We start from the raw sequence: 57,050 nt of genomic DNA on the forward strand, positions 1-57,050 counted from the left end.
CACCCCTACGAGGGGTACGTGGAGACCGCCGACCAGCTGGTCACCTTCTCCGGGTCGTGGGCCGCCTACCGCTGGTCCCTGGTGGCGGAATGGACGGCCGACTACCCGCCGGAACTCTTCTGCCACCTGGTCCACGGCGTGCCGCGCACCCATCTGGAGGAGGCACTGAGGATCGCCCGCTGGCAGGGCGCCGGGACCATCTGGTTCACCGACCGGCGCGGGACCGCCGACCGCGATCCCTGGGCGTCGATGCCCGGGTACTGGGACGAAATCGTCTCGCGTATCGGAACAGGTGTCTCGGAATGAAGAAGGGCGTGGCAGTGTTACGGAGAGAACAACCGTTCAGACATACCCATCTACGGAGTCCCCGTGTCGCTGCCACCCCTGGTAGAGCCAGCTGCTGAGCTCACCGTTGACGAGGTCCGTCGGTACTCCCGTCACCTGATCATCCCGGACGTCGGGATGGACGGCCAGAAGCGCCTCAAGAACGCCAAGGTGCTGGCCGTGGGCGCGGGCGGCCTCGGCTCGCCCGCCCTCATGTACCTGGCCGCGGCCGGCGTCGGCACCCTGGGCATCGTCGAGTTCGACGAGGTCGACGAGTCGAACCTCCAGCGTCAGATCATCCACAGCCAGGCGGACATCGGCCGGTCGAAGGCCGAGTCGGCCCGTGACAGCGTGCTGGGCATCAATCCGTACGTGAACGTGGTCCTGCACGAAGAGCGGCTCGAAGCCGAGAACGTGATGGAGATCTTCAGCCAGTACGACCTCATCGTCGACGGCACGGACAACTTCGCCACGCGCTACCTCGTCAACGACGCCTGCGTGCTGCTGAACAAGCCGTACGTGTGGGGCTCCATCTACCGCTTCGACGGCCAGGCCTCGGTGTTCTGGTCCGAGCACGGCCCCTGCTACCGCTGCCTCTACCCGGAGCCCCCGCCGCCGGGCATGGTCCCCAGCTGCGCCGAGGGCGGCGTGCTGGGCGTGCTCTGCGCGTCCATCGGCTCCATCCAGGTCACCGAGGCCATCAAGGTCCTCACGGGTGTCGGCGAGCCGCTGGTCGGCCGTCTGATGATCTACGACGCCCTGGAGATGCAGTACCGCCAGGTCAAAGTGCGCAAGGACCCCGACTGCGCCGTCTGCGGTCCGAACGCGACGGTCACCGAGCTCATCGACTACGAGGCCTTCTGCGGCGTCGTGTCGGAGGAGGCCCAGGAGGCCGCGGCCGGCTCGACGATCACTCCCAAGCAGCTCAAGGAGTGGATCGACAGCGACGAGCCGATCGAGATCATCGACGTCCGTGAGAAGAACGAGTACGAGATCGTCTCGATCCCCGGCGCGAGGCTGATCCCCAAGGGCGAGTTCCTGATGGGTACCGCCCTCCAGGACCTCCCGCAGGACAAGCGGATCGTCTTGCACTGCAAGACGGGTGTCCGCAGTGCGGAAGTCCTCGCCGTGCTGAAGTCCGCGGGCTTCTCCGACGCGGTTCACGTCGGTGGCGGGGTCATCGGCTGGGTCCACCAGATCGAGCCCGAGAAGCCGGTCTACTGATCGCCCGCCGATCGGCCGCCCGCCGATCGGCCGCCCGCCGATGGCCGACTGATCCTCGCGTCCGAGGGGCCGTACCGCGCAAGCGGTGCGGCCCCTCGGCGCGTGTGCGGGCCGGGCGCGGGGTCCCTGCGGCGTGGCGCGGGCGCGGCGCCCGGGCACGGGCCCGCGGCTCAGGCGTCGTCCGGCTGTTCGGGCGGCGACGACGGCTGGGCCGACGGGTTCCGGCCCGGGGTGCAGACCTTGCCCGCCGCCGGCACCTTCCCGTCCAGCAGATAGGCGTTCGTCACCTGCTGCACGCAGGCGTCCCCACTGTTGTACGCGCCGTGCCCCTGACCCTTGTACGTCAGCTCCACGCCGACGCCCGGGCCGAGTCGCTCCACCATCTTGCGGGCGCCCTCGTACGGGGTCGCCGGGTCGCCGGTGTTGCCGATCACCAGGATCGGCGCGGACCCGCGGGCGGAGACGTCCGGGGTGTCCCAGGCGCCCGCGACCGGCCAGTCGGTGCAGCTCATCAACGCCCAGCCGAGGAAGTCGCCGAACACGGGCGACGCCGAACGGAACTCCGGGAGCTTGGACTTGGTCTGCTCCAGGGTGAAACGCTGTTTCGAGTCGGCGCAGTTGATCGCCGTGTTCGCCGCCCCGATGTTGCTGTAGTGGCCCTGCTGGTCACGGCCGTTGAGGGCGTCGGACAGCGCCATCAACAGCTGTCCCTGGCCGCCCTCGGCCTCGTCCAGGCCCTGTTCCAACAGGGGCCACAGTTCCTTGGAGTAGAGCGCCTGGGCGATGCCGTTGGTGGCGGCGGAATCGGTGAGCTGCCGGCCGGGGAGGCCGGGGATCGGTTTGGCCGCCAACTGCTTCTGGAGGCGGGTGATGTTCGCCTCGACCTCCTGGGCCGTGCTGCCCTGGAGGCGGCACGCGTCGCCCCGGTTCACGCAGTCCTGGGCGAAGTTGCCGAGTGCGAGCTGGAACCCCTTGGCCTGGCCGAGGGACCCCTGCTCCGAGGTCTGGGTCGGGTCCACGACGGCGTCGAAGACGGCCCGGCCGACGTTCTTCGGGAAGAGGTGCGCGTAGACCCCGCCGAGCTCGGTCCCGTAGGAGATGCCGAAGTAGTTCAGCTTCTCGTCGCCGAGCGCCTGACGGATGCGGTCCATGTCGCGGGCGGCGTTCTCGGTGCCGACGTGGGGGAGGACCTTGCCGGAGTTGCGCGTACAGGCCTGCTGGTACTGCTTGATGTTGTCGACGAACGCCTTCTCCTGCTGCGGGGTCGCGGGCGTGGAGTCCGAGGCGTAGTAGGCGTCCAGTTGCTTGTCGTCCTCGCACCGCACGGGCGCGCTGCGACCGACGCCGCGCGGGTCGAAGCTGACCAGGTCGTAGCGCGAGCGCAGGGCCTCGTACTCCTTGGCGGCGCCCGGGAGGGTGGTGATGCCGGAGCCGCCGGGGCCGCCGAAGTTGAAGAGGAGGGAGCCGATGCGCTTGTCCTTGTCGCGCGCCTTGGCGCGGATCAGGGCCAGCGGAATCGTTTCCCCTTCGGGCTTCGCGTAGTCGAGGGGCACGTCGAGGGTGGCGCACTGCCAGTCCTTGCCGGGCGCCTGTCCGCCGCCCTCGGCGCTGGTGGGAGCCTCGCACGCCTCCCACTTGAGGGGTTTGGGCGGGTTGCCGCCGGCGGTCTTCCTGTCCTTCTCCCCGCCGTCGCCGGACGAACAGGCGCCGGCGGTGAACAGCGCGGCGACGGCGGCCGCGGCGGCGGTGACCCGCAGTGCGTTTCTCGGCATGCACCCATCCTGTGGGCGGGCGGGCCGCGGCGCGCGGGCGATGGACCGTTCGGGGGTGTGCGGGTCGGGGCCCGACGTGGTCACCTGGAGCCATGGACCAAGCCCAGTGGGTCGGGATCGGCGAGGCCGCGGCCCTGACCGGTACGACGCCGAACGCCATCCGGCACTTCCACCGCACCGGGCTGCTCCCGGAGCCCGAGCGGGGCCGGGGGGAGCGGCGGCGGTACGGGTACGAGGACGTCGTCCGCATCCTGTGGGTGCGGGCGGTGATCGAACTGGGGCTGCCCGAGGCCGGGCCACGGGCGGCCGAGGAGGGCGCGGCCGGGCGCGACGATCCCTTGACGGAGCTGGAGGTGTCGCTGGAGCGGCGGCGGGAGCGGGCCGGGGAGTTGCTTTCGGCCGTACGGCGACTACGGGCGTGCGGGGGCGACCTGCGGCGGTCGGAAGCCGGGGTGGCCCGGGCGGCGGGCCTGGCGACGCAGGCGGCCGGACAGTGGACGTCCACCCTGCACCCGCGGCTGCGGGCGGAGCAGCGGCGGCTGGAAGTGGAGATCGAGGTGCTCTCCGACCCGCGTTTCCCGCCGGACGACCCCCGGGTCGTCGCGCTGGCCCACGACTTCTCCGTCCACCTGCTGGCGCTGGAGGCGGCGGAACGCGCGGCGGACTTCCCGGAGCCGGACTTCATCGACTCCCCGCCCACGGCGCCCCCGCCCGGTGCCCCGTCCCACGTCCTCACCCTCCCGGGCACCCTCTCCCCGGCCCTCGCCCGCGTGGCGGAACTCCTCTCCCCCCACCGCCCCCCGCCCTGACCGCCGCCCGAGCGCCGGCCGGGGCCCGCTGCGCAGGCGGGCCCGCCCGCGGGGCGGCCGTTCCCGGACCGCGCCCGGTGGGCGGGGCTCCCGCCCCGGGCGGGCCGGCCCGGCCGTGCCCCGGTGTCGGCGGGTGTCGTCGCTCACCGCGCGCCTGTTCGGCTGACCGGGTCGAGGCCCGCTGCGGCGATGGCCGTCCCGCCCCGCGGGGGAGCCGTGCCCCGTCTCCGCCCCGACGGGCGTCGGCGGGCGCCGGGAGGCTGAGGGCTGCCCGGGCCGGGTGAGGCGCCGGCGCGGGGGACCCGCCCCGCGATTCACGCGATCCCGCCCCGCTCCGCTTGCCGGTGGGGGGCGCCCGCCGCCGGGTGGCAGCAGGGTCACCGCGGCAGATGTCGGGCCCACCGGCCGCCGCATTCGACGGCGGCTCCCCCGCGGGCCGCATGTCGGGCCCGAAGGGCCCCGGACCCGGGCGGCGCCGGCCGGGCTAGATGGCTTCCTTGCGGGTCAGGAAGTTGAACGAAAGCCAGCCCGGCAGGACCGGCAGCCAGAACGTCATCAGGCGGAACAACAGCACCGCCGAGATCGCGACCTCCTTCTCCAGCCCCGCCGCGATCAGGCCCAGTGTCAGCGTCGTCTCCACGGCGCCGATGCCGCCCGGCGTCGGCGCCGCCGAACCCAGCGCGTTGCCCGCCAGGAAGACCACCGCGATGCTCGCGTAGCTGATGGCCTGCCCGCCCCCGAACGCGCGGATCGACGCGTCCAGGCACATCACGAAGCAGGCCGTGAGCAGCAGCATCCCGCCGATGCCCGTCATCAGCTTCTGCGGCCGCTGGAGTACGTCCAGCATGCGCGGCACGACCCCCGCGAACAGCGCCCGTACCCGGGTCACGATGAACTTCCGCAGGAACGGGACCGCCGTCACCACCAGCACCAGCACCGCCACCGTCAACAGACCCGCGATGACCGTCCGGGACGGGGTCATCTCCGGGGTCTTCTCCGTCCCCGTCAGGTAGCCGAAGGAGAGCAGCAGCAGGATGTGGCTGGCCAGTCCGAACAACTGCGAGGCGCCGACGCTCGCCACCGCCAGCCCCGGCCGGACCCCGGCCCGCTGGAGGAAGCGGGTGTTCAGCGCGACACCGCCGACCGCCGCCGGCGCCACGAGTTTCACGAACGACCCGGCCACCTGCGCCACCACCGTCCGCAGGAACGACACCCGCTCCGGCACGAACCCCAGCAGGCTCATCGCCGCCGCGAAGTAGCTCAGCGCCGAGAAGGCGAGCGCGGCCCCGACCCACCCCCACCGCGCCTGCGCGACGATGGTCGCGAAGTCCACATGGGCCAGCTGGGTGAGCAGGAAGTACGCCCCGAACGCCCCCGCGATGAACGAGACGAGCGTGCGCGGCCGGATGCGCTCCAGCCGCGCCGGCTCCACCGGGGCCTGCGGGCGGATCAGCAGCACCTGTCGGCGGATCTGGCTCAGCAGATCCTCCTCGCGGGCCCCGTCGAGCGCGTCGTCCAACGCCCTCTTCTCCGCCTTCCGGTCGGCGGCGGGGCTCGACGCGGAGTCCGCCTCGCGCGCCGCCTTCGCGGCCCGCGAGGACTCCAGTACCGCTTCCCGTTCCCGGTCGGCCCGCTCGCGCGCCAGCCTGCGCAGCGTCGCCCGGGTGGAGCGGCTCAGCGCGATCGGCTGGAGCAACGGCAGGCAGTCCGCGACCGCGTCCGGGCCGAGCACCGACACCGCCGACGCCACCGACCGCTCCGCGCCGACCCGCAGGCCGAGGGTGGTCAGCAGTTGCGCGATGTCCATCCGCAGGACCAGGTCGCCCGCCGCGATCTCGCCACCCCGCAGGTCGGTGAGGATGACATTGCGGGAACGATCCACCACGAGCGCGTCCCCGGTGAGCCGCCGGTGGGCGATCCGCCGCGACTGCAGCGCCCGTACCTGCACCCACGCGTTGCGGGTCAGCTCGTCGGTGATCTCCTCGTCCGGGAGGGAGTCCAGTGTCCGGCCGCCCAGGTGCTCGTAGACGAGCATCACGGCGTCCGGCCCGAGTTCGGAGGTGGCGATCAGCTTCGGCGCGTTGGCCCCGGCCGCGATGGCGGCGTACGCGAGGAGGGCCTCCTGCTCCAGCGCCTGGCGCAGGGACTGCAGACTGCGCCGGGTGGTGATGCCGCGCAGGGTCAGCCGCCGCCAGACCCGGTAGAAGAAGCCCTGCGCCTGCTGCTCCCGGTCGACGACGGTGACGTCGAGCGGTGGCCCGTCCTCCAGCGTCACGTGGTACCGGCGGCCCCGGTCGCTGACCTCGGAGGCCTCCGCGCTGTCCGGCGCCTCGGCCCGCATCGCGCTGACCGGTTGGAAGCCGACCCGGCGGAGGCCGGCGAGCAGGTGCTGGCCGGTGGGGCGCACGTTCGGGGAGCCGACCGCGTACAGCGTCCCGTAGGCCACGCTCCAACCGATCAGTACGGTCAGGATGATCGAGAAGGGTGTGGTGTAGCCGCTGACCAGCATCGCGAAGGCGTCGAGCAGCAGGACCACCCACAGCGCGACCCGCCAGCGCGGACGGCGGGTCATCCCGACCGCCGTCATGTAGGCGATGACGGGCGCGAGGTAGCCGTGCACCGGATCGGTGAGGGCGCCGCCGGCGCCCGTGGCGCGGGTGAGGGCGTCCTGGATCGTCTCGGGGGCGGCCTGCGAGACCCACAGGTCGGTGGTGAGGGTGACGCCGTGCGCGAGGACCGCGGCGAGCACGCCGTCGGCGATGCGCAGGCCGTCGCGCTTGATGAGCCGTTCGATGGCGAAGGCGACGGGGACGAGCAGTACGGCGATGCTCGCCACCAGCCCGGCGACCTTGATCAGGACGTCGGGCGCCTGACCGGTGCCGTTGGAGATGTCCTGTTCGAGACCGGCGGTGGTGCCGTGGGCGAAGGCGGAGATGCCGAGGACGACGGCGATACCGAGGACGCCGACGAGCAGCCGGACGAGGTCGGAGGGCCGGTGGACACGGGCGGCGAGGAGCGGTTCGTCGACCTCGACACGGTCGGCGTCGGTCGGGGTGTGGCCGTGCGGGCGCTCGGGGCTGTCGAGGCGGTCGTCGGCGCCGCGAGCCGCGTGACCGCCGTCGCGGTCGTCGCTGTGGCCGTGGTCGTCGCCGCGGCCCGTGTCCGGGCCGGGCTGCGCGCCGAGGCGCGCGCCGTGCTCCGGTCCGGGGGGCGCGTGGTGCTCCGGGCCGCCGCGCTCGCCCGGCTCGGGGCCGTCCTCGGGGCCCGGGCCCCGACGGTCGTCGCGGGGCGTGTCTGGGCGTGCGCCGTCGTTCGACGTCGCGCCGTCCGGAGGGCTCACACCCTGCTCCTTCGCCGTCACTTCCGTCTCTTCTTGATCACGTATCACCAGTCACCGCCCGGAAGATGGTGGCACGGACCGGCCTCCGTGCGGGGCAGCAGGGTGCGCGCCGGTGCGGAGGCGAACCTTCCACGAGCCTGTCGGTGACGTACGGCACCATGGTCCGGATGAGCGCGGAACTGCCCGAGTACGCGGAACGGGTGCTGGAGGTGGCCGAGCGGATTCCGCCCGGCCGGGTGATGACGTACGGCGATATCGCCGAGTGGCTCGGCGAGGGCGGACCACGCCAAGTCGGGCGCGTGATGGCCCTGTACGGCGGCGCCGTGCCCTGGTGGCGCGTGGTGCGCGCGGACGGCCGACCGCTGCCGGGCAGCGAACACCGGGCGCTGTCGCACTACCGCGCCGAGGGCACGCCGCTGCGCGACACGGCCGGCGGCGAGCCGCGGCTGGCGATGCGGCGGGCGCGCTGGGACGGCCGGGACGGACGTGACGGAGGCGACGAGGCTCACATCTGACAGCTTCGGCCATCCGTGGCCCGGGCGGGAGGTCGAAGCTTCGTACGGGGGACGGGCCGAGGGGGCCGAGGGGCGACGAGCGAACCGACCCGGGGCGTCCCGGACGACTGCGGCGGCCGGTGCGGGTGGCGTAGCGTTGCCCCTTCGGCCGTCCCGCCCGGGCCCCAGCCGACCCGTGCCCGTGACGCACCGCACCGCGCGCCCGACGTACCCGTACCACCCGCAGACCCACCAGGACCGGCACCCCACGTGATCACCTCCCCCTCCGACCGCTCAGAGCGGCGCACGCGTACCTCCGACGCGTACCGCCTGGTGCGCACCGGGCCGGAACGGGTGGCTCCCCCTGTCCTGGACGCAGCGCAACGCGCGGTGGTTGAGCACACCGGCGGGCCTCTGTTGGTGCTGGCCGGGCCGGGCACCGGCAAGACCACCACGCTGATCGAGGCGGCCGCCGCCCGGGTCGAGGCGGGCACCGACCCGGCCCGCGTCCTGATCCTGACCTTCAGCCGCAAGGCGGCCGTCGAACTGCGCGACCGGGCGGCCCTGAGGCTCGGCGGCGCCCGCGCCCCGCAGGCCACCACCTTCCACTCGTTCTGCTACGGCCTGGTCCGCGCGCACCAGGACACAGACCTCTTCGCCGACCCGCTGCGGCTGCTGTCCGGCCCGGAGCAGGACGTGATGGTCCGCACCCTGCTGGAGGGGCAGCGCCGCATCCGCTCCATCCGCTGGCCCGACGACCTGCGGGCCGCGCTGACCACCCGGGGGTTCGCCGACGAGGTCCGCGCGGTGCTGGCCCGCGCGCGCGAGCTGGGGCTCGGCCCCGAGGCCCTGTCCGACTTCGCCCGGCGGATCGGCCGGCCGGACTGGCAGGCGGCCGCCGCGTTCCTCTCGGAGTACCTGGACGTCCTGGACATGCAGGGCACGCTGGACTACGCGGAGCTGCTCCACCGCGCGGTGCTCCTCGCGGAACGCACACCGTCCCTGGCCTCCGCCTACGACGTGATCTACGTGGACGAGTACCAGGACACGGACGCCTCGCAGCTGCGACTGCTGCGCGCGCTGAACGGCCCGGGCGGGACGCTGGTGGCCTTCGGCGACCCGGACCAGTCGATCTACGCGTTCCGGGGCGCCGACATCAACAACATCCTCGACTTCGAGGGCTCCTTCCCCGGGGCGCGGGTACAGGCCCTGACGGTGGGTCGCCGCTCCGGGGCGGCCCTGCTGGCCGCGACCCGGCTGCTCACGTCCCGCATGCCGGTGCCGCGGCTGCCCGCGGCGGCGGTACGGGCGCACCGGGCGCTGCGTCCCGTGCGGGAGGGCGGGCGCGTGGAGGTGTACACCTACCCGACGGCCGGCGCGGAACTCGACAACATCGCCGACATCCTGCGGCGGGCCCACCTGGAGGACGGCGTGCCGTGGCGGGACATGGCCGTCCTGGTCCGCGCGGGCGGCCGCACGCTCCCGGCGATGCGGCGCGCGCTGATCTCCGCCGGGGTCCCGGCGGAGACGGACGGCACGGACACCCCGCTCCGCCACGAACCGGCCGTGGCCCCCCTGCTGACGGCCCTCCGACTGGCGGCCACGGCCGCGGCCTCCGCCTCGGTCGCCTCGGCCCTGCCCGCGTTCCTCCCCGCCGGCGCGGACGGGTCGGGTGTGCCCGGTTCCGCCCGAGCCGGCGCCGTGCCTCCGGCGGGCCCGGCCGAAGCCCCCACCTCGGCTGCCGCAGCCCCGGGCCCGGGGGGTGGCGGGCGTTCGGTGGCCGCTGTCGACGCCGACGTCCTGACCGACGCCGACGGGCCGGTCGGTCCCGGGAGCGTGGCCGAGCAGGCCGGGTCCGGTCCCGGCGACGCGCCTCGCCCCGCCGCTCCGGCGGGTTCCTCCGGCCCGGGGCCTGATGTGGTCCCGTCCGAGAACGCTGCCTCGGCCGGGCCCGGCGAAGGCGCCGGGCCCCTGGGGTCGGCGGGTGCGGCCGATTCCTCCGGGCCGGGCGGGGGCGCCGGCCAGGCCTCCGGTGCCGCCGGCGGCGACGGCGCGGGCGAGGGGGCCACGCCGTCGGCGGACGCCGTCCGACCCGGCGCGGCCGACGCGTCGGCCGACGTGGCGGAGGTCGCCGCCGCCGGGCAGACCGGCTCCGGCGAGCCCGGTGAGGAGGCGGACGAGGAGGTCCTCGCCGGCGTGGCCCCGTCCGTCGGTGACGGCGGGGACGAGGGCTGGGTGGGGGTCGAGGCGGCCGTCGCGTTGCTCGGGTCGCCTCTCGGGGGCATGGACGCCGCCGACCTGCGGCGGCTGGGGCGGGCCTTGCGGGAAGAGGAGCGGGCCGCCGGGGTCACCGTGCCCGCACCCTCCGACGTGCTGCTCGCCCGCGCCCTCGCCGAGCCCGAGCGGCTCGTCGCCCACGACCCCGCCTACGCCCGCGGCGCCCAGCGCCTCGGGCTGCTCCTGCGCAAGGCCCGCGAGCTCCTCGAAGGCGGCGGCACGGCAGAAGAGGCCCTCTGGCTCCTGTGGGACGGCACCCCCTGGCCCCAGCGCCTGGAGCGGAGCGCCCGCCGCGGCGGCCCCGCCGGTCGCAACGCCGACCGCGACCTCGACGCCGTCTGCGCCCTCTTCGACACCGCCGCCCGGGCCGAGGAACGTACCGGCGGCCGCGGCGCCCTCAACCTCCTCGAACAGCTCGAAGCCGAGGACATCGCCGCCGACACCCTCACCCGCAAGGCGCACCGCTGCGACGCCGTCCGGCTGATGACCGCCCACCGCTCCAAGGGGCTCGAATGGGGCCTCGTCGTCGTCGCCGGCGTCCAGGAAGGGCTCTGGCCCGACCTCCGCCGCCGCGGCTCCCTCCTGGAGGCCGACCGCATCGGCCGCGACGGTCTCGCCGACCCGCTCACCCCCGGCGCGCTCCTCGCCGAGGAGCGCCGTCTCTTCTACGTCGCCGCCACCCGCGCCCGCCACCGCCTCGTCGTCACCGCCGTCAAGGCCCCCGCCGAGGACGGAGACCAGCCCTCCCGCTTCCTCACCGAACTCGGCGTACCGGTCAAGGACGTCACCGGCCGCCCCCGCCGCCCCCTCTCCGTCCCGGCGCTCGTCGCCGAACTCCGTGCCACCACCGTCGACCCCGAGGCCTCCGAGGCGATGCGCGACGCCGCCGCCCGCCGGCTGGCCCGCCTCGCCGCGCTCACCGACGACGAGGACCGGCCCCTGGTCCCCGCCGCCCACCCGCAGCGCTGGTGGGGGCTCTACGAACCCACCCGCAGCGCCGTCCCGCTGCGCGACCGCGACCGACCCGTCGCCCTCTCCGGCAGCGCCCTGGACCAGCTCGCCAACACCTGTTCGCTCCAGTGGTTCCTCGGCCGGGAGGTCAAGGCCGACGCCCCCTCCACCGCCGCCCAGGGCTTCGGCAACGTCGTCCACGTCCTGGCCGACGAGGTCGCCTCCGGCCGGACCCCCGCCGACCTCGCCGTCCTGATGGAACGCCTCGACTCCGTCTGGGACGCCCTCGCCTTCGACGCCCCCTGGAAGTCCCGCCAGGAGAAGGACAACGCCCGCGCCGCCCTCGAACGCTTCCTGCGCTGGCACGCCACCGACCGGGGAGGCAGGGCGGCCGTGGCCACGGAGCACGAGTTCGACGTCACCCTCGAAGCGGGCGACTTCGCCGTTCGCGTCCGGGGCTCCATGGACCGGGTCGAATCGGACCCGCAGGGGCGTGCGTACGTCGTCGACTTCAAGACCGGCAAGGCCGCGCCCACCAAGGACGAGGTCGCGCGCCACCCCCAGCTCGCGGTGTACCAGCTCGCGGTCCGCGAAGGCGCCGTCGACGAGGTCTTCGACGGCCGCCGCCCCGAACCGGGCGGCGCCGAACTCGTACAGCTGCGTCAAGGCGCCGCCAAGCGCGACGGCGGCGATCAGGTGCCGAAGGTCCAGGCGCAGCAGCCCCTGGACGGCGACTGGGCCGCCGACCTGCTCGCCACCGCCGCCGGTCGGGTCCTGGACGAGCGCTTCACCCCCAGCACCGGACAGCACTGCGACCACTGCTCCTTCCGCAGCGCGTGCAGCGCCCGCCCGGAGGGCCGCCACACCGTGGAGTGACCCCCCCCGGGCGGGTGGCCGATCGGGACGGCGGGGCGGCGACCGGGAGGGCGGCCGGGGACGCCGGCGGGGAGTGTCGGTGCGGGCGGCTAGCCTTTTCGGGTGTCCGCGCGTCCGGCCGGCCCCCCGGCCCTCACCGATCCCGAGCAGCTCAAGGAGCTCCTCGGGATTCCCTTCACGCCGGAACAACTGGCCTGTGCGACCGCACCGGCGGCCCCCCAGGTCATCGTCGCGGGAGCGGGCTCCGGCAAGACCACCGTCATGGCCGCGCGCGTGGTCTGGCTGGTCGGCACGGGCGCGGTCGCGCCCGAGCAGGTCCTCGGCCTGACCTTCACCAACAAGGCGGCCGGGGAACTCGCCGAGCGCGTCCGCAAGGCCCTTGCGCGCGCCGGCATCAGCGACCCCGATCCCTTCCCCGATCCCTTTCCGGACCCTTCCTCGGCCGGGAGGGCCGGGAGGGCCGGGACGGAGCCGGGCGCGGCCGCCGGAGAGCCGCGCATCTCCACCTACCACGCCTTCGCCGGGCAGCTCCTCAAGGACCACGGCCTGCGCATCGGGCTGGAACCCAGCGCCCGGCTCCTCGCGGACGCCACCCGCTTCCAGCTCGCCGCCCGCGTGCTGCGCGAGGCCCCCGGCCCGTACCCCTCGCTGACGAAGTCCCTCCCCGACCTGGTCAGCGACGTGCTCGCGCTCGACGCCGAACTGTCCGAGCACCTGGTCGCCCCCGAGGAACTGCGGACGTACGACACCCGGCTCCTGGACGAACTCGCCGGCACCAAGCTCACCAACGACGACCTGCGCAAGGTCCCCGAGGCGGTACGCGGCCGGCTCGAACTGCTGGAGCTCACCGAGCGCTACCGCGACGCCAAACGCTCCCGCGACCTGCTCGACTTCAGCGACCAGATAGCCCTGTCCGCGCGGCTCGCCACCACCCGGCCCGAGGTCGGGGCGCTGCTGCGCGAGGAGTTCCGGGTCGTCCTGCTCGACGAGTACCAGGACACCTCCGTCGCGCAGCGGCTGCTGCTCTCCGGCCTGTTCGGCGCCGGCACGGGCCACGCCGTGACCGCCGTCGGCGACCCCTGCCAGGCGATCTACGGCTGGCGCGGTGCCTCCGTCGCCAACCTCGACGACTTCCCCGAGCACTTCCCGAACGCCGACGGCAGCCCCGCCGCCCGCCAGTCGCTCAGCGAGAACCGGCGCAGCGGCGGCAGGCTGTTGGACCTGGCCAACGGCCTCGCCGCGCCCCTGCGTGCCATGCACGAGGGCGTCGAGGCGCTGCGGCCCGCACCGGGGGAGGAGCGGTCCGGCTCGGTCCGCTGTGCCCTGCTGCCCACGCACGCCGAGGAGCTGGAATGGCTCGGCGACTCCGTCGCGCACCTGGTCCGTACGGGGACGGCGCCGGGGGAGATCGCGGTGCTGTGCCGCTCCGCCGGGGACTTCGCGCGGATCCAGGCGGTGCTGGTGGCCCGGGAGGTGCCCGTCGAGGTGGTCGGACTCTCCGGTCTCCTGCACCTGCCCGAGGTCGCGGACCTGGTCGCGGTGTGCGAGGTGCTTCAGGACCCGGGCGCCAACGCCTCACTGGTGCGGCTGCTGACCGGCCCCCGCTGGCGGATCGGCGCGCGTGACCTGGCCCTGCTGGGGCGGCGGGCGCGGCAGCTCGTGAACGGCCGGCCCTCGGGCGGGGCCGACGCCGACCCGGACGCGCGCCTCGCGGCGGCCGTCGAGGGCGTGGACCCGGTGGAGGTCGTCTCGCTGGCCGACGCGCTGGAGACCTTCCTCGACTCCGCCGGGGCCGTCGCCGGGGAGGACCTGCCCTTCTCGGCGGAGGCCCGGGTCCGCTTCGCGCACCTCGCGCAGGAGCTGCGTGACCTGCGGCGTTCGCTCGCCGATCCACTGATGGACGTACTGCACCGGGTGCTCGCGGCGACCGGGCTGGACGTGGAGCTGTCGGCCTCCCCACACGCCCTGGCCGCCCGGCGCCGCGAGACGCTGTCCGGGTTCCTGGACGTCGCGGCCGGATTCGCCTCGCTCGACGGGGAGGCCTCGCTGCTCGCGTTCCTCGCCTTCCTGCGGACGGCGGCGCAGTACGAGAAGGGCCTGGACCATGCCCTGCCGGGCGGGGAGAACACGGTCAAGGTGCTGACGGCCCACAAGTCCAAGGGGCTGGAGTGGGACGTGGTGGTCGTACCCGGCCTGTGCGCGGGGGCCTTCCCGAAGGAGAAGCCGCCGGAGGCCTGGACGTCGTACGCGAAGGTCCTGCCGTACGCCCTGCGCGGCGACGCGGCGACGCTGCCGGGTGACCCCGCCTGGACCTCGGCGGGCCTCAAGTCCTTCAAGGCGGGGCTGAAGGAACACAAGGCGGTGGAGGAACTCCGCCTGGGGTACGTGACGTTCACGCGGCCGCGCTCGCTCCTGCTGGCCTCGGGTCACTGGTGGGGACCGACGCAGAAGAAGCCGCGGGGGCCGTCGGCGTTCCTGGAGGCGCTGTACGCGCACTGCGAGGCGGGACACGGGGAGATCGAGGCCTGGGCGTCCGAGCCGGAGCCGGAGGAGGAGAACCCGGTCCTGACCGAGGCCGCGACCGCGGACCACGCCTGGCCGCTACCGCTGGACCCGGCCTCGCTGGCGCGGCGCCGCCGCGCGGCGGCGCTGGTGGAGTCCCACATCTCGGCGGGCTACCTCTGGCCCCCGCACTGCGAGGAACCGTCCTACGACCCCCCCTCCCGCCCCGACCCCACGCTCCCACCCCCCCGCACCGCCGACGCCGCGCCCGCCACCGTTCCCGACGACGACCTCTGGCCGGAGCCCGAGGCGGCCGCGTGGTCGCCCACCCCGCCGGACGGCCCCGGCCCGTGGGCCGACTCCGCCGTGCCCACCGACGCTCCCGGGCCCGCCCACGACGCGACCGGCGACCGGCGGTCACCATCAGCCCTGCCCGCCGACGCGGTCGGGCCACAGGCGCACGCCACCGCGTCCGGCGACGCACTGCCGGGCGACGCGGTCGGGCCACAGGGGCCCGCCGCCGTGCCGGACGACGAGCTGTGGCCGGAGGCCGAGGCGGCCTCGTGGTCGGTCCGGCCTCCGCAGGCCGGTGGCCCGCACTCCGCCCCGGCCGGGCCGGAGGCCCACCCCGCCGCGTCCGGCGGCGCGCCGGGGCCGGGGGGACGGGTCGTCCCTGCCGCCCGCGTGCCCGGGCCGCAGGCACACGCCGCCGAGCCGGGCGGCGGGCTGTGGTCGGCGGCAGCCGGGTTGAGTGCCGAAGAGGCGCGGGCCGTCGCCTCCTGGGACCGGGACCTCGACGCGCTCGAAGGCGAGCTCCGCCGTACCCGCACGGCGGTCCGCGACGTCGAGCTGCCCGCCTCCCTCTCCGCCAGCCAGCTCCTGCGCCTCGCCGCCGACGAGCAGGGCTTCGCCCGCGAGCTCGCCCGCCCCATGCCCAAGCCGCCCCAACCCGCCGCCCGCCAAGGCACCCGCTTCCACGCGTGGGTCGAGTCCCGCTTCGACGAGCTCCCGCTGCCTCTCCTCGACGTCCTCGACCCCGCCACCGAACTCCCCGGAGCCGCCTCCGACCAGGACATCGCCGACGAGGCCGACCTCGCCTCCCTCAAGGCCGCCTTCGAGCGCAGCGAGTACGCCGACCGCACACCTCACCGGATGGAGGCCCCGGTCCAGCTCACCCTCGCCGGCCGCGTCGTCCGCGGCCGGATCGACGCCGTCTACAAGAACCCGGACGGCTCGTACGAGATCGTCGACTGGAAGACCGGCCGTACGACAGAGGCCGACCCCCTCCAGCTCGCCGTCTACCGTCTGGCCTGGGCCGAGGCCACCGAGACCCCCCTCGACCGGGTCTCCGCCGCGTTCCTCCACGTCCGCAGCGGGCGCGTGATCCGCCCCCGCGACCTGCCCGACCGGGCCCGGCTTGAGCGGATCCTCCAAGGCAAAACGGGCACGGACAGTGGTCCTCGGGCGGACGGTTAGTCTCGTAGGCATGAGCGACACCCAGGCGGACAACGTCGTCCGCGCGTACATCGACACCCACCGCGCCGTCTTCCTCGACGACCTCGCCGAGTGGCTGCGCATCCCGTCCGTCTCGGCCCAGCCCGAGCACGCGGTCGATGTACGGCGCAGCGCCGACTGGCTCGCCGCCAAGCTCAAGGAGACCGGCTTCCCGGTCGCCGAGGTCCTCGAAACGCCCGGTGCCCCCGCCGTCTTCGCCGAGTGGCCGAGCGCCGACCCGGCCGCCCCCACCGTCCTCGTCTACGGGCACCACGACGTACAGCCCGCCGCCCGCGAGGACGGCTGGCACACCGACCCGTTCGAGCCGGTCGTCGCGGACGGCCGGATGTACGCGCGCGGCGCGGCCGACGACAAGGGCCAGGTGTTCTTCCACACCCTCGGGGTGCGCGCGCACCTCGCCGCCACCGGCGCCGACGCCCCCGCCGTGCACCTCAAGCTCCTCATCGAGGGCGAGGAGGAGTCCGGCTCCCCGAACTTCCGCGCCCTCGTCGAGCGCGAGGCCGACCGCCTCGCCGCCGATGTCGTGATCGTCTCGGACACCGGCATGTGGTCCGAGACCACCCCCACCGTCTGCACCGGCATGCGCGGCGTCGCCGACTGCGAGATCGACTTCCACGGCCCGGACCAGGACATCCACTCCGGCGCCTTCGGCGGGGCCGTGCCCAATCCGGCGACGGCCGCCGCCCGTCTCGTCGCGGCGCTGCACGACGCGGACGGCCGGGTCACGATCCCCGGCTTCTACGACGGCGTCGCCGAGCTCGACGACGCCGAACGCCGGCTGATCGCCGAGCTGCCCTTCGACGAGGCCGAGTGGCTCCGTACGGCCAAGTCGCACGCGACCGCCGGCGAGAGGGGCTACTCGACCCTGGAGCGCGTCTGGGCCCGCCCGACCGCCGAGGTCAACGGCATCGGCGGCGGCTACCAGGGCCCCGGCGGCAAGACCATCGTTCCTGCCTCCGCCCATGTGAAGCTGTCGTTCCGCCTCGTGTCCGGACAGGACCCGTACGAGGTCGAGGCCGCCGTACGGGACTGGGTCGCCGCCCGCGTCCCCGAGGGCATCCGGCACTCCATCGTCTTCGGCGCCCCGACCCGGCCGTGCCTGACCCCGCTGGACCACCCGGCCCTGCGGTCCGTCGTGCGGGCCATGGGCCGCGCCTTCGGGCAGCCGATCCGGTTCACGCGCGAGGGCGGCTCCGGCCCCGCCGCGGACCTGCGGGACGTCCTCGACGCCCCGGTCCTCTTCCTCGGCATCTCCGTCCCGTCGGACGGCTGGCACGCGCCCAACGAGAAGGTCGAACTGGACCTGCTCCTCAAGGGCGTCGAGACGGCCGCCTACCTGTGGGGGGACCTCGCCGCCCACTGGAAGCCCGACGCCTGAGGACCGGAGCGCGCACCCGCACGAGGGGCGCACGCACGCCGCCCGCCTAGCCCGCCTGTCCACCACCGGGGGAGTTGGAAGTACCTGTGAGTACCCGTACCGAGCGCCCGCTCTCGCTCGCCGCGCCCAGCGGCATCGACCGCGCCGCGCACCACCGCCTCGACGAGGCCTGGCTCGCCGCCGCCTGGAGCCACCCGACGACCCGAGTCTTCGTCGTCTCCGGCGGCCAGGTGCTGATCGACGACACCCCCGACGGCGGCACGGCCATCGTGATGACCCCCGCCTTCGAGGCCCCGGTCACCCAGACGCACCGCTACTTCCTGGGCACCGACGAGGACGGCGTACGGTACTTCGCGCTGCAGAAGGACTCCCTGCCGGGCCGTATGGACCAGTCGGCGCGCGCCGCCGGGCTGCGGGAGGCGGGCCTGCTGCTGTCGCCGCGCGACGCCGGGTTGATGGTGCACGCGGTGGCACTGGAGAACTGGCAGCGGATGCACCGTTTCTGCTCCCGCTGCGGCGAGCGCACGGTCGTCGCGGCCGCCGGGCACATCCGGCGCTGCCCGGGCTGCGGCGCCGAACACTATCCGCGCACCGACCCGGCCGTGATCATGCTCGTCACCGACGAGCAGGACCGCGCGCTGCTGGGCCGCCAGGTGCACTGGCCCGAGGGCCGCTTCTCGACGCTGGCCGGCTTCGTGGAGCCGGGCGAGTCCATCGAGCAGTCGGTGATCCGCGAGGTGTGGGAGGAGGCGGGCGTCAAGGTCGGCGCGGTCGACTACGTCGCCAGCCAGCCGTGGCCGTTCCCGTACAGCCTGATGCTCGGCTTCACGGCGCGGGCCGTCAGCTCGGAGATCACCGTGGACGGCGAGGAGATCCAGGAGGCCCGCTGGTTCTCGCGGGAGGACCTGCGCGAGGCGATCGAGTCGGGCGAGGTGCTCCCGCCGTCGGGGATCTCCATCGCGGCCCGGTTGGTCGAGCTCTGGTACGGGAAGCCGCTGCCGAGGCCCGCGGCCCGACCGTAGGGTCGGCCGTCGGGTCCGCCCCGCGCGGCGCCGTAACGTTCGTCACACCGGAAGGCCCCCGCCGCGGCGGGGGCCTTCCGGTGTGACGTGCTCCCGGTCAGACGGCGAGGGCCTGCTTGACCTGGGCCAGGCTCGGGTTCGTCATGACGGACTCGTTGCCCGCGGGGGACTTCACGAGCACCGTCGGAACGGTCTGGTTGCCACCGTTCGCCTGCTCCACGAACGCCGCGGACGCCGGGTCGAGCTCGATGTTGATCTCCTCGTACGCGATGCCTTCCCGGTCCAGCTGGGTCTTCAGCCGGCGGCAGTAGCCGCACCAGGTCGTGCTGTACATCGTGACGGAACCCGTGTCCTGCATGCTGCGCTCTCCTTCGTGAGGCTCGGTGGTCCGAGTACTCGAACGTACGCCACGGGCTCCCCATTCCCGGCCGGGAACGGGATCGGAACAGGGTCGGGGGGCAGGAGCGGGAGCCCGCCCCGCGCTCACCGCGTACAAGACCGCGTACAAGTACGACGGATACCGGCGGCCTGTGGACAACATTCCCGCCCGGCACACCGGACCTGGCAGCATGGCGGGGTGACAGCAGCAACGCACTCCTCATCCTTCCCGTCCGGCGCCGACTCGGCCGACGCGGTGCTCCAGGGCCTCGACCCGGAGCAGCGCGAGGTCGCGACGACCCTGCGCGGGCCGGTGTGCGTGCTCGCCGGGGCCGGGACGGGCAAGACCAGAGCCATCACGCACCGCATCGCCTACGGTGTCGCCTCCGGCAGCCTCATGCCCGCCAGCGTGCTGGCCGTCACCTTCACCAACCGCGCCGCCGGCGAGATGCGCGGCCGGCTGCGCAGCCTGGGCGCGGGCGGGGTCCAGGCGCGGACCTTCCACGCCGCCGCGCTGCGCCAGCTCCAGTACTTCTGGCCCCGCGCGATCGGCGGAGAGGTGCCCCGGCTGCTGGAACGCAAGATCCAGTTCGTGGCCGAGGCGGGATCGCGCTGCCGCATCCGCCTCGACCGCAATGAGCTGCGCGACGTCACCGGCGAGATCGAGTGGGCCAAGGTCACCCAGACCGTCCCCGCCGACTACCCGGCGGCCGCTCTCAAGGCGGCCCGCGAGGCGCCGAGGGACATGGCGGAGATCGCCCAGATCTACGGCACGTACGAGCAGCTCAAGCGCGACCGGAACATGATCGACTTCGAGGACGTGCTGCTCCTCACCGTCGGCATCCTCCAAGACCGCCACGACATCGCCGAGCAGATCCGCGCCCAGTACCAGCACTTCGTGGTGGACGAGTACCAGGACGTCAGCCCGCTCCAGCAGCGCCTGCTGGACCTGTGGCTCGGCGAGCGCGACAACCTCTGCGTCGTCGGTGACGCCAGCCAGACCATCTACTCCTTCACCGGCGCCACCCCCGACCACCTGCTGAACTTCCGCACCAAGTACCCGCAAGCCACCCTGGTCAAGCTGATCCGCGACTACCGCTCCACCCCGCAGGTCGTCCACCTCGCCAACGGTCTGCTCGCCCAGGCCAAGGGGCGGGCCGCCGAACACCGGCTGGAGCTGGTCTCGCAGCGCGAACCCGGCCCCGACCCGGTCTACGCCGAGTACCCCGACGAGCCCGCCGAGGCCGAGGGCGTCGCCGCCAAGATCCGCGACCTGATCGCCGCCGGGGTGCCGGCCGGCGAGATCGCCGTCCTCTACCGGATCAACGCCCAGTCCGAGGTCTACGAGCAGGCCCTCGCCGACGCCGGCGTGCCCTACCAGCTGCGCGGCGCCGAGCGGTTCTTCGAGCGCAACGAGGTGCAGAAGGCGATGCTCGCGCTGCGCGGGGCCGCCCGCTCCGGCGGCAACGACCCGCTGCTCGAAGACGTGGTGGAGCTGGGTTCCCAGGTCCGCGCCGTGCTCAGCTCCACCGGTTGGACCAGCGAGCCGCCCGCCGGCTCCGGCGCGGTCCGCGACCAGTGGGAATCGGTGGCGGCCCTCGTCCGCCTCGCCGAGGACTTCGCGCGCGGCCGCCCCGGCGCCACCCTGGCCGACCTCACCGTCGAGCTGGACGAGCGCAAGGCCGCCCAGCACGCGCCGACCGTGCAGGGCGTCACCCTCGCCTCACTCCACGCCGCGAAGGGCCTGGAGTGGGACGCCGTGTTCCTCGTGGGCCTCACCGACGGCATGATGCCGATCACCTACGCCAAGACCGACGACCAGGTCGAGGAGGAACGCCGACTGCTCTACGTCGGCGTCACCCGGGCGCGGCTGCACCTGACACTGTCCTGGGCCCTGTCCCGCGCCCCCGGCGGCCGGGCCTCCCGACGTCCCAGCCGGTTCCTGAACGGCCTGCGGCCCGGCTCGGTGGCCCCGGGCGCCAAGACGGGCGCGGCGGGCGAGCGGGCGGCCCGCAAGCGCGGACGCCGCGGCCCGGTGCTGTGCCGGGTCTGCGGCAAGACCCTCACCGAGGCCGGCGAGCTCAAACTGATGCGCTGCGAGGACTGCCCGTCCGACATGGACGAGGGCCTCTACGAGCGGCTGCGGGAGTGGCGCGCGGCCCAGGCGAAGGAGCAGGGCCTGCCGGCCTACTGCGTCTTCACCGACAAGACCCTGATGGCGATCGCGGAGGCCGGCCCGGCCGAGGAGGGCGAGCTCTCGATGATCTCCGGAGTCGGCGGCCGCAAGCTTGAGCGGTACGGAGCCGACGTCCTGGCCATCTGCGCAGGCCAGGAGCCCGGGGAGGCGGATTCTGACGACGCGTAGAAACTCGTCGGAAAAATAGTTTGCACATGCCCAGCCGATCCCCATAGGTTCTTAGCAACGGAAACGGTGGCTTCTCCGAAGCCCCTGATCCGTGTTGTACTTGGCTGTACTTTTCCGAATACGCATGGGACAGGCCCCCGGGCCGGGTCCCCGAGACGCCGAGAGGAGGCGAGACCAGTGACCAGCTTCATGACCTTCACCAAAATGACCGATCGCTCGGTCGCCGCTTCCTGCACGCTCGGCTCCTCCTCGCTCCTCCCGGTCCTGGGTACCGGTGTGTCCCGGATTTCCGCGGACACCCCTGCCCTGACGGCCGCGCCCTGCGCGCTGCTCGCCAGCGTCCGGAATGAGCGACCGACCAAGGCACCGGTGGCAGTACTGGCAGCAGAAGCCCAGGCGCATGGCGCCTACGCCTCCGCCGCCGCGGCCGGTGCCGGATTCCAGACGAAGCAGACGAAGCAGCAGAACCACCTGATGTGGGCCTTCCGTGGGCTCGAACCCTGGAGTGATCCAGTCTGATCTCAAGATCAGGCCGGCGCCTTCAGGGCCGCGGAACCCCACCCGGGATCCGCGGCCCTTCTGTTTGTCCCCGAACGGGGGCGACAGCGCGAAGGGGCCTCGGGACTGGCAAGAACAGGTACCAGCCGACCCCGGCCGACCCCGGCCGGAACGACTAGTCAACAAAGACGAGGAAGAAAACACCGTGCAACTCGAAGCGCACGCCCCGTCCGTACCGCAGACCCAAACGATCTCCCCGCCCGCAGTCCCGGAGGACTCCACCTTGACTCCCCTCACCGCGCTGACCGCGCTCGACGACGCCATCGAGAACCTCGGCGTACCCGTCCCGTGCCGCACCTTCGACCCCGAGGTCTTCTTCGCCGAGTCCCCGGCCGACGTGGAGTACGCCAAGTCCCTCTGCGGCACCTGCCCGCTGGTCGAGGCCTGCCTCGCCGGCGCGAAGGAGCGCCGCGAGCCCTGGGGCGTGTGGGGCGGCGAGCTCTTCGTCCAGGGTGTGGTCGTCGCCCGGAAGCGGCCCCGTGGCCGTCCGCGCAAGAACCCGGTTGTCGCGGCATGACCGCCATCGGAACCATCGACCGCCCCTTGACGCACGACCCCCTGAAGCAGGCCCTCATGTCCCCCTTTGCCGGCACCACGAGCGAGCAGCCGCACGGCTCCGCCACCGCAGACTTCATCACCGCAGGTGCGATCACCTCGCGTCAGAACAGGACCCGCGAAATGCAACTCATCCCAGAAGCCATGGCTCGTGCCCATATGGACGACCGCATGCGTGAGGCGGACGCCGAGCGTCACGCCCTGCGCCTGGTCTCCGCCCGGCGCATGCAGCGTCGAGCCGAGCGCGTCTCGATGCGCGCCCGGCGCGCGCTGGCCATGGCCGTCATGCACTGACCGTCGAACAGGCATCCCCGGGGGGACCGGTCCACACGGACCGGTCCCCCCGGGGCGTTGCGGACGCGCACCGCGCGCCGTACGGGGATATCGTCGGCAGGTGGACCAGCCGACTCCCCGCCCCACCCCGCCGGGACCCAAGGCCCGACCCCGCCCCGCGACCACCTGCGCGCGCTGCGGCACCCAGGCCCCCGACGGCGCCCCGCCCACCTGGACCTGCTCGGTGGAGAACGGGACCCGTCAGTACTTCTGCGTCGCCTGCGCGCGCGCCAACCTCAGGGCGATCGAGGGCCGCCTCGACTCCTCCTGGTGGTGACGCCCACCCGGCCTAGCCCTCGGGGAGGAACCCGGGGAGCCAGGACTCCAGTTCGTCGCGCAGGCGCACCGTCGCGCCCAGCTGGCACAGGACGCCGATGGTGCTCAGCGTCACCCGGTGGATCAACAGGTACGAGGGCGGCAGGTTGATCTGCCGGCCCAACTGGTGGGCGGGGGAGCGGGGGTCGGCGATCCGCGCCGCCTGGCCGCGAAGCCACGGGCGGGTGAAGGTGAACTCATCCGCCTCGACCGGCTCGATGATCGGCTTGAGGTAGTCCAGCACCGCGTCCGGGTCGAGCTCGATCGACTTCTTCACGAAGCCCTCCGCGCACAGGTGGCCGTACACCCCCTCGGCGTCGCCGTCCAGGGTCATCCGCAGCGACCGGCCGATGGGCTCGGGCCAGCCGCCCGGCAGCCGGTCGACCGTGCCGAAGTCCAACACCCCGAGTTTGGCCGTGCCGTCGGTGGCCCGGATCAGCCGGAAGTTCCCGGGGTGCGGGTCGGCGTGCAGGAGGCCGGTGCGCGCGGGGCCGGAGAAGAGGAACCGGGCCAGCAACTGTCCGGCGCGGTCGCGCTCCTCCTGGGTGCCGTCGGCTATCACCTCCGACAGCGGGGTCCCTTCCATCCACTCGGTCACCAGGACCTGGTCGCCCTGGTGCACGACGGCCGGCACCACCACGTCCGCGTCGCCTTCGAACGCGTCGGCGTGCGTCCGCTGCGCCTCGGCCTCCAGCTCGTAGTCCAGCTCCTCCGCCACGCGGTCACGCAACTCGGTGATCAGCGGCTTGATGTCCATGCCCGGGATCAGGGGCCCCAGCAGCCCGGCGAACCGGCCGAGTTGCCGGAGGTCGGAGAGCAGCGCCTCCCCGGCCCCCGGGTACTGCACCTTGACCGCCACCTGCCGGCCGTCGTGCCAGACCGCACGGTGCACCTGCCCGATGGAGGCCGCCGCGGCCGGCTTGTCCTCGAACTCCTGGAACAGGTCCCGCCAGTTCTCACCCAGCCGCTCGGCCAGCACCTGGTGCACCGTCGAGGAGGGCAGCGGCGGTGCCGCCTCCTGAAGCTTGGTCAACGCCGCCCGATAGGGCCCCGCGACCTCCTCGGGCAGAGCCGATTCGAAGACCGACAGCGCCTGCCCGAACTTCATGGCGCCGCCCTTCAGCTCCCCGAGCGTGCGGAACAACTGCTCGGCGGTGCGCTGTTGGAGCTCGCGGGCGACGATCTCCGCGGACTTGCCGCCGATCAGCTTGCCCAGACCCCATGTGGCCCGGCCCGCCATACCCAGTGGCAGCGCGGCGAGCTTGACGGTGCGGGTGACCGCCTTTCGGGGAAGATCAGACATACGCCCCTCCAGTTCCCAGACAGCTGCGCCGCCGGCGGCGGTTCGGGGGTGTCCCCTCCGGCATTCGGTGCAACGCATCCTGTCATGGCCCTCGGCATCAGAGTCAGCCCGATCCTGCCTCCCCCGCCTCCAGTACCGCTGGACCGCTTCCGCTGCCGCCGTGCCCCACCGCGGCGGCCCCGCACGGGCAGTCGGGATGGGGCCGGACCTCCGATCGCTCCCAGTGCACGTCGGGCAGGGCGGCCTCCCAGCGGGCGGCCGTCGACGCCGGCAGCCGGCCGTCGAGGAACGACAACGCGTGCGCGGCGGCGAGACCGGCCACCGCCGAGGCCAGGCCGAGATCGCAGGCGGCGACGGCTCTGCGGCGGTGCGCCGACCGCCACTGGACCAGCATCCGGGGCCAGGCGGCATCCCGTTCGATGCGCTCCCGCTCCATGCACCCCGCGCAGGCGGCCACCCCGGGCAGCACCAGCGGTCCGACCACCCCCGTGCCCTCCAGCACCCCCGCGTACAGGTGCGGGACACCGGCCGCCACCCACTCGGCGGCCCCGTCCGGATCGGGGGCCCACGCCTGGAGCCCGTCCCGGGGCGCGACCACCACCAGGGCCAGCCCCGGCGCCGGACCGCCGTACTCCCCGGCGCGCGGAGCACGCCCCGGGGCCGCCTCCCGGACCACCGCCGCCGCGGCTTCGGCCCGCAGACGACCCACGCTGCCCGGACCCAGCCCGCCCGGCGCCACATCACCCGGCTGCACCCGCCCCCCGTCGAGCACCTCGACCCGGCCCACCCCGGCCCCCGCCAGGACGGCGGCGACCACCCCGCCCACCCGGCCGCTCCCGCGCACCTGCACCCGTATCGCCCGACGGGCCGCGACCGCCCGCAACTCCCCACCGGGCTCGGGGTGGACCAGGGAGAGCGACGCCAGATCCGGCCCCAGCCGCTCCAGGGTCTCCGGCCGTTTGCGCACGGCCTGCGCCCGGGGCCCTCCCGCGGTGGCGTCATCGAGCAGTCCCGCCCCAGCCAGCCGCCGGACCAGTTCGTCCGCCTGCCCCTCGGGCAGCCCGATCCTCCCGGCCTCCTCGCGCAGCGACTCCATGCCCCGCGTCCCGTCGATCCGGTCGATCAGGGACGCGGTAGCCGTGTCCACCGGATCAAGCGCCACCGCGTGGGCGGGAGTCACCCCGCACTGCACCGTGTGCAGATCCCGCCAGGCCCGCGCCAGCGCCGGCTTCACCCTCGGATACATGACAGTCCCCCGATTCCCGTCCGGTACTTCCTCTTCTTCTGCCGCGGTTCCTCCGCGTCTGGAGCCACATTGCCCGCCCCGCGAAATACCCGTGGGAATTTGTCCACAGGCAAGGGGTATTAGGCATATGAGATGGAGAAAAGGGGTGTTTTCGGATCTCCGGTGAACCGATCATGTTCGAACCCCGGACGGGCGGGGCGCCCGCGCCGACGACCGGGTACCGTCGAGGAGTGTCCGCCGATCCCTCGCAGCGCGCCGTCGAAGTACGCCGGAGCGCGCGCCGCCGCAGGACCGTATCCGCCTACCGCGAAGGGGAGCGGACGGTCGTCCTCATCCCCGCCCGGATGTCCGAGGCGGAGGAAGCGCGCTGGGTGGGCGTGATGCTCGACAAACTCGCCGCCCAGGAGAGCAGGCGCACCCTCGGCGACGCGGAACTCACCGAACGCGCCGAGCGTTTGTCCGAGCAGTACTTCGGCTCCCGCGCCCGCCCCCGATCGGTGCGCTGGGTCACCAACCAGAACACCCGCTGGGGCTCCTGCACCCCGGCCGAAGGCAGCATCCGGCTCTCGCACCGCCTCCGGGGCATGCCGGAGTACGTCGTCGACTACGTCCTCCTGCACGAGTTGGCGCACCTCCTGGTCCCCGGACACGGGCCGCGTTTTTGGCGGTTGCTGGAGGCGTACCCGAAGACCGAACGCGCCCGCGGATATCTGGAGGGGGTCGTCGCGGCCGAACGCCTCCCCGCCCCCTCCGACCCATCCGCCGCCCCCGGGGCCCCCTCCGACCTCCCCGCCGTGCCCGCCGCCCGCGAGGAATGACCGGCCGCGAGGAATGACCGGCCGCGGGGGGATGACCCGGCCGCGGGGGGATGTGTACCGGCTCGGTACCGGCTTGGCCGAATGTCCGCCACAGCCGTTAGCCTGAGCGGCACGCATTCGGAGTCGGATGCGCGCATTCACAGTCGGGATGGGGGACGGTCGTACGCATGGCCAGGGAATTCCAACGCGGCCACAAGGCCAAGCTCAGTGATCTGACGGCAGGCACCGATCTGTACGTGGGCGTCCGGATCGCCGGTGCCGGGCTCTCCATCGACATCAGCTGCTTCGGCCTCGACGCCAACGAGCAACTGTCGGACGACCGCTACTTCGTCTTCTACAACCAGCCGAAGTCGCCCGAGGAGTCCATTCAGCAGCTCGGAGCCCAGGCCGGCGACACCGAGTCCTTCCGGGTGACCCTGGACCGCGTGCCCGCGCACATCCACAAGCTGTCCTTCGCCGCCTCCATCGACGGCGCCGGACAGATGTCGCAGATCGGCCCCGGCTACATCCGGGTCGTGGCGGGCGGCGAGGAAGTCGTCCGCTACTCGTTCACGGGCGCGGAGTTCAGCACCGAGCGCGCGCTGATGATCGGTGACTTCTACCTCAAGGACGTGTGGCGCTTCGCCGCCGTCGGCCAGGGCTTCGACGGCGGACTCGCCGCCCTGCTGGAGAACTTCGGCGGCGAGGTCGCCGAGGAGGAACCCGAGCCGCAGGCCAAGCCGCAGCCCCAGGCCCCGACCGCCGCCCCCGGCTTCGCCCCGCCCCCACAGGCCCCGGCTCCGGCGCCCGCGTTCGGCATGCCCGCCCCCCAGGCCACACCCGCCCCGCCGGCGCCCCCCGCCCCCGCCCCGCACGAGCCGGTGCACTCGGCCCCCACGATGGTCGGCCCCCTGGTGCCCGCGCCCCCGACGGCCCCCTACGGGCAGCCGCCGCACGCGCCCCAGCCGCCCGGGCCGCCCTCGTACGGCCAGGTCCCGAACCAGCAGCCCTCGTACGGCGGTCAGGTACCCCCGCCCGGCCCGGTGCCCCCGCCGCACGGCCACCCCGCGCCCTACGGCCAACCGGCACCGTACGGTCAGCAGCCCGGCTACCCCCAGCAGCCGCCGTACGGTCAGCAGCCCGGGCCCCCGCAGCAGTCCCCCTACGGCCGGCAGCCCGGCCACCCCCAGCCGGCCGTCGCCGGCGCGGGCACCCCTGGGCTCACCGCCGCCCTCAGCCGCTACAAGGAAGCCCCCACCGGCGCCCGCTGGACCCCGCAGAACCACCAACTGATGCGGGTCGACCTCGCGATGGGCGACGGCCGGCCCGTCCTCGCCCGCCAGGGCAGCATGGTCCTCTACCAGGGCAAGGTCGACTTCAGCTACAAGGGCGCCGGCTTCGCCGGCCGTATCGTCGGCAACGCCACCGGCCAGGAGATGCAGCTCATGCGCTGCACCGGCCGCGGCCAGGTCTTCCTCGCCGAGAACGGCGCCCACCTGCACGCGATCGAGCTCCAGGGCGACGGCATCTGCGTCTCCGCCGAGAGCGTCCTCGCCTTCGACGAGTCCCTCCAACACGAGGTCCGCCGGATCGAGGGCCACGGCATCCCGGGCGGCGCCCTGTTCACCATGCTCTTCCAAGGCTCCGGCACCGTGATCGTCAAGACGCACGGGACCCCCGTCGTCCTGCCCGTCACCCCGACCACCTTCGCGGACAGCAACGCCATCGTCGCCTGGTCCGCCGCCTCCCAGGTGATCATTTCCAGCCAGGTCCGGCTGCGCCGCAACGCCTACCCCGGCCACAGCGGGGAGACCGTGAACCTCCAGTTCCGCGGCGCCCCCGGGAACTTCATCGTCGTCCAGCCGTACGAGGTCTGAGGGAGCCCCACATGAATGCCATGAACGCAATGAACCAGCAGCTCGCGGGCTACGCCCCGACCCCCGTCACGGCCCGCATGGAGAACCACGGGCCGGCCATGCTCAAGGTGGCCATGCAGAGCGGCCACGACCTCTTCGCCCGCACCGGCTCGATGGTCGCCTACGAGGGCTTCGTGCAGTACGAGCCCAACCCGCCGGCCGTGCGCCAGATGGCCTCGCAATGGCTCACCGGCGAGGGCGCCCCCCTGATGAAGTGCACCGGTGACGGCCTGCTCTACCTCGCCGACTACGGCGCGGACGTCGTCGTCATCAACCTCGCCAACGACGCCCTCTCCGTCAACGGAACCAACGTGCTCGCCTTCGACGCCCAGCTCCAGTGGGGCGTCGAGCGGGTCAAGGGCATGGCCAAGTTCGCCGGCCAGGGCCTGTTCAACGTACAGATCTCCGGCACCGGCTGGGTGGCCATCACCTCCCGGGGCACGCCGATCGTGGTCGACTGCGGCCGCGGCGAGGACGAGACGTACGTCGACCCGGACGCGCTGGTCGCCTGGTCCCCCAACCTCAAGGTCAAGGGCAAGCGCAGCTTCAAGGCCTCGTCGATGATCGGCCGGGGCAGCGGGGAGGCCTACCAGATGGCCTTCTCCGGGCAGGGCATCGTCGTCGTACAGCCCAGCGAGGACAGCACCGACCGGCTCCGGACCCGGGGCTGAGGGGGAGCGGACACATCATGCAGAGCGCACTTTTCGCCCACGCAGAGGCGCAGTCCCAGGACCGGTACACCGTCCAGAACCCCCAGTTGCTGCGGGTCTCCCTGAGCGGCTCCGACGACGTCCTCGCCCGCAAGGGCGCGATGGTCGCCTACCAGGGGATCATCGACTTCGACGGCGAGTACCAGAGCACCACCCAGCGCACCGCCCGCGCCCGCACCGGCGAGGGCCTGGACCTCATGCGCTGCTCGGGGCAGGGCACGGTCTACCTGGCCAACCTCGCGCAGTACGTCCACGTCGTGGACGTGGACCAGGACGGCCTCACCGTCGACAGCGGCTACGTGCTGGCCCTGGACTCCACCCTGCACACCGAGGCCGTCGCGGTGGACAGCCAGTACGGGATCTCCGGATCGGGCAAGTACCAGCTCAACATCACCGGTCGCGGCAAGGTCGCCCTGATGACCTCGGGACAGCCACTGATGATGCAGGTCACGCCGGACAAGTACGTCAACGCCGACGCGGACGCCATCGTCGCCTGGTCCACCTCGCTGCGCGTGCAGATGCAGGCCCAGACGCACTCCACCGGCGTGTGGCGGCGCCGCGGCAACACCGGCGAGGGCTGGGAGCTCAGCTTCCTCGGCACCGGCTTCGCCCTGGTGCAGCCCAGCGAGCTGCTGCCGCCGCAGAACGCCCAGCTCGGGCAGGGCCTGGCCGCCCAGTACGGCATGGGCCAGCACGGCGCCCACGCCCAGAACCAGAACAACGCCTGGAACTGAGCACTCGCGTACCGGTCGGGGCGGTCCCGCGGGACCGCCCCGACCCGTCCCTCAGCCCGTCACAGGCGGGCCCGGGTGGCCTCCACCAGCCGCACCACCGACGCGTCGGCCACCGCCGCCACCTCGTCGTACGGGAACCAGCGCAGGTCCAGCGACTCCTCGCTGATCTCCGCCACCGCGTCGGCCGGGGCGAGCGCCGCGTACTGCACGTCCAGGTGCCAGTTGCACGGCGGCGGGATCGGGTGCCGGTCCAGTCGTACGGGGCCACCCGGCAGCAGGGTCAGCCCCGTCGGGATGCCCGACTCCTCGCGGGCCTCGCGCAGCGCCGCCTCCGCGAGGGTCGCGTCGCCGGGCTCGCAGTGTCCGCCCATCTGGAGCCACATGCCGAGCTTCTTGTGCAGGGTCAGCAGCACCCGCCCCCGCGCCGGGTCGACCACCAGCGCGCTGCCGGTGATGTGTCCGGCCCGGCAGGGCTTGTAGACGCCGTCCGGATGGGCGGCGAGGTGCTCCAGATACAGCTCGCGCAGCTCGGGCTGGCCCTCGTACCCCTTGAGGACGAGGACCGCGTCGTCGTGAAGGCTCACTTCTTCTCTTCGCCCTCGCCATCGGCCTCGCCCTGGCCGCCCTGAGCGTCCTGGTCTCCGTGGGAGCCCTGGACACCGTGGTCGGGTCGGCCACCCCGCTCGCGCTTCTCGGCCGCCTCGCCGAGCATCTTGTCGATCTCGGAGAAGTCCAGCTGCTCCCGGTGCACGAACCCGTCGGGGTCGTCCAGGTCGGATGCCGTCGGCAGCATGTCCGGGTGCTCCCAGAGCCCGTCGCGGCCGTCCATCCCCCGGGCGTCGGTGAGCGAGGCCCACAGCCGCGAGGCGTCGCGCAGCCGGCGCGGGCGCAGCTCCAACCCGATCAGCGTGGCGAAGGTCTGCTCCGCCGGGCCGCCCGAGGCGCGGCGCCGGCGCATCGTCTCGCGCATCGCGTCCGCGGAGGTCAGTCGGGGCTTGGCGGCCTCGTGCACCACCGCGTCGACCCAGCCCTCGACCAGCGCGAGCGCCGTCTCCAGCCGAGCCAGCGCGGCCTTCTGCTCGGGGGTGTCCTGCGGCTGGAACATGCCGCCCTGGAGGGCTTCCTGCAACTGCTCCGGGTTCGACGGGTCGATCTGGCCGACCACGTCCTCCAGCTTCGAGGTGTCTACCTTGATGCCGCGCGCGTAGCCCTCGACCGCGCCGAACAGGTGCGAGCGCAGCCACGGCACGTGCGCGAAGAGACGGGCGTGCGCCGCCTCGCGCAGCGCCAGGTACAGCCGCACCTCGTCGGACGGGACGCCCAGGTCCTTGCCGAAGCCCTGGATGTTCAACGGGAGGAGAGCGGCCTTGCCGGCCGGACCCAGCGGCAGCCCGATGTCGGTCGAGCCGACGACCTCACCGGCGAGCACGCCCACGGCCTGGCCGATCTGCTGGCCGAACATGGCCCCGCCCATGGAGCGCATCATGCCGAGCAGGGGACCCGCCATCGCCTGCATCTCCTCGGGCAGCACGCTGCCCATGGCGACGCCGACGCGCTCGGCGACCGGGTCGACGAGCTCCTTCCACACGGGCAGGGTGGCCTCGACCCACTCGGCCCGGCTCCACGCCACGGCGGTCGGGGCGCCCGAGGGCAGCGAGGTGACCCCGTCCAGCCAGTGGTCGGCGAGGCGCAGGGCCTCCTCGACCGCCGACTTCTCGGCGATGCCGACGCTGGCGTCCTTCACGCCGTCCGCCGTGCCCTGGGCGACGGTCCGGCGGGCGATGTCCTTGGCCATGTCCCAGTTCACGGGACCGCCCTCGTAGCTCAGCATCTGGCCGAGCTGCTGGAAGGCCGCACCCAGGTCATTCGGGTTCATGGCGCCGAACATCGCGGCGAACGGGTTGTCCGCGCCGGCGCCGGGGGTCCCGGCGCCGCCCGGCAGGCCCGTGCCGAACCCGAACGGATTCGGGCCGCCCGGGCCGCCCTCGTTGCCCTTCTTCTTGCCCTCGTCGCCGTTCTCCGGCTCCTCCGGCGGAAGGCCGAATCCGAATGGGGTGTCGCTCACGGGTTTCCTCGGCTCGTAGGGCCGCCGGCGGGTGCCGACGGGCGATGGTCCGACAACACCACCCAGCGTAGACACCCGGCCCGCTTCCGGGCTCGGTGCTCCGTCGGGTCCTGGGCTGCGGCAGGATGGACATCACCTGGTGGGTACGCGTCACGGCGCGTCCCCACTGAAGACAACCGCTGGAGACGCCCGGTGAGTTCCCGAGATCCGTACGCTTTGGACAAAGACAGCTCGCACGAGCCCGACCCCGCGGCGCCCGCCGAAGACGACGTGGAGCCCGGTGAAAGCGGCGTTCGCCCGCCGCGAAACCCGGCTGTCCGGGGGCCCGTGATCGCGGTGACCGGCGCCGCGTCGGGCGTCGGCGCGGCGCTGGTGAGCCGCCTCGCCGCGTCCGACGAGGTCAAGCAGGTCGTGGCCATCGACGAGCGGCGCGGCGACTGCGCTTCCGCGACCTGGCACGTCCTGGACGTACGGGACCCCGCGATCGCCGAGAAGCTGCGGGGCGCCGACGTGGTCGTCCACCTCGCGCTGGACCTGGACCTGGAAACGGACCCGGCGGCCCGCACCGCGTACAACGTGCGCGGCACCCAGACCGTGCTGACCGCCGCCGCGGCGGCCGGGGTGCACCGCGTCGTGCTCTGCACCTCCGCGATGGTCTACGGGGCGCTGCCCGACAACGACATCCCGCTGGCGGAGGACTCCGAGCTGCGGGCCACCGCCGAGGCCACCGGTGTCGGCGACCTGCTGGAGATCGAGCGCCTCGGCCGCCGCGCCCCCCGCGCGCACCCCGGGCTCAACGTCACCGTGGTCCGCCCGGCCGTGCTGGTCGGCGGCACCGACACCGCCCTGACCCGCTACTTCGAGTCGCCCCGGCTGCTGGTCGTCGCGGGATCCCGGCCCACCTGGCAGTTCTGCCACGTCGAGGACCTGGTCAGCGCCCTGGAGTACGCCGCGCTGGAGAAGGTCGACGGGGAGCTGGCGGTCGGTTGCGAGGGCTGGCTGGAGCAGGAGGAGGTCGAGGAGCTGAGCGGCATCCGCCGCATGGAGTTGCCCTCCGCCGTCGCCCTGGGCGCAGCGGCCCGACTGCACCGGATCGGCCTGACGCCGTCCCCGGCGGGCGACCTCGCGTACACGATGCACCCGTGGGTCGTCAGCGTGAGCGCGCTGCACGCCGCCGGCTGGCGGCCGCGCTGGACCAACGAGGAGGTGCTCGCCGAGCTGCTCCAGGAGGTGGCGGGCCGCCACACGGTCGCCGGCCGGCGCCTGGGCCGCAAGGACGCCGCCACGGCCGCCGGTGCGGCGGGCGCGACGGTCGCCCTGCTGGGCGCCGCCGCCGCAGTGCGCCGGGCCCGCAAGCGACGCGGGATCTGAGGGGTCGGGCCGCGTCGCGGCTCCGGCCGGCCCGGTGCGGCCGCCACCGGCGGTTTCCTGTAGGAGGCTCCCAAGGGGGCCGCTCGGGGCCGGGTGATCCCGCTATTTCGCCGGGGGCCCCCTTAGGGCACGATGGGAACATGGCTCCGCACTTCGACCACCCCGGCGAGCAGGCCGCCCAGGACCCGATCCGGCTGCTCGCGATCCGCGAGACCCCGCTCTCCGTCGACGAGGTCTTCCGGGCGGTCGGTGACGACTCGACGGGCGGTACGACGCTCTTCGTCGGCACGGTGCGCGACCACGACGGCGGGGCCGACGTCGACTCCCTCGGCTACTCCTGCCATCCCACGGCGGAGGCCGAGATGAGGCGGGTCGCCGAGCGCGTCGTGGCGAAGTTCCCGGTCCGTGCCCTCGCCGCCGTGCACCGCGTCGGCGACCTCGCGGTGGGCGACCTCGCGGTGGTCGTGGCCGTCTCCTGCCCGCACCGCGGCGAGGCCTTCGAGGCCTGCCGGATGCTGATCGACGACCTCAAGCACGAGGTCCCGATCTGGAAGCACCAGACGTTCTCGGACGGCACCGAGGAGTGGGTCGGCGCCTGCTGAACCCCCGGCCCCGATACGGCCCCCGTAAGGGGGTAACCTCACACCCGTTCGGCCGCGCAACACGCCCTCGATTTGCGTAACCCCTTTCCGGGCACGAGCGTTGAAGCCACCGACGACACGTACTTTCGGGGCAGGGAGGCACGTCCATGGCGTCACTGGCGTGGTTGCTGATTCCGCTCTTCGCCGCCATAGGCGCGGCGATATGGGGCAGCTGGGCGGCGCGCGACCGCACGGCCGGTGACATATCCGAGCTCACCGGCTACGCACGCTTCCGCGAGGCCATGGACCAGGCCGAGCCCGCCCGCATCAGAACGAGGGAAAAGGCGCACTCCGGTTCCGACGCCGTCTGACGCGTCCCGCGAGCCCCGCCCGATACCCCGGCCGCCGCGCACCTGACCCGGCCGCCGATGCAGCACGCGTCCCACGCGGCATGCCCCCCGGCCACGACCCGGCCCGGTGCACCACGCGGCACCACGCGGCCTGAGAATCCGCTGAGAGTTCCGCGGACGAAGCCCGTACGGCCCGGCCCCACGGGCCGCCCGTGAGAGGCGTCCCGTACTGTCGATCCATGCCACGCCGCACTGCGACGATGCTCGCTTCCACCCTCATGCTGTTCGCACTGCTCTGCGCGGGGGTCTTCCTCAAGGTCCCGTACTCCGAGATGAGCCCCGGCCCCACCGTGAACACGCTCGGTGAATCGCGCGGCGAGCCCGTCCTGAACATCTCCGGGCACAAGACGTACCCCACGACCGGGCACCTCAACATGACGACGGTCCGTGTCACCGGGGCGGACTACGACATGAACCTGCTGGAAGCGGTGTACGGCTGGCTGGCCGGGGACAACATCGTGGTGCCGCACGAGAACCTCTATCCGGGCGGCAAGACGGACAAGGAGTCCACGCAGGAGAACGCCGAGGAGTTCAGCCAGTCTCAGGAGAGCGCCAAGGTGGCGGCCCTCAAACAGTTGGGCATCGAGGTCCCCGTCCGCGTCGTCGTCGCCACGGTCGTCAAGGGCAGCCCCTCCGAGGGCAGACTGCACGCCGGCGACGTGATCAAGTCCGTGGACGGCGCCGCGGTGGCGGAACCGGGCGACGTGGCCAAGCTCGTCACCAAGCACAAGGCCGGGGAGCCGGTCGAGTTCGTCATCGTGCCCGCCGCCGAGGCGGCCGAGGCCGAGAAGGCGGGGCGCGAGCCGAGCACCACGACGAAGGTGACGATCGTGTCCGGGAAGGCGCAGGACGACGGTCACGCCATCGTGGGCATCCGGGCCGGGGTCGACCACACCTTCCCGTTCCCGATCGACATCAAGCTCGCCGACGTCGGCGGCCCGAGCGCCGGCCTGATGTTCGCGCTCGGCATCGTCGACAAGCTCACCCCGCAGGACCTGACCGGCGGCAAGTTCATCGCGGGCACCGGCACGATCGACGACGCGGGCAAGGTCGGCCCGATCGGCGGCATCCAGCTCAAGACCATCGGCGCCCGCAACGCGGGCGCCCGGTACTTCCTGACGCCCGCCGAGAACTGCGCCGCCGCCGCCGCGCACGTCCCCGACGGCCTGACCCTGGTCAAGGTCTCCACCATCGGCGACGCCGAGCAGGCCCTGGAGAAGATCGGCAAGGGGGACACGGCCGGACTCCCGGGCTGCACCACGTCCTGACCGTCCGGCCCGCCCCCCGCCCGGGGCTACGCGAAGGTCGCCGCCAGCGCCTCCGCGAGCCCGGGCACCAGCCCGCCGCCGGTGAGGACCTCGCTCGACGAGTCCTTCTCCCGCAGCCGGACCGCGGATTCGCGCGACCCGTCGCGCAGCACGGCCACCGTGAGGCGGACCTCCTGCCGCTCGGGGTGGGAGGCGACCCACTTCGCCAGCTGCTTGTCGTTCAGCCCCTCCGGCACGGAGGCCTCCGCGGACGGCGGCAGCATCAGCCGCTCCACGGTCAGCGCGCAGCCCACGACGGCGTCGGGCCAGGCGATGGTGCCCAGGAACTTGTCGAGCGCGGTGCCGGCCGGCACCTCCTCCTGCTCGATCGGTGTGAGCGAGGACTTGCCGGTGTCGTCCTGGTCGAGACCGAGCTGGCCGGCCAGCCGGGGCTCCTGCCTGCGCAGGCGGGCGGTGTCGACGAGGGCGAACAGCCGGGCCGGCTGGTCCCAGCCGAGGCCGGCCGCGTACTCGTCGATCTCGAGGCAGGCACGGGTCAGCGGACTGGCCGCCATGGGAGTGCCGGAAGGCGAAAGGTTGGACATGGACAACATCCTGCCTCCTTTCCACCGGATAGCGGGAACTGACCAAAGCCTCAGTAAGTTGCATGAGTGGGCCCTACGATCGGGGGCCCCGTTGACGACGAGCTCCAGCGACATTCAGAGGTGCGCACCTTGGCTTTCCAGATGCCGGACCGCGGCGCAGGCCCCTCCGGGCCACGGATGAGAGTCGGCCGCCCCTCCCGGCGCGCCCGCACTCTTCTGCTGACTCTGGGCGTGCTGGCCGTGCTGGCCATGGCGTTCATCATGTTCGCCGGCTTCTGGACGGACTGGCTCTGGTTCCGCTCCGTCGCTTACTCCAGCGTGTTCACCACCACCCTGTGGACCAAGATCGGCCTCTTCGCGGTCTTCGGGCTGCTGATGGCGGGGGCCGTCGGGTTCAACATCTGGCTGGCACACCGGTTGCGGCCCCCGCTCAGCGCGATGTCGATGGAACAGCAGAGCCTCGACCGCTACCGGATGAGCGTCGCGCCGTACAAGAAGTGGCTGCTCCTGGCCATCGCCGCGATCGTCGGCCTGATCGCGGGCGCCTCGGCCGCCGGCCAGTGGAAGACCTGGCTGATGTATGTGAACGGGGTGCCCTTCGGGAAGAAGGACCCCCAGTTCGGTCTGGACGTGTCCTTCTACACCTTCGATCTGCCCTGGTACCGCTTCCTGCTCGGCTTCGGCTTCGCGGCGGTCGTGTTGTCGGTGATCGCCGCCGTCGTCGTGCACTACCTGTACGGCGGGCTGCGCGTGACCAGCCCCGGCGCCCGGGCCACCGCCGCCGCCACCGGGCACCTGTCGGTGCTGCTCGGCCTGTTCGTGACGTTCAAGGCGATCGCGTACTGGCTCGACCGGTACGGCCTCGCCGTGAAGTCCAGCGACTTCAAGGCCGCCGACAACTGGACCGGCCTGAGGTACGTCGACGCCAACGCCTACCTCCCGGCGAAGACGATCCTCGTCGCCATCGCCGCGATCTGCGCGCTGCTTTTCTTCGCCACCCTGTGGCGCCGGACCTGGCAGCTGCCGGTCATCGGCTTCGGCCTGATGGTCCTCTCGGCGATCCTCATCGGCGGCCTGTACCCGGCGATCGTGCAGAAGTTCCAGGTCCAGCCGAACGAGCAGGCCAAGGAGTCCCCGTACGTCGAGAAGAACATCGATGCGACGCGGAACGCGTACGGCATCGCCGACGCCGAGGTGAAGGACTACCCGGGCACCGGCTCCAACACGGACCAGGCCAAGCTCCGGGCCAACGCGGACACCACGGCGAGCATCCGCCTGCTCGACCCGAACATCGTCTCGCCGGCCTTCCAGCAGCTCCAGCAGGTCAAGGGTTACTACGGCTTCCCGGCGACCCTCGCCGTCGACCGCTACAAGGGCCAGGACACCGTCATCGGCATGCGCGAGCTGAATCTCGCGGGCATCCCCAAGAACAACTGGATCAACGACCACTTCCGCTACACGCACGGCTACGGCGTGGTCGCCGCCAAGGGCACCGAGGTCACGAAGAACGGCGACCCGGTCTTCATCCAGTCCGACCTCCCCTCCAAGGGCGAGTTCGGCACGGGGAACGCCTTCAAGCAGCAGATCTACTACGGCGAGCAGACCAAGCAGTACTCGATCGTCGGCGGCCCCCAGAAGGAACTCGACTACTCCGACGACAAGGGCGAGAAGGAGACGAGCTACACCGGCAAGAGCGGTGTCAGCCTCGACAACCCGGTCAATCGCGCCGCCTACGCCCTCGCGTTCAGCGAGCCGCAGATCCTGTACTCCGGTGCCATCGGCGACGGTTCGCGCATCCTGTACAACCGTACGCCCAAGGAGCGCGTCGAGGCCGTCGCCCCCTGGCTGACCATCGACGGCGCGGCCTACCCGGCCGTGGTCGACGGCCGCGTCCAGTGGATCGTGGACGCCTACACGACGACGAACGGCTATCCGTACGCCTCGCGCACCACGCTCGGCGACTCCACGGCGGACTCGCTCACCAACAGCCAGCGCGCGGTCGTGGCGCAGGAGAACCGGGTCAACTACATCCGGAACTCGGTCAAGGCCACCGTCGACGCCTACGACGGAACGATCAAGCTGTACCAGTGGGACACCCAGGACCCGGTCCTCAAGACCTGGATGAAGGCGTTCCCCGGCACCGTCAAGGCGAAGAGCGAGATCCCCAAGGCGCTCGTCGACCACATGCGCTACCCGCAGGACCTCTACAAGGTGCAGCGCGAGCTGCTGACCCGCTACCACGTCACCGACGCCCAGACGTTCCTCAGCGGTTCCGAGGTCTGGGCCGTTCCGGACGACCCCACCACCAAGACGGGCAGCGCGGTGCCGCCGTACTACCTGTCGATGAAGATGCCCGGCCAGAAGGAGCAGGCGTTCTCGCTGACGACCACCTTCACCCCGAACGGCCGGGACAACCTGAGTGCCTTCATGGCGGTCAACGCCGATCCGGGCACCCCGGACTACGGCAAGATCCGCATCCTGAAACTGCCGACCAGTACCCCGGTCGACGGTCCCAAGCAGGTCCAGAGCAAGTTCAACTCCAAGCCGGAGATCGCCCAGGAGATCAACATCCTGAGCCGGGGCGATTCCCAGGTGGAGTACGGAAACCTGCTGACGGTGCCGCTCGACGACGGCGTGCTGAACGTCGAGCCGGTGTACGTGAAGGGCGGCGGGCTCAAGTACCCGACGCTGCGCAAGGTGCTGGTGACCTACGGCGGCCAGACGGCCTTCGAGGACACGCTGGAGAAGGCGTTGAACGTGGTGTTCGGAGCGGAGGCGCCCACCGCCCCGACGACGCCGACCACCCCGACCACTCCGCCGGGCGAGGGCACCACCACGCCCGGCACGCAGGACCCGACCGTCAAGGCGGCCCTGTCCGATGCGCAGAAGGCCGTCGAGGCGGCCGAGAAGGCACGGCAGTCGGGAGACTGGGCGGCCTACGGCAAGGCGCAGGACGACATCAAGGCGGCGCTCCAGCGGGCGGTCGACGCCGAGGCGAAGCTGACGACACCGAAGTCGGGCAGCTGATGATCACTGGGTAATGGCCCGGCCCCGCGTCGTGATACTGTGGTTTCACCGACGCGGGGTGGAGCAGCTCGGTAGCTCGCTGGGCTCATAACCCAGAGGTCGCAGGTTCAAATCCTGTCCCCGCTACTGAAAACGAAGGCCCGGATCCATGGGATCCGGGCCTTCGTCATGTCCGGGGTTGATCGTCCGGGGGAACACGGCGATCACGAGGTCACTGGGGCGGGTGAGTTGGGGTGGGAGCGTGTTTGACTTGTCTCTCTGTGGGCATGTCGACAAAACGCTGTAGTGACCTCACTGGCTGCGACATACCAGGTGTACGCGGGTAGCAGGTGATGCGACGATGGGATTTATGGGGGACAGGTCAACTCTGCTGGAGACAGGGCGGTTTGTGAGGTCGGAGGTCGAGTCGGGCAGGGAAGCCGAGAAGGGGGCTCAGACCGTTAACGCGCAGACCGCATTGACCGATGCGGATTTCGCGGACGAGGCGTTCGTCGAAACCGACGTGGCCAGTGACGCGGAGCTGGAGGCCCGGCACCGCGTGGCCGCCGACAAGGGGGACCCGGGCGCCATGAGCGTGCTCGGGGCGTTGCTGCTGCGCCGGGGCGACCTGGCCGGGGCCGAACCGTACCTGCGGGGCGCCACCGCCGAGGGGGACCGCGCCGCCGCCAACAACCTCGGGGTGCTGCTGCACCAGCGCGGCTACCCCGACGAGGCCGCCGGCTGGTGGCGGGTCGCCGCCGTCGCGGGTTCCGCACCGGCCGCGCACGCGCTGGGCCGGCACTACCGCGAGCGGGGCGACGAGCCGGCGGCCGAGTACTGGATGCGCCAGGCGGCGGAATCCGGCCACGCCCTCGGCGCCTACGGACTGGCCGACCTGCTGGAACACCGCGGGGACAAGGGCGTCGAGCGCTGGTTCCGCGCCGCGGCGGAGCAGGGGCACCGCGAAGCCGCGTACCGGTTGGCCCGGCACCTGAGGAAGGGCGACCCCGTCGAGGCCGAGCAGTGGTACCGGCAGGCCGCCGCGCGCGGCCACCGCAGGGCCGCGCTGCACCTGGGCGCGCTGCTGGAGGCCCGGGGGGAACTGAAGGAGGCGGGGCGCTGGTACCTGACCTCGGCGAAGCAGGGGGAGGCGCGTGCCGCGTGCGCCCTCGGCTTCCTGCTGCGCGACGCGGGGGACGAGGAGAGCGCGGCCGCCTGGTGGCGCCGGGCCGCCGAGGACGGCGACGGCAACGCGGCCAACGCCCTGGGCGCCCTGCACGCGGCCCGCGGCGAGACCCAGACGGCCGAGAAGTGGTACCGGGTCGCCACGGACGCGGGCGACCACAACGGGGCGTACAACCTCGCCTTGCTGTGCGCCGCGCAGGAGCGGACGGCGCAGGCCGAGCAGTGGTACCGCCGGGCGGCCTACGCGGGCCACCGCGAGGCGGCCAACGCCCTCGCGATCCTGCTGCTCCAGGGCGGGGACGCGGAGGGCGCCGAACCGTGGTTCTCCAAGGCGGCCGAGGCGGGCAGCGTGGACGCCGCCTTCAACCTCGGCATCCTGTTCGCCAGCCGGGACGAGGACCGCACGGCGCTGAAATGGTACGAGCGGGCCGCGTCGGCCGGGCACACCGACGCCGCGCTCCAGGTCGGCATCGCCCTGGTGCGCGACGGCGAGGAACGGGCGGCGGAGCGGCACCTGCGCTGCGCGGCGGGCGGCGGCAGCGCGGAGGCGGCGTTCAGGCTGGCCGCGCTGCTGGAGTCGCTGGCCCCGCCGCCGGAGCCGGTGGCGCTGGGCGAGCCGCTCGGCGGGGTCGAGCGCACCGAGAGCGAGGAGTGGTACGAGCGTGCCGCCGAGCAGGGCCACCGGCGGGCGCAGGTCCGGGTCGGGATGCTGGCGGCGGCGCGGGGCGACCTCGCGGCGGCGGCGCGCTGGTACCGGGAGGCGGCGGAGGCCGGCTCGCGGAACGGGGCCTTCAACCTGGGGCTGCTGCTGGCCCGGGAAGGGAACGAACCGGAGGCGGCGCTCTGGTGGACGCGGGCGGCGGTGGCCGGGCACGGCCGGGCGGCGCTGCGGCTGGGGCTGCTGGCGGCGCGCCAGGGGGACCTGAACGAGGGGCAGAAGTGGTGCGTGCGGGCCATGGAGTTGGGGCCGGCGGAGGTGTCGGGGCGGGCGGCGAGGCTGCGGGACGCGTTGGCGGAGGAACTGTCGGCCTAGCCCCCGGCCGGGGGCGCGCGAGGCCGTCGGGCGCGGGTGTGCGCACATCCGGTGCGGCCGGATCGGCCCCGATCGCCGAACGTTAAGCGATTTGCATCTGCCGGGTGGCGTCGCGTACAGTCAGGTTTACCGACGCGGGGTGGAGCAGCTCGGTAGCTCGCTGGGCTCATAACCCAGAGGTCGCAGGTTCAAATCCTGTCCCCGCTACTCAAGTCCGAAGGCCCGGATCTCCTGGAGATCCGGGCCTTCGGCGTTTGCCTCTGAGAACGGCGCGAAAAGAAGCGGGCCCCGGAGCCGGTGAAAGCTCGGGGCCCGCCGCGTCCGGTACCGGGTCTAGGCGCCCGCGCAGTTCGGGCACACCCCGCGGTAGGTCACCTCGACCGTCGAGACCACGAAGCCGAAGCGTTCGGCGTCCGGCAGGTCGGCCAGCGGGTCGCCCGCCGGGTGGACGTCGCGGATCGCGCCGCACTGGGCGCACACCAGGTGCTGGTGCGCACGGTGGGCGTTGGGGTCGTACCGCTTGGCGCGGCGGTCCGTGGACACCTCCAGCACCTCGCCGAGGCTGACCAGCTCGCCCAGGGTGTTGTACACCGTCGCCCGGGAGATCTCCGGCAGCTTGGCCACCGCGCGCGCGTGTACCTCGTCGGCCGTCAGGTGAACGTGGTCACCGTCGAGCACCTCGGCCACGACGCGCCGCTGTGCGGTCATGCGCCATCCGCGTCCGCGAAGTCGTTCCAGCAGGTCACTCATACACCCCAGCGTAACAGCGCGGGGATTCGGTGTAACTCCCGAACCGGTTCGGACTTAGATGATTGCTTGACTTAGACAATGTCTATTATAGGATCGGCTCTGGCAGAAGCCGAGGACAGGACACGCAGGATGACGCAGGAGGCGCACGTGACGCAGGGACCGCTCACCACGGAGGCCGGGGCACCGGTCGCCGACAACCAGAACAGTGAGACCGCCGGCGTCGGTGGGCCCGTGCTCGTCCAGGACCAGCTCCTCTTGGAGAAGCTCGCCCACTTCAACCGCGAGCGCATCCCGGAGCGGGTCGTGCACGCCCGCGGCGCCGGTGCGTACGGCACCTTCACGCTCACGCGGGACGTCTCGCAGTGGACCCGCGCGAAGTTCCTGTCCGAGGTCGGCAAGCAGACCGAGACGTTCCTGCGCTTCTCCACCGTCGCCGACAGCCTCGGCGGCGCCGACGCCCGTCGGGACCCGCGCGGCTGGGCGCTGAAGTTCTACACCGAAGAGGGCAACTACGACCTCGTCGGCAACAACACGCCCGTCTTCTTCATCCGTGACGCGATCAAGTTCCCCGACTTCATCCACACGCAGAAGCGCGACCCGTACACCGGCTCGCAGGAAGCCGACAACGTGTGGGACTTCTGGGGCCTGAGCCCCGAGTCCACCCACCAGGTGACCTGGCTCTTCGGCGACCGTGGCATCCCGGCCTCCTACCGCCACATGGACGGCTTCGGCTCGCACACCTTCCAGTGGAACAACGAGGCCGGCGAGGTCTTCTGGGTCAAGTACCACTTCAGGACCGACCAGGGGATCAAGAACCTCACCCAGTCCGAGGCCAACCGGCTCGCCGGTGAGGACCCCGACTCGCACCAGCGCGACCTGCGCGAGGCCATCGAGCGCGGCGACTTCCCGAGCTGGACCGTGCAGGTCCAGATCATGCCGGCGGCCGAGGCGGCCGAGTACCGCTTCAACCCGTTCGACCTCACCAAGGTGTGGCCGCACGCGGACTACCCGCCGATCGAGATCGGCAAGCTGGAGCTCAACCGCAACCCGGAGAACATCTTCGCCGAGGTCGAGCAGAGCATCTTCAGCCCGGCCCACTTCGTCCCCGGCATCGGTCCGTCCCCGGACAAGATGCTCCAGGGTCGTCTCTTCGCGTACGGCGACGCCCACCGCTACCGCGTCGGCATCAACGCCGACCACCTGCCGGTGAACCGTCCGCACGCGACCGAGGCGCGCACCCACTCCCGTGACGGCGCCCTCTACGACGGCCGCCACAAGGGCGCGAAGAACTACGAGCCGAACAGCTTCGGCGGTCCCTTCCAGACGGACCGTCCGCTGTGGCAGTCCGTCCCGCTGACCGGCGGCACCGGCAACCACGCCACCGCGGTGCACCGCGAGGACAACGACTTCGTCCAGGCGGGCAACCTCTACCGCCTGATGTCGGAGGACGAGCGGGGCCGTCTGATCGAGAACCTCGCCGGCTTCATCGCCAAGGTCTCCCGTGACGACATCGTCGACCGCGCGATCAACAACTTCCGCCAGGCGGACGGCGACTTCGGCAAGCGGCTGGACGCCGCGGTCCAGGCCCTCCGCGGCTGAGACGGATCGCTTGCCGTGGCGATACGACGGGCCGGCACTCCTCGGAGTACCGGCCCGTCGGCGTGCGTACGGACGCGCGGGGTACGGCGCTCCGGTACAGGGCCGCGGGGACGCGGCGGTACGGCGCTACGCGGGGACGGCGCTGCGCCGCGCCGGCACCCAGCAGCGGATGACGTCACGCACCGAGACGATGCCCACGGGGCCGCCGTCCTCCAGCACGATCAGATGCCGGAAACCGCCGTGCGCCATGGCCTCGGCGGCCTCCTGGACCGTGGCATCGGGGGTGCAGAAGACGACGTTGTTGGTGGTGTGCGCGCCCACGGACTCCCGGTCGGGGTCGTGGCCCGCGCCGAGGGAGTTGAGGATGTCGCGCTCGGTCAGAATGCCGACACCGCTGTGGTCGGGATCGAGGACGACGGCCGCGCCGACGCGCCGGCCGGACATCAGGCAGGCCGCCTGTCGAAGGGTGTGTGCGGGTCCGAGGGTGAGGATCACGGTGCTCATGGCGTCACGGACGAGCATGAAGAGAGCCACCTCCTGGGTGTGTCCCCCGCACGGGTAGGCGCCGGGTGACGGAGCCGCCTCAAGAGAAGAGCTTCACAAGCGCACAAGCGGAGGAGTCCCAGGTTCCCACGTGTACGCAGGGTCATCAAGAGGGCGCGCTCGGCAACACCCGCCCGGCCGAGCGCACCGACGGCGCGTCAGGGTCTCAGGGGCGCGGGCGCAGGCGCGCCAGCATCTCCTCGTGCAGCAGGCCGTTCGAGGCGGCCGCGTTGCCGCCGTGCACGCCGTCGACGCCGTCCAGGCCGGTGAAGCGGCCGCCCGCCTCCTCGACGACGACGGCGATGGCGGCCATGTCCCAGAGGTTCAGCTCCGGCTCGGCGCACACGTCCAAGGAGCCCTCCGCGACCATCATGTAGGGCCAGAAGTCGCCGTAGGCCCGGGTGCGCCAGCAGGCGCGGGTCAGGTCCAGGAAGCCGGGCAGCCGGCCCTGCTCCTCCCAGCCCGACAGCGAGGAGTAGGCGAAGGACGCGTCACCCAGCGTCGCCACCTTCGAGACGCCGATCGCCGTGGTCTCGCCGAGCGCGCCGCCCGCCCAGGCGCCGCTGCCCTTCGCCGCCCACCAGCGGCGGCCCAGCGCCGGCGCCGAGACGACCCCGACCACCGGACGGAACACCCCGTCGGCGCCCTCGGCCATCAGCGAGATCAGCGTCGCCCACACGGGGACGCCCCGCACGTAGTTCTTCGTGCCGTCGATCGGATCGACGACCCAGCGGCGCGGGCCGTCGCCCTTGAGCCCGTACTCCTCGCCCAGGATGGCGTCATCGGGCCGCGCGGCCAGGATTCCGGCCCGGATGATCTCCTCGGCGGCCTTGTCGGCCTCGCTCACCGGGGTCATGTCCGGCTTCGTCTCCACCTGGAGGTCGAGGGCGCGGAAGCGCTGCGTGGTGGCCGCGTCCGCGGCGTCGGCGAGTTCGAGGGCGAGGCGGAGGTCATCGTCATACTCGGGCATGCCCGAACAGTATCGAGACGGCGGCCGACCGGCGAACGCCGTCCACGGTACGGCCGACGGGCGCCCTTGACAGGATCTGGCGCCCCGTCAACTCTGGCGGAAAGGCGGGCGGGGGAGGGGAGTGGGGGAGGCCACGATGGCGGCGGCGCGGGAGTCCTTGCTGGAAGCGGCGGGAGCGGCGCTGACGGCGCGCGCCTGGCCCGCCGTGCGGATGGTCGAGGTGGCGGCGGCGGCCGGGGTGTCCCGGCAGACCCTCTACAACGAGTTCGGCGGGAAGGCGGGCCTCGGGCGCGCCCTGGTCCGCCGGGAGGCCGACTGGTACCTCGCGGGCGTGGAGCGCGCTTTACAGGCGCCCGCGGCGACCGCCGAGCGGCTGGCGGGGGTGGCCGAGTGGACCGTACGGGCGGCCCGCGCGCGTCCCCTCGTACGGGCCCTGCTCACCGGGGCGTGGACCGGCGGTCTGCCCGCCCCGCCCGGGCGGGCGGCCCGGCCCGGCGTGCCGGCGCTCGGGCCCGGCGACCTGGTGCGCGCCGTCCGCGACCGGGCGGCCGCCGCGCTCCCGGCGGAGCCGGCGCACCGGTGCGAGCTGGTCGTACGGCTCGCGCTGTCCTACGTGATAGCCCCGGGCACACCGGGGGAGGAGTCGGCCGCGGCCGATCTGCTCGGTTTGGTCAGTGCGCCGAACCGGACAGCTGGAGCCCGATGACGCCGAGGATGACCAGCGAGATCGAGACGAGTTTCAGGGTGGAGACGAGGTCGCCGAGGAAGACCATGCCGTAGATGGCCGTGCCGGCGGCCCCGATGCCGGTCCACACGGCGTACGCCGGGCCCACGTCGAGCTTCTTGAGCGAAAGGGTCAGCAGGCCGAAGCTGCCGAGCGCGAACGACGCGAAGGCGATCGTGGGCCACAGCCGGGTGAACCCGTGCGAGAGCTTGAGGCACACCGCGAAACCGGTCTCCAAGATCCCGGCGACCACGACCAGCAGCCACGCCATGGCATATGCCTCCCCGCGTCCCGCGTCACGTGACGTCGCGTCACCTGGTGCGATTATGCATTTATCCCGACGCGATCTTCGGCAAACACGAGCGTCCCGCCGGGACGGCGGGACGCCCGCCGCGGTCAGTCGCCCTCGCGGCGCTCCCGCGTCTCCAGCAGTCGCCGCAGCGAGTACAGCCGCGCCGGGTCCGCGTGGCCCTCCTCGACCCACCGGTCGAGCGCGCAGTCGGGCTCGTCGTGGCTGCACGCGCGGGGGCACTCCTCCGTACCCCCCACCAGGTCGGGGAAGGCCAGGATCACCCGGGACGGATCGACGTGGTGCAGACCGAAGGAGCGCACGCCGGGGGTGTCGATGACCCACCCGTCACCGCCGGGCAGCGGCAGCGCGAGGGCGGAGGTGGTGGTGTGCCGACCCCGGCCGGTGACCGCGTTGACGTGACCGGTCGCGCGCTGGCGGCCCTCGGCGACCAGCGAGTTGACCAGGGTGGTCTTGCCGACCCCCGAGTGGCCGACGAAGGCGGTGATCCGTCCGTTCAGCCGCTCGCGCACCCGGTCGGCCGCGTCGCCGGTCGCCAACTCCTCGCGGTTGGTCACGACGTAGTTCACCCCGAGCGTCGAGTAGATCTCCAGGATCTTGTCCGCGGAGGTCAGGTCCGACTTGGTGAGAACCAGCAGCGGCTCCAGCCCGGCGTCGTACGCGGCCACCAGACAGCGGTCGATCATGCGCGGCCGCGGCTCCGGGTCGGCCAGCGCCGTCACGATGGCCAACTGGTCGGCGTTGGCGACGACCACCCGCTCGTACGGGTCGTCGTCGTCCGCGGTGCGCCGCAGGACCGACTTGCGTTCCTCGATCCGTACGATCCGGGCGAGGGTGTCCTTCTTTCCGGACAGGTCACCGACGATCCAGACCCGGTCGCCGACCACCGCCGCCTTGCGGCCCAGTTCGCGGGCCTTCATCGCGTGCACCGCGCGGTCCCCGACCAGGCAGGTGAGCCGGCCCCGGTCGACGGTCAGGACGAAGCCCTCGGCCGCGTCCTCGTGCTTGGGTCGGATGTTCGTACGCGGCCGGTTGCCCTTGGGGTTGGGGCGCGAGCGGATGTCGTCTTCGTCGGTGTGCTTGCCGTACCTGCGCATGACGGGCCCTACGCTCCCGCGCCCCGCGGCGCTTGGCCGAGCATGCCGGCCCACATCGCCGGGAAGTCCGGCAGGGTCTTCGCGGTCGTCGCCACGTTCTCGATCAGTACGCCCTCCACCGCCAGGCCGATCACCGCGCCGGCCGTCGCCATCCGGTGGTCGTCGTACGTGTGGAACACGCCTCCGTGCAGCGGGCGCGGGCGGATGCGCAGGCCGTCCTCGGTCTCGGTGACATCGCCGCCGAGGGCGTTGATCTCCGCCGTGAGCGCCGCCAGTCGGTCGGTCTCGTGCAGCCGCAGGTGGCGTACGCCTCGCAGGACGGACTCGGAGTCCGCCAGCGCCGCGACCGCCGCGATGCCCGGGGTCAACTCGCCGACCTCGCCCAAGTCCACGTCGATACCGTGGATCTTGCCGCCGCCGGTGAAGACCAGGCCCGCGTCGGTCAGCTCGCAGGAGCCGCCCATCTCGGTGAAGATCCGGCGCAGCGCGTCGCCGGGCTGCGTGGTGCGGCGCGGCCAGTCGGGGACGGTCACCGTGCCACCGGTGATCAGCGCCGCCGCCATGAAGGGCTGGGCGTTGGAGAGATCCGGCTCGACGACCAGGTCACGGCCGAGGAGCGCGCCCGGGGTGACCCGCCACACGTTCTTCTCGCCGCCCGCCTCGGGGGTGTCGACCTGGGCGCCCGCCGCGCGCAGCATCTCCACCGTCATCCGGATGTGCGGCATGGAGGGCAGGGTGTCGCCGATGTGGCGGACCTCCACGCCCTGGTTGAAGCGCGGCGCGGAGAGCAGCAGCGCCGAGACGAACTGCGAGGAGTTCGAGGCGTCGATCTCGACGGTCCCGCCCTCCAGCGCCCCGCCGCCCTGCACGGTCAGGGGCAGCGCGCCCCGGCCGTCGTCGTCGATCCGGGCGCCGAGGACGCGCAGGGCGTCGATGACCTCGCCCAGCGGGCGCTCGTAGGAGCGCGGGTCGCCGTCGAAACGGATGTCGCCCGAGGCGAGGGTGGCGACGGGCGGCAGGAAGCGCATGACCGTGCCCGCGTTGCCGACGTCGACGGTGGCCGGGCCGTGCAGGGCCGCCGGGATGACCCGCCAGGCCTCCCCGCCCGCGCCCCCGCCGGCGGAGCTGGAGGAGACGGTCTCCTCGATGCCGACTCCCATCGCCCGCAGGGCGTCCGACATCAGCTGGGAGTCGCGCGAGCGCAGCGGGCGGCGCACCCAGCCCGGCTCGGAGGCCAGCGCGGCGAGTACGAGGGCCCGGTTGGTGACCGACTTGGAGCCCGGCACGGTGACGGTGGCGTGGACGGGGCCGTCCGCGAGCGGGGCGGGCCAGAGGGCGTGGGGCGCGGGGGTCTCGGTCATGGCCTCCACTTTAGTGGCTTCGCCCAGGCCCAGAGCGTGGCCGGGGGCCGTTCGGGGGCCCGCCGCGGGCACGTCACCGGGGCAGTCTCAGAGGCCGAGAAGCCAGCGCGCCCCGCCGATGAGCGCGCACAGCGCGACGGCGTGGAAGAACAACAGCCAGACCACCGGATGGACGTGGGTGAGGCGCCCCAGTTGGTCGGCGTCGGAGTCCGGGGCGCCGCCGTGGCGGCGCTTGACCTGGAGCTCGAACACCGGCCGGACCCCGCCCAACAGCAGGAACCACACCACCCCGTACGCGAACACCGCCTGCACCTCGGCCGGGGTCAGCCAGGACACCAGCACGAAGACCCCGCCGGTCAGCACCACCGTGAGCAGACCGTACGCGTTGCGGATCATCACCAGCATCGCGAGCAGCAGGGCGGTCGCGGCCCACAGCAGCAGCGTGATCCGGTGCGCCGAGAGCAGGGCGGCCCCACCGAGCCCGAGCAGCGAGGGCGCCGTGTACCCGGCGGCTGCGGTCAGCACCATCCCGAGCCCACTGGGCTTGCCGCGACTGACGGTGACGCCGCTGGTGTCGGAGTGCAGCCGGATGCCGTCGAGCCGGCGCCCGGTCAGCAGCGCCAGCAACCCGTGGCCGCCCTCGTGGGCGATGGTGATCGCGTTCCGGGACAGTCGCCACACCGGCCGGGGCGCCACGGCCGCCAGCGCCGCGAGCCCCGTCGCGGCCACCAACCACCAGGCGGGCTCGGCCTGTATGCCGCTCAGCCGGTCCCACAGACCGGCCGTCATCGTGCTGTCCATGGAGTGGCGGACTCCTTGCGGTAGGGGGAGAGGGCCATGGCAGTGTGTCAGCCATGTGCGGAAGGTATGCAGCGAGCCGGGCGCCCGAGGAGCTGGCGCGGATCTTCGGCGTCGAGCGGTGGGAGCCCGAGGAGACCCTGGCCCCCGATTTCAACGTGGCGCCGACGAAGGAGGTCCACGTCGTCCTCGACCGTCCTGTGAAGGACGCGCCGAGCCGCCGTCCGGTTCGACAGCTGCGCGTGCTGAGGTGGGGGCTCGTCCCCTCCTGGGCGAACGGCCCCGAGGGCGCCGCCCGGATGATCAACGCGAGGGCCGAGACGGTCGCCGAGAAGCCGTCCTTCCGCCGCCCCTTCGCGCAGCGCCGCTGCATCGTCCCCGCCGACGGCTACTTCGAGTGGGTCACCGCCCACGACGAGCGGCAGCTTGAGGTCGAGGGGAAGAAGAAGCGGGCGCGCAAGCAGCCGTACTTCGTGCTCCCCGCCGACGGAACCGCCTTCGCCATGGCCGGCATATACGAGTTCTGGCGCGACCGGACCCTGCCCGACGAGCACCCGAACGCCTGGTGGGCGACCTGCTCGGTGATCACCACGGAGGCCGAGAACGGACCGCTGGCCGTGGCGCCCGAGGAAGGCCCCCGCTCGCTGGCCGACATCCACCCCCGGATGCCGCTGATGTTGACCCCCGACAAGTGGGACCCCTGGCTGGACCCGGCCCGCACGGACGCGGACGAGCTCCGGGCGCTGCTGGAACCGCCGCCCGGCGGGCTGATGCGGGCCTACCCGGTCTCCACCGCCGTGAGCAACGTGCGCAACAACGGGCCGGAGCTGCTGACCGAACTCGCCGCGCCGGAAGAGGCCACGCTCTTCTGAGGCCCTCGCCGCGCGGCATGATCGGCCCATGACCACGCGTACCGAAAGCGTCGACACCCCGGCCGGCGAGGCCCGCGTCACCTGGCACCCCGCCGACGCGGCCCGGCTCGTACTCGCCGTCGGCCACGGGGCGGGGGGCGGGATCGAGGCCCGCGACCTCCAGGCACTGGCCGCCGCCCTGCCCGGCCGGGGGATCACCGTCGCGCTGGTGGAACAACCCTGGCGGGTCGCCGGGAAGAAGGTCGCCGCCGCGCCCAAGGTGCTGGACGAGGGGTGGCGCGCCCTGTGGCCCGCCCTGCTCGCGGCGGGCCCGCCCGTCGTCGCCGGCGGCCGCAGCGCCGGGGCCCGGGTGGCGTGCCGGACCGCCGCCGGGCTGGGCGCGGCGGGGGTGCTGGCCCTGGCGTTCCCGCTGCACCCGCCGGGCCGGCCCGAGAAGTCCCGGGCCGAGGAACTGCTGGGCGCCGGACGGCCCACCCTGGTGGTCCAAGGCGGCCGGGACCCCTTCGGGCACCCGGACGAGTTCCCGCCGGCCGGCTCCGGCTCCGGCCTCGACCCGGGCCTCGACCCGGCCCCCGGCGCCCGGCCGGGCCCGCGGACCCCGTACGAACTGGTCGCCGTCCCGCACGGCGACCACGGCTTCGCGGTGCCGAAGCGGGCGGACGTGACCCAGGCCGAGACCCTCGCCGCGATCACCGGCGCCGTGGCCGAGTGGCTCGACCGGCTCCCGCTCCGATAGCGATCTGACGGATTCCCGGGTGATCCGGCTCACTCCTCGCCGACAGGCCGCCCGCGGCGGCCCGCCGGGCGGGTGAACCCTTGTCCCGCCCGGGAATGCGGCGCCCGGGCACGTCGTTAACCGGGTGTCGGTACGCACGGGAACGTTCGTCGGAGGAGAGGGAGCGCATGACCCAGGTCATCAGCCAGAACCGTCGGCAGGCCGCTGACCTGGACTGGACGGTGCTGCCCGCACCCAAGCGCGGGACGCTTCGGGCGGCGGAGGCCCGGGAAGGTCGACTATTCTCCGATTCGAGCGGATCCGCTTTCGGAGCCGCCACGCTGTCGGAGGAGGTGGGTCCTGTCGCTGGGACCGACGAAGGCCACGCGGAGGAGACGACCCCGGAGCGCAACGCGCGCTTCGAGCGGGACGCCCTCGGCTACCTCGACCAGATGTACTCCGCCGCGCTGCGCATGACGCGCAACCCGGCCGACGCCGAGGACCTGGTCCAGGAGACGTACGCGAAGGCGTACGCGTCCTTCCACCAGTTCCGCGAGGGCACCAACCTCAAGGCGTGGCTGTACCGCATCCTGACCAACACCTTCATCAACTCCTACCGCAAGAAGCAGCGCGAACCCCAGCGCAGCGCGGCGGAGGAGATCGAGGACTGGCAGTTGGCGCGTGCCGAGTCGCACATGTCCACCGGACTGCGGTCCGCCGAATCGCAGGCGCTCGACCACCTGCCCGATTCGGACGTGAAGGAGGCGCTCCAGGCCATTCCGGAGGAGTTCCGCATCGCGGTCTATCTCGCCGACGTAGAGGGCTTTGCGTACAAGGAGATCGCGGACATCATGGGTACACCCATCGGTACGGTCATGTCCCGACTGCACCGTGGCCGCCGTCAACTCCGCGGAATGCTGGAGGACTACGCCCGCGAGCGCGGGCTGGTCCCCGCCGGAGCGGGAGAGTCGAACGACCTGAAAGGCTCGGGCTCATGAGCTGCGGAGAGCCGCACGAGACGGAGTGCGCCGAGGTCCTGGACCACCTTTACGAGTTCCTGGACCACGAGATGCCCGACAGCGACTGCACCAAGTTCGAGACCCACTTCGGCGAGTGCAATCCCTGTCTGGAGAAGTACGGCCTGGAGCAGGCCGTGAAGAAGCTGGTCAAGCGCTGCTGCGGGTCGGACGACGTGCCCAGCGACCTGCGCTCGAAGGTCATGGGACGGATCGAGCTGATCCGTTCAGGACAGGCCGTCCCAGATCACGACGTCACCGCGGGCCCCGCCCCCGGCTGAGTCGCCCCGGCCGCGCCTGAGACGACCGCCCCCGGAGAACCCCTTCGTTCACTCGAAGGTGCTAATCCGGGGGCGTCCGTATGCCCCGATGCGCGAATGCCGCCCGCCACGCCGCGGGCCCCACCTATTCTCCCCTTCCGGTACCGGTCGGATTCGGTGCCGGCCCGGCCCGGTGCAGGGAGGAGGGTGCGATGCGGGTACTTCCGCCGGGAGCGCGCGCCTTGATCCTGTGCGCCGTGCTCGCCGCCTGTGGGTGTGTCGCCCCGGCCCTCACGGATTCCGCGACGCCGTGGCCGGCCGTGGCCTTGCTCGGCGTCCTGTGCCTCGGGTGCGAACTCCTCAGGAGCTGCCGGTTGCTCGGGAGCCGTATGCCCGAGGGCATGGGAGCCTTCTTCCCCGTGGTGCTCGCCGCCGTGTACCTCCTGCCGCCGGCGGCCGCCGCGCTCGTGGCGGTGCCCGCCGCGCTCGCCGCCCCCGTGGTGCAACGGCCCGTGTGGGTGCGCCGGATCTGGCACGCGGCCCAGCAGGCGACCGCCGCCCGGGTGGCCGCGCAGGTCTACGGCCTGCTGGGCGGCCCCGCCACGCTCGGTGGCGCGGGACCCGGCGCCACCGATGCCCGGGTGGCGGACTTCCCGTACGCCGTGGTGCCCGCCGGGGCCGCCGCCGTCGTCTTCTGCCTGATGCTCACCGCCCTCGACGCGGCCGTCCTGGCCGCCGCCGAACGCCGCCCCGCGATCACCGGCCGGCGCGGACTGCCGGCCACCTCGTCCGGGGGGACCGCCGGCCTCGCCCCGTACTGCGTCCACGGTCTGGCCGGGCTGATGATGGCCGTGATGTGGCGCAGCCCCTTCGGGTTGCCGGCCGCGCTGCTGGTCCTGCTGCCGATGTACATCTCCTGCTGGGTCTTCGCCCAGTACACCCGCGAGCGCGCCGCGCACCAGGCCACGATCCGGGCGCTGGTGCAGGCCGTCGACATCAAGGACCGCTACACCCGCGGGCACAGCGAACGCGTCGGGCAGGCCTCGGCGATGATCGCCCGCGAGCTGGGCATGGCCGACGACCGGATGGAAGTCGTCCGGATCGCGGGAATCCTGCACGACGTGGGCAAGCTCGGCGTCCCCACCCGGCTGCTGCGCAAGGACGGGCCGCTGACCCCCGAGGAGCGGCGGGTCGTCGAACTGCATCCCGAGTACGGGCACGAGATGGTGCGCGGCATCGGCTTCCTCGGCGAGGCCCGGTCCGCGATCCTGCACCACCACGAGCGGGTCGACGGCACCGGGTACCCGTACGGGCTGGCCGGGGAACAGATCCCGGTGCTGGCGAGGGTGGTGGCGGTGGCCGACTCCTTCGACGCGATGACCTCGACCCGCTCCTACAGCCGGGCCCGGCCGGTCCCCGTCGCCCTGGCCGAGCTGGAACGCTGCGCGGGGGCGCAGTTCGACCCGGCCATGGTGCGGGCCCTGGTCGACGCCATCGGGCGGCACGGCTGGCACCCGGTGGTGACCTCGGACGACGACGTCCGGGTGGTGGTCCCACGCGGCGGCGCGACCGCCCCGGCGCCCTCCTCCGCCCCCTCCTCGGCCTCCTCCTCCGCCCCCGCCCCGCCGGGCCGGGGCGCCGGAGGCGGGGCGTGAGGGCCGGCGCCGCCCGTGCCGTACGGGCGGCGGCCGCGCTGCTCACCCTCGCGGCGCTCGGCCACACCCTGTGGAACGGGGTGGTGGAGGGCGGCACCGCCCTCGCGTTCGGAGTCCTCATCGGCATCGGCGAGCTCGCCCGCAGCGACCACCGCGACGCCGCCGGCGCCGTCCCGGCCGAGGACCGCAGGCCCGCGCCCCTGGGCTCCGCCGGCGCCCTCGCCTACGCGCTGCTCGGCCGGGCCGCCGGGCAGCCCACGCACCACGGGGTGCTCCAGGTCGTCGCGGTCGTCGTCGCCGCGGCCCTCGTCGGGATCGTCCCGCACATCGCCCGGGGCCACGGGCCCGCGTTCGACCACGTGGCCCGACGGGTGCTGACCGTCGCCTTCGCCGCCGTCTGCTTCCAGCCGCTGTACAACTCCGGCCGGCTGGAGGGCCGGGTGGGACAGGGCCCCTACCTGGTGCTGTTCCTGGTGCTGCTGCTCGGTCTCACCGCCTTGTGCGACGCCGTGCTCGCCGCCGCGCTGGCGGGGGCCCGCACCGGCCGGCCCTACTGTTCCCTGCTCCGCGACGAGCTGCGCGCGCCGGCCGGGATCGGGTCGGCGATCTGCGCCACCGGCCTGGTGATGGCGCTGGGGACGGCCGTCGCCGGGCTGTGGGCGCTGCCCGTGTTCAGCGTGCCGCTGCTGCTGACGCAGATGTCCTTCCACCGGATCACCGCCGTCCGCACCACCTACCGGCAGACCATCACCTCCCTCGCCCGGGCCACCGAGATCGCCGGCTGCACCCGCCCGGGACACTCCCGTCGGGTGGCGTCCCTGAGCTGCGCCGTCGGTCGGGAGCTGGGGCTCTCGGAACGCGAGCTCACCGTGCTGGAGTACGCCGCGCTGATGCACGACATCGGCCAGCTCTCGCTCGTCGACCCCGTCCCGGCCGGGGCGACGGCCCGGCTGCCCGCCGCCGAGGCCCGCCGGATCGCGGTGCTCGGCGGGGAGGTGGCCCGGCAGACCGGGGTGCCCCCGGAGGTCGCCGTCGTGGTGGAGCGCCAGGCGGACCCCTACCGGGAGCAGCCCGTGGCCGCGCGGATCGTGCGCGCCGTGAACGCGTACGACGACCTGTGCGGCGGGGAGGGTCACCCGGGCGGCTCACTGGCCGCCCTGGAACGGCTGCGGCTCGGGACGGGACGCGACTTCCAGCCGGAGGTCGTCGAGTGCCTGGCGAGGGTTCTGGCCGGGGACGGGCGGACCGGAGTCGGCCCGCTCCCACCTGGGTAACCCATGGGTAATGAGCGGCCGTCCGAGTGGGCATGGTTGGATGCGAGTAAGAGTGTCCGTGTGGGTGTCCGCGAGGCTGCACCGTAGTCCCCCAGCTACCGCTGGGCGGTGCCCCCAGGCAGGCGGGAAACGTGAGGATCTTCGGGAAGGTACGGCATCGGCCCTCCGCCTCGTGGCGGCAGGCCACCGACCGCGCGTTCACGCTGATCGGCGACGGGCGGTACGAGGACGCGGGCGCGCTCCTGACCAGAGCGGCGGACCTGGAACCCTGGCTGTCCGAGTCCTGGTTCAACCTGGCCCTGCTGCACAAGTTCCGCCACGACTGGGAACAGGCGCGGGCCGCGGGCCTGCGCGCCGTGGCCCTGCTGGACCGCGAGACCGGCGCCCCGGACTGGTGGAACGTGGGGATCGCCGCGACCGCGCTCCAGGACTGGCCGTTGGCCCGCCGGGCCTGGCAGGCCTACGGGCTCAAGGTCCCCGGTGACCCGCACGGCACCGCTGCGGCGGCCGAGCCCGTCGGAATGGAGCTCGGCAGCGCCGCCGTACGGCTCTCGCCCGAGGGCGAGGCCGAGGTCGTGTGGGGCCGCAGGCTCGATCCGGCCCGGATGGAGGTCCTCTCGATCCCGCTGCCGTCCTCGGGGCGGCGTTGGGGCGAGGTCGTCCTGCACGACGGCGTCCCGCACGGCGAGCGGATCACCGCGGCCGGGCCTTCGTACCCGGTCTTCGACGAGATCGAGCTGTGGGCGCCCTCGCCCGTGCCGACCTGGGTGGTCCTGCTGGAAGCGGCCACCGAGGACGACCGCGACGCCTTGGAGCGGCTGGCCTCGGACGCGGGCTTCGCGGCCGAGGACTGGTCGTCGTCGGTGCGCCTGCTGTGCCGGACCTGTTCGGAGAGCGCGATGCCCAGTGACGAGGGCGACGGCGAGCACCTGGACCCGCACGACCACAGCGAGCCCGGCCATCCCGGCCCGCTCGGTCACCGCACGGCCGGCTCGGGTTCCCTGTGGGTGCCCGAGCGGGAATGCGGGATCGCGGCGCCGGCCGGTCTGGTGCGCGGGCTCCTGGACGGGTGGGTCGCGGACAGCCCGGACAGCCGTGAGTGGCGCGATCTCGAAGAAGTCTGCTGAGCCGGGGCCTTAGGCTGTACCGGTCACATCGGTGACTCGCAGACTTACGGAAGGCGTACGGCGGACATGGCCCAGCAGGAGAACCAGGTTGTCCCGGTCGACGACGAAGGCTACGTCGTGGACACCGAGGACTGTGAGGCACGCGAGCTCGCCCACCGTGAGCGCGGCACCTCTCGCCCGATCACGGTGGTCGGCAACCCGGTCCTGCACCGGGAGTGCAAGGACGTCACGGAGTTCGGCGACGAACTGGCGCAGTTGATCGACGACATGTTCGCCAGCCAGAAGACCGCCGAAGGCGTGGGCCTGGCCGCGAACCAGATCGGCGTGGACGCCAAGGTCTTCGTCTACGACTGCCCGGACGACGAGGGCCGGCGCCACACCGGTGTCGTCGTCAACCCGAAGCTGGTGGAGCTGCCGGCCGAGGCCCGCGTGCTGGACGACTCCAACGAGGGCTGTCTGTCGGTGCCGACCGCGTACGCCGCGCTGGCCCGCCCGGACTACGCCGAGGTCACGGGCCAGGACGCCCGCGGCAACCCGATCAAGGTGCGGGGCACCGGCTACTTCGCCCGCTGCCTCCAGCACGAGACGGACCACCTGTACGGGTACCTGTACATCGACCGGCTCTCGAAGCGGGACCGCAAGGACGCCCTCCGCCAGATGGAAGAGGGCACCCCCCGCTACGAGATCGTCCCCAACGCCTGAGCGTCCGCGGGCCGCGCCCCGGCGCGGCCCAGCAGCACCCGCAGGTCCTCGGGGAGGGGCATCGGCGTGAGCAGTCCCGC

General features: G+C 72.9%; 49 protein-coding genes and 2 tRNA genes (2 of these 51 running past the window's edge). 35 read left to right on the top strand and 16 right to left on the bottom strand.

Annotation, left to right across the window (positions count from 1 at the left end; translation table 11 throughout):
- Both E6R62_RS15175 and moeZ read left to right on the top strand, forming a co-directional pair.
- On the top strand, positions 1–306 hold the 3' end of the coding sequence (locus tag E6R62_RS15175; protein WP_136213939.1) for a spherulation-specific family 4 protein. It extends 462 nt beyond the left edge of the window; 306 of the gene's 768 nt are visible here — the last part of the coding sequence; its start codon lies off the left edge, out of view; its stop codon occupies positions 304–306.
- 63 nt (positions 307–369) lie between these two features.
- Positions 370–1,548, top strand: a complete 1,179-nt coding sequence (moeZ, locus tag E6R62_RS15180; RefSeq protein ID WP_136213940.1) for an adenylyltransferase/sulfurtransferase MoeZ — start codon at positions 370–372, stop codon at positions 1,546–1,548.
- A 170-nt stretch (positions 1,549–1,718) separates the two neighbouring features.
- On the opposite strand, the gene E6R62_RS15185 is transcribed toward moeZ, so the two are convergent.
- Positions 1,719–3,320: an alpha/beta hydrolase gene (locus E6R62_RS15185; protein WP_136213941.1), complete on the bottom strand. Its 1,602-nt coding sequence runs from the start codon at positions 3,318–3,320 to the stop codon at positions 1,719–1,721.
- A 92-nt stretch (positions 3,321–3,412) separates the two neighbouring features.
- Here E6R62_RS15185 and E6R62_RS41745 point away from each other — a divergent pair, with 92 nt between their 5' ends.
- Positions 3,413–4,129, top strand: coding sequence for a MerR family transcriptional regulator (locus E6R62_RS41745; RefSeq protein ID WP_136213942.1), 717 nt, complete (start codon positions 3,413–3,415; stop codon positions 4,127–4,129).
- Positions 4,130–4,613: 484 nt separating this feature from the next.
- Here the strand turns inward: E6R62_RS41745 and E6R62_RS15195 are convergent, their stop codons facing one another.
- Positions 4,614–7,469 (bottom strand): lysylphosphatidylglycerol synthase domain-containing protein, encoded by a 2,856-nt coding sequence (locus tag E6R62_RS15195; RefSeq protein WP_240801687.1) that lies wholly within the window; start codon positions 7,467–7,469, stop codon positions 4,614–4,616.
- A 167-nt stretch (positions 7,470–7,636) separates the two neighbouring features.
- On the opposite strand from E6R62_RS15195, the gene E6R62_RS15200 reads away from it, so the two are divergent.
- The 5 genes from E6R62_RS15200 to nudC all read left to right on the top strand — a co-directional run bounded on the left by E6R62_RS15200 (position 7,637) and on the right by nudC (position 18,484).
- Positions 7,637–7,984: an MGMT family protein gene (locus E6R62_RS15200; protein ID WP_276615585.1), complete on the top strand. Its 348-nt coding sequence runs from the start codon at positions 7,637–7,639 to the stop codon at positions 7,982–7,984.
- Between the two features lie 249 nt (positions 7,985–8,233).
- Positions 8,234–12,067 carry a UvrD-helicase domain-containing protein gene (locus tag E6R62_RS15205; protein ID WP_136213945.1) on the top strand — a complete coding sequence of 1,278 codons (3,834 nt, stop codon included), beginning with the start codon at positions 8,234–8,236 and terminating at the stop codon, positions 12,065–12,067.
- Positions 12,068–12,169: 102 nt separating this feature from the next.
- The gene (locus tag E6R62_RS15210; protein ID WP_136213946.1) at positions 12,170–16,045 is read left to right on the top strand and encodes a UvrD-helicase domain-containing protein; all 3,876 of its coding nucleotides are present in this window, start codon (positions 12,170–12,172) and stop codon (positions 16,043–16,045) included.
- A gap of 10 nt (positions 16,046–16,055) precedes the next feature.
- The gene (locus E6R62_RS15215; protein WP_136213947.1) at positions 16,056–17,462 is read left to right on the top strand and encodes a dipeptidase; all 1,407 of its coding nucleotides are present in this window, start codon (positions 16,056–16,058) and stop codon (positions 17,460–17,462) included.
- A 74-nt stretch (positions 17,463–17,536) separates the two neighbouring features.
- On the top strand, positions 17,537–18,484 hold the full coding sequence (nudC, locus tag E6R62_RS15220; protein WP_168714060.1) for an NAD(+) diphosphatase: 948 nt from the start codon (positions 17,537–17,539) through the stop codon (positions 18,482–18,484).
- A 97-nt stretch (positions 18,485–18,581) separates the two neighbouring features.
- Here the strand turns inward: nudC and E6R62_RS15225 are convergent, their stop codons facing one another.
- Positions 18,582–18,842 carry a mycoredoxin gene (locus E6R62_RS15225; protein ID WP_136213948.1) on the bottom strand — a complete coding sequence of 87 codons (261 nt, stop codon included), beginning with the start codon at positions 18,840–18,842 and terminating at the stop codon, positions 18,582–18,584.
- Between the two features lie 219 nt (positions 18,843–19,061).
- Here E6R62_RS15225 and E6R62_RS15230 point away from each other — a divergent pair, with 219 nt between their 5' ends.
- From E6R62_RS15230 to E6R62_RS15250, 5 genes are all read left to right on the top strand, one after another.
- Positions 19,062–21,227, top strand: a complete 2,166-nt coding sequence (locus E6R62_RS15230; protein WP_168714061.1) for an ATP-dependent DNA helicase UvrD2 — start codon at positions 19,062–19,064, stop codon at positions 21,225–21,227.
- A gap of 189 nt (positions 21,228–21,416) precedes the next feature.
- Entirely contained in the window at positions 21,417–21,746 is a 330-nt protein-coding gene (locus E6R62_RS15235) for a hypothetical protein (RefSeq protein WP_168714063.1), read from the top strand.
- 184 nt (positions 21,747–21,930) lie between these two features.
- Complete coding sequence (locus E6R62_RS15240) at positions 21,931–22,302, top strand: WhiB family transcriptional regulator (RefSeq protein ID WP_053676354.1); 372 nt, start codon at positions 21,931–21,933, stop codon at positions 22,300–22,302.
- Positions 22,299–22,634, top strand: a complete 336-nt coding sequence (locus tag E6R62_RS15245; protein WP_136213950.1) for a hypothetical protein — start codon at positions 22,299–22,301, stop codon at positions 22,632–22,634. Before E6R62_RS15240 ends, E6R62_RS15245 begins: the two co-directional genes overlap by 4 nt.
- Positions 22,635–22,734: 100 nt before the next feature.
- Entirely contained in the window at positions 22,735–22,950 is a 216-nt protein-coding gene (locus tag E6R62_RS15250) for a hypothetical protein (protein ID WP_136213951.1), read from the top strand.
- A 12-nt stretch (positions 22,951–22,962) separates the two neighbouring features.
- Here E6R62_RS15250 and E6R62_RS15255 read toward each other — a convergent pair whose 3' ends face one another.
- Complete coding sequence (locus E6R62_RS15255) at positions 22,963–24,291, bottom strand: AarF/ABC1/UbiB kinase family protein (RefSeq protein ID WP_136213952.1); 1,329 nt, start codon at positions 24,289–24,291, stop codon at positions 22,963–22,965.
- Between the two features lie 103 nt (positions 24,292–24,394).
- On the bottom strand, positions 24,395–25,537 hold the full coding sequence (locus tag E6R62_RS15260) for a ThiF family adenylyltransferase (RefSeq protein ID WP_136213953.1): 1,143 nt from the start codon (positions 25,535–25,537) through the stop codon (positions 24,395–24,397).
- 173 nt (positions 25,538–25,710) lie between these two features.
- On the opposite strand from E6R62_RS15260, the gene E6R62_RS15265 reads away from it, so the two are divergent.
- The 4 genes from E6R62_RS15265 to E6R62_RS15280 all read left to right on the top strand — a co-directional run bounded on the left by E6R62_RS15265 (position 25,711) and on the right by E6R62_RS15280 (position 29,694).
- The gene (locus E6R62_RS15265) at positions 25,711–26,355 is read left to right on the top strand and encodes a M48 family metallopeptidase (RefSeq protein ID WP_240801688.1); all 645 of its coding nucleotides are present in this window, start codon (positions 25,711–25,713) and stop codon (positions 26,353–26,355) included.
- 167 nt (positions 26,356–26,522) lie between these two features.
- Positions 26,523–28,211, top strand: a complete 1,689-nt coding sequence (locus E6R62_RS15270; protein WP_136213954.1) for a TerD family protein — start codon at positions 26,523–26,525, stop codon at positions 28,209–28,211.
- Between the two features lie 29 nt (positions 28,212–28,240).
- Positions 28,241–28,921: an AIM24 family protein gene (locus E6R62_RS15275; RefSeq protein ID WP_136214002.1), complete on the top strand. Its 681-nt coding sequence runs from the start codon at positions 28,241–28,243 to the stop codon at positions 28,919–28,921.
- Positions 28,922–28,938: 17 nt separating this feature from the next.
- Positions 28,939–29,694, top strand: a complete 756-nt coding sequence (locus tag E6R62_RS15280; RefSeq protein WP_136213955.1) for an AIM24 family protein — start codon at positions 28,939–28,941, stop codon at positions 29,692–29,694.
- Positions 29,695–29,753: 59 nt separating this feature from the next.
- Here E6R62_RS15280 and E6R62_RS15285 read toward each other — a convergent pair whose 3' ends face one another.
- A complete protein-coding gene (locus tag E6R62_RS15285; RefSeq protein ID WP_136213956.1) occupies positions 29,754–30,278 on the bottom strand; it encodes an NUDIX hydrolase in 525 nt (174 codons plus the stop codon).
- Positions 30,275–31,759, bottom strand: coding sequence for a zinc-dependent metalloprotease (locus E6R62_RS15290; protein ID WP_136213957.1), 1,485 nt, complete (start codon positions 31,757–31,759; stop codon positions 30,275–30,277). Before E6R62_RS15290 ends, E6R62_RS15285 begins: the two co-directional genes overlap by 4 nt.
- Positions 31,760–32,029: 270 nt before the next feature.
- On the opposite strand from E6R62_RS15290, the gene E6R62_RS15295 reads away from it, so the two are divergent.
- The 4 genes from E6R62_RS15295 to E6R62_RS15310 all read left to right on the top strand — a co-directional run bounded on the left by E6R62_RS15295 (position 32,030) and on the right by E6R62_RS15310 (position 35,389).
- Positions 32,030–33,130 (top strand): SDR family oxidoreductase, encoded by a 1,101-nt coding sequence (locus tag E6R62_RS15295; protein ID WP_136214003.1) that lies wholly within the window; start codon positions 32,030–32,032, stop codon positions 33,128–33,130.
- Positions 33,131–33,270: 140 nt separating this feature from the next.
- Positions 33,271–33,732 (top strand): molybdenum cofactor biosynthesis protein MoaE, encoded by a 462-nt coding sequence (locus E6R62_RS15300; protein ID WP_136213958.1) that lies wholly within the window; start codon positions 33,271–33,273, stop codon positions 33,730–33,732.
- Positions 33,733–33,878: 146 nt separating this feature from the next.
- Positions 33,879–34,082 (top strand): hypothetical protein, encoded by a 204-nt coding sequence (locus tag E6R62_RS15305; protein ID WP_136213959.1) that lies wholly within the window; start codon positions 33,879–33,881, stop codon positions 34,080–34,082.
- A 218-nt stretch (positions 34,083–34,300) separates the two neighbouring features.
- A complete protein-coding gene (locus E6R62_RS15310) occupies positions 34,301–35,389 on the top strand; it encodes a PDZ domain-containing protein (protein ID WP_136213960.1) in 1,089 nt (362 codons plus the stop codon).
- A gap of 26 nt (positions 35,390–35,415) precedes the next feature.
- Here the strand turns inward: E6R62_RS15310 and E6R62_RS15315 are convergent, their stop codons facing one another.
- Complete coding sequence (locus tag E6R62_RS15315) at positions 35,416–35,982, bottom strand: PPA1309 family protein (RefSeq protein ID WP_136213961.1); 567 nt, start codon at positions 35,980–35,982, stop codon at positions 35,416–35,418.
- Positions 35,983–36,093: 111 nt separating this feature from the next.
- Between E6R62_RS15315 and E6R62_RS15320 the strand changes: the two genes are divergently transcribed.
- The 4 genes from E6R62_RS15320 to E6R62_RS15335 all read left to right on the top strand — a co-directional run bounded on the left by E6R62_RS15320 (position 36,094) and on the right by E6R62_RS15335 (position 41,404).
- Complete coding sequence (locus E6R62_RS15320) at positions 36,094–39,000, top strand: UPF0182 family protein (RefSeq protein WP_136213962.1); 2,907 nt, start codon at positions 36,094–36,096, stop codon at positions 38,998–39,000.
- 52 nt (positions 39,001–39,052) lie between these two features.
- Positions 39,053–39,126, top strand: a tRNA-Met gene (locus tag E6R62_RS15325).
- Between the two features lie 214 nt (positions 39,127–39,340).
- Complete coding sequence (locus E6R62_RS15330; protein ID WP_136213963.1) at positions 39,341–41,197, top strand: tetratricopeptide repeat protein; 1,857 nt, start codon at positions 39,341–39,343, stop codon at positions 41,195–41,197.
- Between the two features lie 133 nt (positions 41,198–41,330).
- Positions 41,331–41,404 (top strand) — tRNA-Met (locus E6R62_RS15335).
- A gap of 126 nt (positions 41,405–41,530) precedes the next feature.
- Here E6R62_RS15335 and E6R62_RS15340 read toward each other — a convergent pair.
- Complete coding sequence (locus tag E6R62_RS15340) at positions 41,531–41,947, bottom strand: Fur family transcriptional regulator (protein ID WP_136213964.1); 417 nt, start codon at positions 41,945–41,947, stop codon at positions 41,531–41,533.
- A gap of 129 nt (positions 41,948–42,076) precedes the next feature.
- Here E6R62_RS15340 and E6R62_RS15345 point away from each other — a divergent pair, with 129 nt between their 5' ends.
- A complete protein-coding gene (locus E6R62_RS15345; protein WP_136213965.1) occupies positions 42,077–43,546 on the top strand; it encodes a catalase in 1,470 nt (489 codons plus the stop codon).
- Positions 43,547–43,672: 126 nt separating this feature from the next.
- On the opposite strand, the gene E6R62_RS15350 is transcribed toward E6R62_RS15345, so the two are convergent.
- Entirely contained in the window at positions 43,673–44,068 is a 396-nt protein-coding gene (locus tag E6R62_RS15350) for a cyclic nucleotide-binding/CBS domain-containing protein (RefSeq protein WP_136213966.1), read from the bottom strand.
- Positions 44,069–44,255: 187 nt separating this feature from the next.
- Positions 44,256–45,059: a histidinol-phosphatase gene (gene hisN / locus E6R62_RS15355; RefSeq protein ID WP_136213967.1), complete on the bottom strand. Its 804-nt coding sequence runs from the start codon at positions 45,057–45,059 to the stop codon at positions 44,256–44,258.
- Between the two features lie 136 nt (positions 45,060–45,195).
- Here hisN and E6R62_RS15360 point away from each other — a divergent pair, with 136 nt between their 5' ends.
- Positions 45,196–45,765, top strand: coding sequence for a TetR/AcrR family transcriptional regulator (locus E6R62_RS15360; protein WP_136214004.1), 570 nt, complete (start codon positions 45,196–45,198; stop codon positions 45,763–45,765).
- Here E6R62_RS15360 and E6R62_RS15365 read toward each other — a convergent pair.
- From E6R62_RS15365 to E6R62_RS15380, 4 genes are all read right to left on the bottom strand, one after another.
- On the bottom strand, positions 45,731–46,054 hold the full coding sequence (locus E6R62_RS15365) for a multidrug efflux SMR transporter (protein WP_136213968.1): 324 nt from the start codon (positions 46,052–46,054) through the stop codon (positions 45,731–45,733). The two genes, E6R62_RS15360 and E6R62_RS15365, sit on opposite strands and share 35 nt — an antisense overlap.
- 125 nt (positions 46,055–46,179) lie before the next feature.
- Positions 46,180–47,190, bottom strand: coding sequence for a ribosome small subunit-dependent GTPase A (gene rsgA / locus E6R62_RS15370; RefSeq protein ID WP_136213969.1), 1,011 nt, complete (start codon positions 47,188–47,190; stop codon positions 46,180–46,182).
- An 8-nt stretch (positions 47,191–47,198) separates the two neighbouring features.
- Entirely contained in the window at positions 47,199–48,551 is a 1,353-nt protein-coding gene (gene aroA / locus E6R62_RS15375) for a 3-phosphoshikimate 1-carboxyvinyltransferase (RefSeq protein WP_136213970.1), read from the bottom strand.
- A gap of 87 nt (positions 48,552–48,638) precedes the next feature.
- Positions 48,639–49,352 carry a M50 family metallopeptidase gene (locus tag E6R62_RS15380; RefSeq protein ID WP_136213971.1) on the bottom strand — a complete coding sequence of 238 codons (714 nt, stop codon included), beginning with the start codon at positions 49,350–49,352 and terminating at the stop codon, positions 48,639–48,641.
- A 53-nt stretch (positions 49,353–49,405) separates the two neighbouring features.
- Here E6R62_RS15380 and E6R62_RS15385 point away from each other — a divergent pair, with 53 nt between their 5' ends.
- The 8 genes from E6R62_RS15385 (at position 49,406) to def (ending at position 56,970) form a co-directional block, all read left to right on the top strand.
- Positions 49,406–50,221, top strand: a complete 816-nt coding sequence (locus tag E6R62_RS15385; RefSeq protein ID WP_136213972.1) for an SOS response-associated peptidase — start codon at positions 49,406–49,408, stop codon at positions 50,219–50,221.
- A gap of 28 nt (positions 50,222–50,249) precedes the next feature.
- On the top strand, positions 50,250–50,957 hold the full coding sequence (locus E6R62_RS15390) for an alpha/beta family hydrolase (protein ID WP_136213973.1): 708 nt from the start codon (positions 50,250–50,252) through the stop codon (positions 50,955–50,957).
- A gap of 332 nt (positions 50,958–51,289) precedes the next feature.
- Complete coding sequence (locus tag E6R62_RS15395; RefSeq protein WP_008741505.1) at positions 51,290–51,934, top strand: sigma-70 family RNA polymerase sigma factor; 645 nt, start codon at positions 51,290–51,292, stop codon at positions 51,932–51,934.
- On the top strand, positions 51,931–52,233 hold the full coding sequence (gene rsrA / locus E6R62_RS15400; protein WP_136213975.1) for a mycothiol system anti-sigma-R factor: 303 nt from the start codon (positions 51,931–51,933) through the stop codon (positions 52,231–52,233). The genes E6R62_RS15395 and rsrA overlap by 4 nt, the downstream gene beginning before the upstream one ends.
- 191 nt (positions 52,234–52,424) lie before the next feature.
- On the top strand, positions 52,425–53,867 hold the full coding sequence (locus E6R62_RS15405; RefSeq protein WP_136213976.1) for an HD-GYP domain-containing protein: 1,443 nt from the start codon (positions 52,425–52,427) through the stop codon (positions 53,865–53,867).
- Complete coding sequence (locus E6R62_RS15410) at positions 53,864–55,141, top strand: HD-GYP domain-containing protein (protein WP_136213977.1); 1,278 nt, start codon at positions 53,864–53,866, stop codon at positions 55,139–55,141. The genes E6R62_RS15405 and E6R62_RS15410 overlap by 4 nt, the downstream gene beginning before the upstream one ends.
- Before the next feature lie 131 nt (positions 55,142–55,272).
- Complete coding sequence (locus E6R62_RS15415; protein WP_136213978.1) at positions 55,273–56,268, top strand: hypothetical protein; 996 nt, start codon at positions 55,273–55,275, stop codon at positions 56,266–56,268.
- 66 nt (positions 56,269–56,334) lie between these two features.
- On the top strand, positions 56,335–56,970 hold the full coding sequence (gene def, locus E6R62_RS15420) for a peptide deformylase (protein WP_136213979.1): 636 nt from the start codon (positions 56,335–56,337) through the stop codon (positions 56,968–56,970).
- Here the strand turns inward: def and E6R62_RS15425 are convergent.
- Positions 56,946–57,050: the final stretch of a DUF3703 domain-containing protein gene (locus E6R62_RS15425; protein WP_240801690.1), read on the bottom strand. Its footprint extends 324 nt past the window's final position; 105 of the gene's 429 nt are visible here — the last part of the coding sequence; the start codon falls outside the window, past its right edge — the gene reads right to left on this strand; the stop codon is at positions 56,946–56,948. The genes def and E6R62_RS15425 overlap by 25 nt on opposite strands.

The sequence above is a fragment of the Streptomyces sp. A1136 genome (assembly GCF_004795055.1).
Lineage (GTDB): Bacteria > Actinomycetota > Actinomycetes > Streptomycetales > Streptomycetaceae > Streptomyces.

Bases quoted from the DNA above. Each gene is read 5' to 3' on its own strand.
- E6R62_RS15265 (WP_240801688.1), top strand. From the start codon at position 25,711: ATGTTCGAACCCCGGACGGGCGGGGCGCCCGCGCCGACGACCGGGTAC.
- E6R62_RS41745 (WP_136213942.1), top strand. From the start codon at position 3,413: ATGGACCAAGCCCAGTGGGTCGGGATCGGCGAGGCCGCGGCCCTGACC.
- rsgA (WP_136213969.1), bottom strand. From the start codon at position 47,190: ATGCGCAGGTACGGCAAGCACACCGACGAAGACGACATCCGCTCGCGC.
- E6R62_RS15360 (WP_136214004.1), top strand. From the start codon at position 45,196: ATGGCGGCGGCGCGGGAGTCCTTGCTGGAAGCGGCGGGAGCGGCGCTG.
- E6R62_RS15200 (WP_276615585.1), top strand. From the start codon at position 7,637: ATGAGCGCGGAACTGCCCGAGTACGCGGAACGGGTGCTGGAGGTGGCC.
- aroA (WP_136213970.1), bottom strand. From the start codon at position 48,551: ATGACCGAGACCCCCGCGCCCCACGCCCTCTGGCCCGCCCCGCTCGCG.
- E6R62_RS15280 (WP_136213955.1), top strand. From the start codon at position 28,939: ATGCAGAGCGCACTTTTCGCCCACGCAGAGGCGCAGTCCCAGGACCGG.
- E6R62_RS15225 (WP_136213948.1), bottom strand. From the start codon at position 18,842: ATGCAGGACACGGGTTCCGTCACGATGTACAGCACGACCTGGTGCGGC.
- E6R62_RS15270 (WP_136213954.1), top strand. From the start codon at position 26,523: ATGGCCAGGGAATTCCAACGCGGCCACAAGGCCAAGCTCAGTGATCTG.
- rsrA (WP_136213975.1), top strand. From the start codon at position 51,931: ATGAGCTGCGGAGAGCCGCACGAGACGGAGTGCGCCGAGGTCCTGGAC.
- E6R62_RS15260 (WP_136213953.1), bottom strand. From the start codon at position 25,537: ATGTATCCGAGGGTGAAGCCGGCGCTGGCGCGGGCCTGGCGGGATCTG.
- E6R62_RS15345 (WP_136213965.1), top strand. From the start codon at position 42,077: ATGACGCAGGAGGCGCACGTGACGCAGGGACCGCTCACCACGGAGGCC.
- E6R62_RS15385 (WP_136213972.1), top strand. From the start codon at position 49,406: ATGTGCGGAAGGTATGCAGCGAGCCGGGCGCCCGAGGAGCTGGCGCGG.
- E6R62_RS15300 (WP_136213958.1), top strand. From the start codon at position 33,271: ATGGCTCCGCACTTCGACCACCCCGGCGAGCAGGCCGCCCAGGACCCG.
- E6R62_RS15380 (WP_136213971.1), bottom strand. From the start codon at position 49,352: ATGGACAGCACGATGACGGCCGGTCTGTGGGACCGGCTGAGCGGCATA.
- E6R62_RS15330 (WP_136213963.1), top strand. From the start codon at position 39,341: ATGGGATTTATGGGGGACAGGTCAACTCTGCTGGAGACAGGGCGGTTT.
- hisN (WP_136213967.1), bottom strand. From the start codon at position 45,059: ATGCCCGAGTATGACGATGACCTCCGCCTCGCCCTCGAACTCGCCGAC.
- E6R62_RS15365 (WP_136213968.1), bottom strand. From the start codon at position 46,054: ATGGCGTGGCTGCTGGTCGTGGTCGCCGGGATCTTGGAGACCGGTTTC.
- E6R62_RS15315 (WP_136213961.1), bottom strand. From the start codon at position 35,982: ATGTTGTCCATGTCCAACCTTTCGCCTTCCGGCACTCCCATGGCGGCC.
- E6R62_RS15215 (WP_136213947.1), top strand. From the start codon at position 16,056: ATGAGCGACACCCAGGCGGACAACGTCGTCCGCGCGTACATCGACACC.
- E6R62_RS15350 (WP_136213966.1), bottom strand. From the start codon at position 44,068: ATGCTCGTCCGTGACGCCATGAGCACCGTGATCCTCACCCTCGGACCC.
- E6R62_RS15390 (WP_136213973.1), top strand. From the start codon at position 50,250: ATGACCACGCGTACCGAAAGCGTCGACACCCCGGCCGGCGAGGCCCGC.
- E6R62_RS15255 (WP_136213952.1), bottom strand. From the start codon at position 24,291: ATGTCTGATCTTCCCCGAAAGGCGGTCACCCGCACCGTCAAGCTCGCC.
- E6R62_RS15340 (WP_136213964.1), bottom strand. From the start codon at position 41,947: ATGAGTGACCTGCTGGAACGACTTCGCGGACGCGGATGGCGCATGACC.
- E6R62_RS15245 (WP_136213950.1), top strand. From the start codon at position 22,299: ATGACCGCCATCGGAACCATCGACCGCCCCTTGACGCACGACCCCCTG.
- E6R62_RS15305 (WP_136213959.1), top strand. From the start codon at position 33,879: ATGGCGTCACTGGCGTGGTTGCTGATTCCGCTCTTCGCCGCCATAGGC.
- def (WP_136213979.1), top strand. From the start codon at position 56,335: ATGGCCCAGCAGGAGAACCAGGTTGTCCCGGTCGACGACGAAGGCTAC.
- E6R62_RS15405 (WP_136213976.1), top strand. From the start codon at position 52,425: ATGCGGGTACTTCCGCCGGGAGCGCGCGCCTTGATCCTGTGCGCCGTG.
- E6R62_RS15235 (WP_168714063.1), top strand. From the start codon at position 21,417: ATGACCTTCACCAAAATGACCGATCGCTCGGTCGCCGCTTCCTGCACG.
- E6R62_RS15275 (WP_136214002.1), top strand. From the start codon at position 28,241: ATGAACCAGCAGCTCGCGGGCTACGCCCCGACCCCCGTCACGGCCCGC.
- E6R62_RS15185 (WP_136213941.1), bottom strand. From the start codon at position 3,320: ATGCCGAGAAACGCACTGCGGGTCACCGCCGCCGCGGCCGCCGTCGCC.
- E6R62_RS15310 (WP_136213960.1), top strand. From the start codon at position 34,301: ATGCCACGCCGCACTGCGACGATGCTCGCTTCCACCCTCATGCTGTTC.